Source organism: Pelomicrobium sp. G1, from assembly GCF_051905455.1.
Lineage (GTDB): Bacteria > Pseudomonadota > Gammaproteobacteria > Burkholderiales > UBA6910 > Pelomicrobium.
Genome location: NZ_JBQACR010000002.1, coordinates 55545 through 111112 on the forward strand (window position 1 = coordinate 55545; position 55568 = coordinate 111112).

Below are 55568 nucleotides of genomic sequence, written 5' to 3' on the forward strand. Positions count from 1 at the left end.
GCCCAGTTTGACGCACTTCACCATTCTCGCCATCGCGCGACGCTCCGAAACGGTACGGCCCTAATATTACATGCATGTGACAGGCCGCACCGGCCAGCTTCCATTATCGTTGAACCGTCTTGCCCGGTAAACGTGGGGTGAAATGCCGGGCCGCTAGAGCCGCTTGGCGAACACCTTGGAGCGCCGCTGCAGGTTGTAGAGCGCCTGGCGCTGGCGCGGCAGAGCGTCCACCTCCTTCTCCACGAAGCCTCGCTCGAGAAACCAGTGGGCCGTGCGGGTGGTGAGGACGAAAAGCTGCTCGAGCCCCGCCCGCCGGGCGCGGGCCTCCACCCTCTTCAGCAAGGCGTCCCCGTAGCCCCGGTTCTGGTAATCCGGGTGCACCGCCAGGCAGGCTAGCTCCCCGGCCTTCTCGTCCGGGAAGGGGTAGAGGGCCGCGCAGCCGACGATCATGCCGTCGTGCTCGGCCACCAGGAAGCGGTCGATCTCCCGCTCCAGAAGCTCCCGCCCCCGCTTGACCAGAATGCCCTCCGCTTCCAGGGGCTCGATCAGCTTGAGCACCCCGCCGATATCGTCGATGGTGGCGCCCCGCAGCGCCTCGATGGGGCCCGCGGTCACCAGGGTCCCGGTGCCCTCGTGGGTGAAGAGCTCCAGCAGGATGGCCCCGTCCACGTGCCGGCTGATCAGGTGGGCGCGCCCCACCCCTTCCCGGCAGGCCCGGACCGCCTCCTCCAGGTGGCCGCGGGTCTCCCCGGCGAGGAGGCCCGGTTTCTTGAGCAGCGCTTCCGCGTCGCTCGCCGTCAGCTCCCGGGCGAGCTCCCCGTCCTCTTTCGGGACCCCGGGGGCGTCCCCGAGGAAGATGAGCTTCTCCGCCTTGAGGGCGATGGCTGACGCGGCGGCCACGTCCTCCATCGCCAGGTTGAACGCCTCCCCGGTGGGGGAGAAGCCGAGGGGCGAGAGCAACACCACTTCGCCGCCGGCGAGGTGGACGGCGATGGCTTCCGCGTCCACTCGCCGCACCTGCCCCGTGTGCAGGAGATCCACCCCGTCGATGACGCCCACGGGCCGGGCGGTCACGAAGTTGCCTCCGGCCACCCGGATGCGGGCCCCGGCGCCAGGGGATTCGGTGGACAGCAGGGCCTCGATCTCCAAGCGCATGCGCCCCACCGCCTCCTTGACGCACTGGAGGGCGAGCTCGTCGGTCACCCGCAGGCCCTGCACGTAGCGGTCCTGGGCGCCCCGCTCCCTCATGCGCGCCTCGATCTGGGGGCGGGCGCCATGCACCAGCACCAGGCGGATGCCCAGGCTCGCGAGCAGGGCGAAGTCATGGGTGAGCTCGACGAACTTCCCGTCCGCCACCGCCTCGCCCCCGAACGCCACCACGAAAGTGCGGCCGCGAAAAGCGTTCACGTAGGGGGCGACCGAACGGAACCAGCGCACGAATTCGGGGGCGGGATGGGGGGCCGCGGCTTTCATCGGTTCTGCTTTCTCGAATTCAATCCCTTGAATTGTAACGGAGACGGCGCCAACGCCGGGTCAACGCCAGTCGCCCCAAAGGGCCTGGATCGCCGAGAGGGCCGCCACCGCCGCGGTCTCCGTGCGCAGCACCCGTGGCCCGAGCCGGACCGGCTGGAAGCCCGCTCCCGCCGCATCCCGCATTTCCTCCTCGGTAAAGCCCCCTTCGGGGCCCACCAGCACCGTCACGGCGTCGGTGGGGGGATCCAGCCGTGCCAGGGGCGCTGGCGCTTCCGGCGCCAGCAGCAGGCGCCACTCCCCCGGGGAAGGCGGTCCCGCCTGCCCGAGCCACGCCCGGAGGGACAGGACCGGGCCGATCTCGGCCAGGCGGTTGCGGCCGCACTGCTCGCAGGCGGCGACCGCCACCCCTTCCCAATGCTCTCGGCGCCGCGCCGCCCGCTCGGGTGCGAGCCGCACGACGCTACGCTGGGCCGCCAGGGGCTGGATCCGGACCGCCCCCAGCTCCACCGCCTTCTGCACCACCCAATCCATTTTTTCCTGGGCGCACAAGGCTTGGGCCAGGGTGAGCGCTAGGGCCGGCGCGGGGGCCGCGGCGCGCCACTCCATCACCTCCACGTGTACTTCCCGGCGGCGGACGGCGGCCACCGCCCCCAGAGCCTCGCCTCCGCGGCCGTCGAACAAGCCCACCCGGTCGCCCACCTTGAGCCGCAGCACCCGGGCCGCGTGGTGGGCGGCGGACGGCGGCAGCGTCACCCGGGCATGGCCCCGGGCGAGGGCCGGGCAATAGAAGCGGGGAAACGCCATCGGGATCAGCAAGAACGGCGCCATGATAAACTAGAAAATAGCCTCAAACCCGGGCCGCGCCCGGCGACTCGAAAGCGAAAACATCCTTGACGAATCGAAGGCGAGCATGGCGGCGACCGAAACCCCGGTATGCAACTTCGGCTGGAAGGCGGTGGACTTCGACCTGCCCGGCGTGGACGGCAAGCGCTACAACCTCTCCTCCGTGCGCGGGCCCAACGGGCTACTGGTCATGTTCATCTGCAACCATTGCCCCTACGTGAAGGCCGTGCGGCCGCGCATCGTGCGTGACTGCCGCGAGCTCAAGCAGTACGGCATCGGCGCGATCGCCATCATGTCCAACGATCCGAGCGAGTATCCCGAGGACTCGTTCGAAAACATGGTGAGGGTGGCGAAGGAGTTCGACTTCCCGTTTCCCTACGTGCTGGACGAGACCCAGGAGGTAGCCCGGGCCTACGGGGCGGTATGCACTCCGGACTTCTTCGGCTTCAACGCCGATCTGGAGCTGCAGTACCGGGGTCGGCTGGACGCTTCGCGCAAGGAAGCGGCGCCCGAGGGCGCCCGCCGGGAGCTGTTCGAGGCCATGGTGCAGATCGCCAAGACCGGCCGAGGGCCGCGGGAGCAGATCCCCAGCATCGGCTGCTCGATCAAGTGGAAACAACGCTGAAGCCCGCGCCGCAAAGCTCCCTGCTCGAGGCAGTCATCGAAGCGGTGCGCGAAGTCGCACGCAAAGAGATCCTTCCCCGCTACCTCAAGGTCGCCCACCAGCGCAAGAACGACGGCAGCCTGTTCACCGAGGCGGATCTCGCTGCCCAGGAGGCCCTCTCCGGGCGCCTCACCCGGCTCCACCCGGCGCCCCTAGTGGGGGAAGAGATGACGGCGGCCCAGCAGAGCGAGCAGTACCTGCTGGGCGCCGAAGGACTGTGGTGCGTGGATCCCATCGACGGCACGTCCAACTTCGTGAAGGGGCTGCCCTACTTCGCCGTGTCGGTGGCGCTGCTCAAGCGCGGGCGGCCGGTGCTGGGGGTGGTCTACGACCCGGTGGCCGAGGAGGCGTTCTACGCCGAGGCCGGCCGGGGCGCGTTCCTGAACGGGGAGCCCCTGCCCATCCGGGAGCCCTCCCCCAGCTTGGCAAGCGCCCTCGCCAGCGTGGACCTGAAGCGCCTGAGCCCCCGCCTCGCCTGCGAGCTGGCGGCCTCGCCCCCCTATATGTCCCAGCGCAACTACGGGGCGAGCACCCTGGAGTGGTGCTACACCGCCGCGGGCCGCTTCGACGTCTACCTGCACGGCGGGCAGAAGCTGTGGGACTACGCCGCCGGCTGCCTCATCCTGGCGGAGGCGGGCGGGGCCATGGGCACCCTCACCCACGACGACTTCTGGGCCGACGACCTGTGGCGCCGATCAGTGGTCGCCGCCCTGGACCAGCGGGTCTTCCGGGAATGGAAGACTTGGCTGCGGCAAAGGCTGTGACGCCCATGCCCCTCGCCTCTTTCCTCCCGGGCCTGGGGCGCGCTTTCCGCCTCCTGCGCGATCCGCCGCTTCCCCTGCTCCGCTCGCCGGCATGAAGATCATCATCCTCGGCGCCGGGCGGGTCGGCGCCTCCGTGGCCGAAAACCTGGTGGGGGAGCGCAACGACATCACCATCGTGGACACGGCGCCGGAGCGGCTCAAGGAGCTCCAGGACCGGCTGGACCTGCGCACCGTGACCGGCAACGCCGCCTACCCTTCCGTGCTGGAGTCCGCCGGCGCCGAGGACGCCGACATGCTGCTCGCCGTGACCCAGAGCGACGAGGTCAACATGGTAGCGTGCAAGATCGCCGCCAGCTTCTTCAACGTGCCCACCCGCATCGCCCGCATCCGCTCCACCGAGTACCTGGCCAAGCCCGAGATCTTCGGACCCGAGCACTTCGGCATCGATAGCCCCATTTGCCCGGAGCAGATCGTGACCGACCACATCCTGCAGCTCGTCGAGATCCCGGAGGCGCTGCAGGTGGTGAACTTCGCCGACGGCAGGGTAAAACTGGTGGCGCTCAAAGCCTTCCGCGGCGGCCCCCTGGTGGGCCACGCGCTGCACGATCTGAGGAAGCACGTCCCCCACGCGGACACCCGTGTGGTGGCCATCTACCGGCAGAACCGACCCATCGTGCCCGAGGGCGACACAGTCATCGAGCCCGGGGACGAAGTGTTTCTGATCGCGGCCAAGGAGAACATCCGCACCGTCATGCGGGAGCTGCGCCAGCTCGACCGGCCAGTGCGCCGGGTGATGATCGCCGGCGGCGGCAACATCGGCACCCGGGTCGCCCGGGCCCTGGAAAAAAGCCACCAGGTGAAGCTGATCGAGCACAACAAGAAGCGCTGCGAGCTGCTGGCCGCCGAGCTGCACGGAACGCTGGTGTTGAACGGCGACGCCACCGACGAGGAGCTGCTGGAAGCGGAGGCGGCGGGAGAGATGGACCTGTTCTGCGCCCTGACCAACGACGACGAGAACAACATCATGGCTTCGCTCCTGGCCAAGCGCATGGGCGCGCGCAAGGCCATTTGCCTGATCAACCGCCCGGCCTACGTGGACCTGGTGCACGGGGGCGAGATCGACATCGCCCTGTCCCCCTCCCAGGTGACCATCGGATCGCTGCTGGCCCACGTGCGCCGGGGCGACGTGGCGGTGGTGCACAGCCTGCGCCGCGGAGCGGCGGAAGCACTGGAGCTGATCGCCCACGGCGACGCGTCCACCTCCAAGGTGGTGGGCCGGGCGGTGGGCGACATTCGGCTCCCCCGGGGTGCCACCATCGGCGCTATCGTGCGCAAGCTGGAGCGGCCCGTGGTGGAGCGCCTGGACGACACCACCGCCGAGGAGCGCAACGAGCAAGTGCTGATCGCCCACCACGACACGGTAATCCACCCGGACGACCACGTGATCCTGTTCGTGCCCAACAAGCGCATGATCCCTAAGATCGAGAAGCTGTTCCAAGTGGGGCTGGGCTTTTTCTAGCCTCCTCGTCCCGGGTCCGACATGAAGCGCCTGCTGCGGGTCCTCCACGCCTTCAGCCTGGTGGCGATGCTGTTCGCCGTCACCATGCTGCTGCCGCTCCTCATCTCCTTCCTCACCCGCGACGGCGCACTCTACATCTACGACCAAGCGGTGCTCGCGACGCTCTCCACGGGCGGCGTCCTGTGGCTCGCCACCCGCCGCGCCCGGGGCGAGGTGGAGGGCCGGGATGGCTTCCTGCTGGTGGCCATGGTTTGGTCGTTGCTGCCGGTGTTTGGGGCACTGCCCCTCATCTTTCATGACCCCTCGATGGGCTTCACCCGGGCCTATTTCGAAGCAGTCTCGGGGCTCACCGCCACCGGCGCCACCGTCATGTCGGGGCTGGACGGGCTTCCCATTTCCATCAACATCTGGCGCGGCCAGATGCAGTGGCTGGGGGGCATCGGCGTGATCGTGCTGGCGGTGGCGATCCTGCCCATGCTGGGCGTGGGCGGGCGGCAACTGCTCAAGGCCGAGATCCCAGGCCCCATGAAGGAGACCAAGCTCACGCCCCGCATCGCCGAGACGGCCAAGGGCCTGTGGCTGGTCTACTTCCTGCTGACGCTCGCCTGCCTGGGCGCCTACTGGGCGGGAGGGATGCCGTTCCTGGACGCCCTCATGCACAGCTTCACCACCATGGGGCTCGCGGGCTTTTCCAACCACGACTCGAGCTTCGGCCACTTCGACTCTCCCCTGTTGGAGGCGATCGCCATCGCCTTCATGCTGATCGCCGGCATCAACTTCGGCTCCCACTTCCTGGCCCTGCGCCGACGCAGCCTCTGGCCCTACGTGGGCGACCCCGAGGCCCGCTGGTTCCTCGCCCTGATGGCGGCGGGGGTGCTAGTGGTGGCCCTGCACCTGTGGCTCTCGGGCACCTACGGCGATTTCCCGACGGCGCTGCGCTACGCCGCCTTCAATACGGTGTCGGTGGCCACCACCACCGGCTACGCCACCGCCGATTTCGGCCAGTGGCCGGCCTTCGCCGGCTTTTTCATGCTGTTCCTGGCGAGCTTCGCCACCTGCTCCGGCTCCACCGGGGGCGGCATCAAGATCATCCGCGCCCGGCTGCTCTACGCCCAGGTCTACCGGGAGTTCGTGCGCCTGGTGCACCCGAACGCCGTCTCGCCGGCGAAGATCGGCCAGACGGTGGTTCCCAACCACATCATCTTCGCGGTGCTGGGATTCTTTTTCATCTTCATTGCCACCCTCACCACCATGACCCTGCTTATGATGGCCAGCGGCCTGGACGAGGTGACCGCCATCTCGGCGGTGGTGGCGACGCTGTGCAACGTCGGCCCCGGCCTGGGCGCGGTGGGGCCGGCGTCCAACTTTTCCGTGCTCAACGACTTCCAGATCTGGCTGGGCAGCATCGCCATGCTGCTCGGCAGGCTGGAGCTCTTCGCCCTGTTCCTCCTGCTCACGCCGGTGTTCTGGCAGCGTTAGGTCGCGCGGAGGTCTCCCCGATGAACCGACTGCTGGTGGTCTCCCGTCTGCTCAGCCTGGTGATCGTCATCTTCGGCCTCACCATGCTGTTTCCGGTATTGGTTTCCTTGATTTACGACGACGACGGCCTTTACGCCTACATCAAGGGACTGTCCATCTGCCTGGTGGCCGGCGGACTGCTTTGGCTCGCCACCCACCGGTACACGCGCGAACTCCAAGTGCGGGACGGCTTCCTGCTGGTGGCCCTGGCGTGGCTCGCGCTGCCCGCCGTCGCGGCCGTTCCCTTCATGCTCCATTTCCCGCAGCTTTCCTTCACCGACGCCTACTTCGAGGCGGTGTCCGGCCTCACCACCACCGGTGCCACCATCTTCGAGGGATTGGACGGTTTCCCGCCCTCCATCAACCTCTGGCGCGGGGAGCTGCAGTGGCTCGGGGGCATGGGCATTCTGGTGCTGGCGGTGGCGATCCTACCCCTGCTCGGCGTCGGCGGCAGCCAGATCTTCAAGGCCGAGACGCCGGGCCCGATGAAGGACACCAAGCTCACGCCGCGGATCACCGAGACCGCCCGCGGCCTGTGGCTGGTGTACTTCATTCTCACCCTGGCGTGCATCGGCGCCTACCGGCTCGCGGGCATGGGGTGGCTGGATGCCGTCATACACGCCTTCACCACCTTGAGCCTGGGCGGCTATTCGACCCACGACGCGAGCTATGGCTTTTTCGCCTCGCCGGCGATCGAGGCGGTCACGATCCTGTTCATGCTGCTCGCCGGCCTGAACTTCGGCAGTCACTTCCTGGCGTTCCGCCGCTTGAGCTTCGCGCCCTACCGGCACGACCCGGAGCTGGGCTGGTATTTCCTGGTGCTGGCGGCAAGTTGCGTCGGGATCGCCCTGTACCTGTGGCTCGCCGGAACCTACGCCGACTTCGCCGCCGCGCTGCGCTATGCCGCCTTCAACACCGTGTCCATCGCCACCACCACCGGTTATGCCAACACCGACTACAACCAGTGGCCGATCTTCGCGTCCTTGTGGATGCTGTTCCTGGCAAGCTTCGTCTCCTGCTCCGGCTCCACCGGCAGCGGGATCAAGATGGCACGAGCGCTGTTGCTGTACAAACAGGTGTTCCGCGAGATGACCCGCATCATTCATCCCCAGGCCGTCGTGCCGGTGAAGCTGGGGGGCAACGTGGTGCCCAACACCGTGATCTACGCCGTGCTGTCCTTCAGCTTCCTGTGGATGGCCTCGGTAGTGGTCATGACCCTGCTTCTCTCCGCCTCCGGGCTGGAGATCGTGAGCGCCTTCACCGCGGTCATCGCCTGCATCACCAACACCGGCCCGGGACTGAACCAGGTGGGGCCCGCCACCAACTATGCTTCCCTTACCGACTTCCAGACCTGGGTGTGCTCCTTCGCCACGGTGCTGGGCCGGCTGGAGCTGTTCACCCTGTTCATCCTCTTGAACCCCGCTTTCTGGCACAAGTAGCGGACCCGCCCCGATCCCGCTACCATTGCCTTGTATGCACCGCACAATCCGGAACGTGTTTTCTGCGCTCGATAAGAAAGGGCCGCGCCCGTGAATCGGGCTTTGCGCCAGGACGCCGCGGACGGCGCCGATTGGCGGCGCCTCTTCGATCCGTTCGGGGTCGTCGAATCTCTAGAAGAAGTTCGGCAGGCCTGGCTGGCCCATCCTGCGGAGCTCGCCGAGGCGCTTGTGGAAGCTGCCCGGGGCTTCGCCGAGGTCAACATCCAAGTGCTCAACCTCGCTGCCTGGACCGGGGGGGGCGGCACCCACGAGGCAGTGGCCGAAGACGAGCGCTTCGCCGACCCGCTCTGGTCCGCGGTGCCGGCGTTCGCCCTTATTCGCGACAACTACCTCCACTTCACCCACTGGCTGGAGGACGCCATCTATCGCACCCCCGGCGTGCCGGCGCGGCAACGGCGCCGGGCGGCGTTCTGGGCCCGCCAGTGGCTGAACGCCATCGCCCCCACCAACTTCCTTCCCACCAACCCGGTGGCCTTGCGCAAGGCCGCCGAGAGCGGAGGCATGAGCCTCGTCCAGGGCTGGCGCAATTTCTTGGACGACCTGCGGGCGGGCGACGTGCAGATGGTGGACCCGAGCGCCTTCCGTGTGGGGGTCAACCTGGCCACCACCCCCGGGGCGGTGGTGTTCCGCAACGCCCTGGTGGAGGTGCTGCACTACCGGGCCACCACCGAGCGGGTGCGGGAAATCCCGGTGCTCATCGTGGCGCCGTGGATCAACAAGTACTACGTCCTGGACTTAAGACCGGAGAACAGCCTGATCCGCCACCTGGTGGACCAGGGCTTCGACGTGTACGCGACGAGCTGGAAGAACCCGGGCCCGGAGCTGGCGGACAGCACGTTCGACGATTACATGATCGATGGGGTGCTGAAGGCGATCGATGTGGCTCGAAGCATTTCCGGCGCCCCCCGGGTCCACGCCGTGGGCTATTGCCTGGGGGGCACGGCCCTCGCCGCCCTCATGGCCTGGCTCCATCGTCGCCACGAAGACAATCCCGGCGAGCACCCGATCGCCCACTGGACCCTGTTCGCCTCCCTGGTGGACTTCTCCCGGCCCGGCGCCATCGAGGTCTTCATCGACGAGGAGAGCGTCGAGTTCCTGGAGCGCCTGATGGCGCACCAGGGAGGCCTGGGGGGCCGGCAGATGGCCTGGTCGTTCCGCATGCTGCGGCCCAACAGCCTCGTCTGGCGCTACGTGGTGCACGGCTATCTCTACGGCGAAAAGCCCCGCCCCCTGGACGTATTGTATTGGAACACCGACACCACCCGGCTGCCCCGCGCCATGCACAGCTTCTACCTGCGAGAGTTCTACCTGGCCAACAAGCTGGCCCAGAAGGACGCCCTCGAGCTGGCGGGGCTGCCCATCGATCTGGGACGCATCCGGCAACCCCTCTACTGCGTAGGTTGCGAAGAGGATCACATCGTGCCCTGGAAGGCGGCCTTCGAGGTCTGCCGCCTGGTTTCCGGGCCGGTGCGCTTCACCCTTTCCAGCTCGGGACACATCCTCGGCATCGTCAATCCTCCCGTGGAGCCGTCGAAGCGCCATTACTGGACCGGGGAGGCCGCCGGGGAAGCGCGGGCCGAAGAGTGGCGCCAGCGCCAGAAGCGTCTGCCCGGCACCTGGTGGCAGGATTGGATTCCCTGGCTCGCCGAGGAATGCGGCCCCCTCAAGGCGCCGCCTCCCCTCGCCACGGCAGAATACCCCCAGCTCGCCGAGGCCCCGGGCGACTACGTGCTGGAACCCTAGCGGCTCACGCAAGTCCGCCCCCCAGGGCGCGGGCAGCAGCGCAAATTGTGGCGTTCCGGCCAGGGGACTACAATAATCGCATGGGGTCCATCAATCTCACTCACCACTTCCTGATCGCCATGCCCAACATGGCGGATCCGTTTTTTTCGCGGACCCTGACCTACATCTGCGAGCACAACGAGCAGGGGGCCCTGGGGCTGGTGGTCAACCGCCCCATCGATATGACCCTGGAAGCGTTGTTCGAGCAGATCAGCGTGCCTCTCGCCCGGGAGGATCTGCGCGCAGTCCCGGTGCACTTCGGCGGGCCGGTGCAGATGGACCGGGGTTTCGTCCTCCATCGTCCGGTGGGCGAGTGGCAGTCCACCATGCCGGTGCAGGACGACATCGGGCTCACCACGTCCAAGGACATCCTCCAGGCGGTGGGACGGGGCGAAGGGCCCCGCAGCCTCCTGGTGACCCTAGGCTACGCCGGCTGGGCGCCCGGGCAACTGGAGCAGGAGATTTCCCAGAACGCCTGGCTCACGGTGCGGGCCCAACCCAGCGTCATTTTCGACCTACCCCCCGAAGAACGCCTGCCGGCAGCCATGGAGCTGCTGGGCATCGATTTCGCCAGGCTCTCCGACGACGCCGGGCACGCCTAAGGCGATGCATCCGGAGCGGGGCACCGTTCTGGCCTTCGATTTCGGCGCGAAGCGCGTCGGCGTGGCCGTGGGCGACGCGGCCCTCAAGCTCGCCCATCCCCTCACCGTCATCCATGGGGAGGGCAGCGCCCGCCGCTTTCAGGCCATCGCCGCCCTGGTGCGGGAATGGTGCCCGGTGCTGCTGGTGGTGGGAGCCCCCGTGCGGGAGGACGGCACCGCCCACCCCATGGGAGAGCGCTGCCGGCGCTTCGCCCGGCGGCTCGCCGGGCGCTTCCGGCTCCCGGTGGTGGTGGTGGACGAGCGGCTCACCTCCTGGTCGGCCGAAGAGGCCCTGATCCGGGCGGGCGCCTCCCCCGGAAAGCGGCGGGCTCTGCTGGACGCCGCCGCGGCTCAGACCATCCTGGAAAGCTACTTCGCCGAGCCGCATCTCGCCAAAAAACCTTGATAGAATCGGCCCTTTCCCGGCGAGCGAGACAGGGCCCCATGGGGATCACCCAGCTTCCCGAAGTCGGCGAGCTTCTGGCGCGGCTCGAAGCGGCCATGCGCGCCGAGGTGAGCGAGAACACCGCCCTGGTGGGCATCCACACCGGCGGCGTGTGGGTGGCCGAGCGGCTGCACGCGGCCCTCGGCATCCGTTTCCCCCTGGGCACCCTGGACGTGTCCTTCTACCGGGACGACTACGAGCAGCGGGGACTGCACCGGGAAGTGAAGCGCTCCTCCATTCCCTTCGAGGTGGAAGGGCGGGACCTCATCCTGGTGGACGACGTGCTATACACGGGGCGCACCATCCGCGCCGCCATGAACGAGCTGTTCGACTACGGCCGGCCGGCCCGCATTCGCCTCGCCGCCCTCCTCGACCGGGGCGGGCGGGAGCTGCCCATCTGCCCTCAGTTCGTCGGCGCCCAGGTCGCCCCCGCCCAGGACGAGCTGATCGCCTTGATCCGCACCGAGAACGGCGAGCTGCGCCTCGCTATCGAGCCCAGGCAGTAAAGGAGTACGGGCGGCCCCTTCAAGCGCCCCTTGGTCAATGGGCGGGGTTGCCCTAAAATCTCGCAACCGCCGCCCGCGCCCATGCAGCCCAACCCCCAGCTCAACCACGAGGGTGCGCTCCAGCACCTGCTCACCATCGAAGGGCTGCCCGCTTCCATTCTCACCCACATCCTGGACACCGCCGACTCCTTCGTCGGCGTGACCGAGCGGGAAGTGAAGAAGGTGCCCCTGCTGCGGGGCAAGGCCATCTTCAACCTGTTCTTCGAGCCTTCTACCCGCACCCGCACCACCTTCGAGATCGCCGCCAAGCGGCTGTCGGCGGACGTGGTCAACCTGCACATCGCCGTCTCCTCCCAGACCAAGGGGGAGACGTTGCTGGACACGGTGGACAACCTCTCGGCCATGCAGGCGGACATGTTCGTCGTGCGCCACGCCCAGAGCGGCGCCGCCCACCTGATCGCCCGGCACGTGAAACCCGGCATCCACGTGATCAACGCCGGCGACGGGCGCCACGCCCACCCCACCCAGGCGCTCCTGGACATGTACACCATCCGCCACTACAAGAAGGACTTCCGCGCCCTGCGGGTGGCGATCGTGGGGGACGTGCTCCACTCCCGGGTGGCCCGCTCCCAGATCCACGCCCTCACCACCCTGGGGGTGGCGGAAGTGCGGGTGGTGGGCCCCCGCACCCTCATTCCGACCCTGGTGGAGCGCATGGGGGTGCGGGTGTACCACGACATGCGCGAAGGGCTGCGGGACGTGGACGTGGTGATGATGCTCCGGCTCCAGAACGAGCGCATGCACGGCTCGTTCCTGCCGAGCCCCCAGGAGTATTTCAAGCACTGGGGCCTCACCCACGATAAGCTCAAGCTGGCGAAACCCGACGCCATCGTGATGCACCCGGGGCCCCTCAACCGGGGCGTGGAAATCGACTCCAGCGTGGCCGACGGCCCCCAGTCGGTCATCTTGCCTCAGGTCACCTTCGGCATCGCGGTGCGCATGGCGGTCATGAGCATCCTGGCGGGGAACTAGGACGGATGGACCGCAGGGGCACGGAGCCTCCAGAGGAAAAGAAGATTCTTGAAGAAATTTTTCCGCGCTCCTGGGGCTGACGGGTCATGAAGATTCACGTCAAAGGCGGCCGCCTGATCGACCCGGCGAGCGGCGTCGACCGGATCGCCGACCTCTACGTCGCCGCGGGCCGGGTGGCCGCCGTGGGGGAGGTCCCGGAAGGCTTCCATGCGAACCGGGTGATCGACGCCGCGGGTCTCATCGTGTGTCCGGGGCTGGTGGACCTCTCGGCCCGGTTGCGGGAGCCGGGGTACGAATACAAGGCGACCCTGGAGTCGGAGATGCAGGCGGCCATCGCCGGCGGCGTCACCAGCCTGGCCTGCCCCCCCGACACCGATCCGCCCCTGGACGAGCCGGGGCTGGTGGAGATGCTCAAGCACCGGGCCCGGCTGCTCAACCAGGCCCACGTCTATCCCATCGGCGCCCTCACAGTGGGGCTCGCGGGCGAGCGGCTCACCGAGATGTCCCAGCTCGCCGAGGCGGGATGCGTCGCCTTTTCCCAGGCGGACGTGCCCATCGTCGACACCCTGGTGCTCATGCGGGCGATGCAGTACGCGGCCACCTTCGGCTTCAGCGTCTGGCTACAGCCCCAGGATCCGTTCCTCGCCCGGGCGGGCGTGGCCCACGACGGGGAAGTGGCGACCCGGCTGGGGCTGCCCCCCGTGCCCGCCTGCGCCGAGGTGATCGACCTGGAGCGCATCCTGCTCCTCGCGCGCGAAACCGGCGCCCGGGTGCACCTGTGCCGGGTCTCCCACGCCGAGACCCTGCGGCGCATCGCCGCGGCCCGCGCCGAGGGACTTCCCGTCACTTGCGACGTCTCCATCCATCACCTGCACCTGTGCGAGATCGACCTGGGCTTTTTCGACTCCAACTGCCGGCTGAACCCGCCCCTGCGCAGCCTGCGGGACCGGGACGCCCTGCGGGAGGCGCTGGCGAGCGGGGTGGTGGACGCGGTCTGCTCCGACCATACGCCGGTGGACGACGACGCGAAGCAGTTTCCCTTCGCCGAAGCGGCCCCAGGGGCGACGGGGCTGGAGCTGCTCCTGCCCCTCACCCTCAAATGGGCCGAGGAGGCGCGGGTGCCCCTGATGCGGGCGCTTGCCCGCCTCACCCGGGACCCGGCGCGGATCCTGGGCATCGACGCGGGGACCCTGCGTCCCGGCGCTGTCGCCGACGTGTGCATCTTCGATCCCAAGGCGTCCTGGGTGGTGGAACCCGGGGCTCTCCACAGCCAGGGCAGGAACACCCCGTTCCTGGGGCTGGAGCTTTCCGGCCGCACCCGCTACACCCTGGTGGCCGGAAACGTGGTCTACGCGGCTTGAACGACCGGCCAATGGTTGGTGAGCCATCGGCCGCGGGCTCGAAAAGTGGCGCTATTCGGCAACAAGAAAACGCCCGCTAAATCAATCCCTCCTTCCCGGGCCGCCGATCCCTGTTGCATGCCGGCGACACGCGAGCGCCCTGATCCTCGGGCGGCCCGCCCGTCCGGCGCCTCGCTCGACTTTAACTCATTCATTTCAATAAAAAATAATCGTCCTGGCACGGATGTCGCTCAAGGCTGGGCGTGAACCGGAGCGGTTCACCTTTCCTCCCCCAATCCAACGCGAACGTTCAGGAGGTATCCATGCCATCGAAAGAAGCGTCCCTGAAGCGAACCCTGCCCCCCGTGCTGCTCGCCCTCGCCATCGCCGGCATGGGCGCGGCTTATGCCGGCCCCACGGCCCAGGGCAAGGGCACCGTCTCCATTGAAAACCAGGGCGCGGGCCAGGAAACCCCGCCCGATTGCAAGAAGAATCCCGAGGACCCGCGGTGCAAGGAAAAGAAATAACCCATTAACCCGTCGCCGTCGGAGGACAACGCAACCGCGGCTTTTCTCCTTCCTTCCTCCTCTCGTTGTCCTCCCTGAGTTGGGCGTGGTCTTTTCGGCCACGCCTTTTTTATCCCGCCCGCGGGCCGAGGCGCGGGACCGGACGCCCGGGCGGCCTCGGCTACAATACGCCTGTTCCGAGAAATCCTGAACCCGCCCATGCCCACCGAAACGAATCCGCTCCTCGATTTTTCAGGCCTGCCCCGCTTTCCCGAGATCCGGCCGGAACACGTGGCCCCCGCCGTTGCGCAGGTGCTGGCCCAAGGCCGTGCCGTCATCGGGCGCGTGGAACAATCGGCGGAGCCCCCCACCTGGGAAACCGTGGTGCAGCCCCTGGAGGACGCCAACGAGCGGGTCTCCCGGGCCTGGGGGCCGGTGGCCCACCTCAACGCCGTGATGAACACGCCGGCGCTGCGGGAGGCCTATAACGCGAACCTCCCCAGGATCACCCAGTACTACGCGGAGCTCGGCCAGAACCGGGTCCTGTTCGAGAAATACAAGGCGATCCAGGCTTCCCCCGCCTTCCAGCGCCTGACCCGGTCCCAGCGGCGGGTGATCGAGAACGAGATCAGGGACTTCCGCTTGGGGGGCGCCGAGCTGCCGGAGGCGAGCCGCGCCCGCTTCCTGGAAATCCAGGAGCGGCTCGCCCAGCTCCAATCCCGGTTTTCGGACAACCTGTTGGATGCCACCAACGCCTTCGCCTATTACGCCTCGGAGGAGGAGGTGGCGGGCATCCCGACCGACGCGCTGGAAGCGGCCCAGGAGGCCGCCCGGCAGGAGGGCAAGCCCGGCTGGAAGTTCACCCTGCACATGCCCTCCTACCTGCCGGTCATGCAATACGCGGACCATCGCCCCTTGCGAGAAGCCATGTACCGGGCCTACGTCACCCGGGCGAGCGACCTGGGGCCGGAGGCGCTGGACAACACGCCGCTCATCCGGGAGATCCTCAAGCTGCGCGCCGAGGAAGCGCGGCTTCTGGGTTTCGCCAGCTACGCGGAGCTGTCGCTCCAGACCAAGATGGCCCGTTCGCCCGGGGAAGTGCTCGACTTCCTCCATGAGCTAGCGGCCAAGGCCAAACCCTACGCCGAAAGGGATCTTGCCGAGCTGCAAGAATTCGCCGCCCGGGAGTTGAAGCTCCCGCGCCTGGAGGCGTGGGATCTCGCCTACGCCAGCGAGAAACTGCGGCTTGCCCGCTACGCCTTCTCGGAGCAGGAAGTGAAGCAGTATTTCCCCGAGACCCGGGTGCTGCCCGGCCTGTTCCGCCTGGTGGAAACCCTCTTCGGCGTGCGCATCGAGAGGGCACAAGCCCCGGTGTGGCATCCCGACGTCAAGTTCTTCCGCATCCTCTCCGAGTCCGGGGAGCTCGTGGGCCAGTTCTACGCCGACCTGTACGCCCGGCCCTCGAAACGGGGCGGCGCCTGGATGGACGACGCCATCACCCGCCGGCGCCTGCCCTCCGGCTTGCAGGCGCCCGCGGCCTACCTCACCTGCAACTTTTCCGCGCCCCAGGGCGGCCGCCCCGCTCTTCTCACCCATGACGAAGTCATCACCCTGTTCCACGAGTTCGGCCACGGGCTGCACCACCTCCTCACCCGGGTAGACGAGCTGGCGGTAGCCGGAATCAACGGGGTGGAGTGGGACGCGGTGGAGCTGCCATCCCAGTTCATGGAAAACTTCTGCTGGGAGTGGGAGGTGGTCGCCCCCATGAGCGGCCACGTGGACACGGGGGAGCCCCTGCCCCGGTCGCTCTTCGACAAGATGCGCGCGGCGCGCAATTTCCAGGCGGGCATGCAGACCGTGCGGCAACTGGAGTTCGCCCTGTTCGACATGCGCTTGCACCACGGCTTCGACCCGGAGCGGGGGGACTTCATGGAGCTTCTGGACGAGGTGCGCGCGCGCGTGGCGGTGGTGTTCCCTCCGGCGTACAACCGCTTCCCCCACGGCTTTTCCCATATCTTCGCCGGGGGCTACGCGGCGGGCTACTACAGCTACAAGTGGGCCGAGGTGCTGTCCGCCGACGCCTACAGCCTGTTCGAGGAGCACGGGGTGCTCTCCCAGGAAATCGGCCGCCGCTTCCGGGATGAGATCCTGGCCGTGGGGGGAAGCCGCCCGGCGCTGGAATCCTTCGTCGCGTTCCGCGGCCGGGAGCCCCGCATCGAAGCGCTGCTGCGCCACAGTGGTATGATCGCCGAGACCGCCTGAGGCTGCGCCGGGCGGTACGAAGGGAGGCAACCCATGGGTAAGGTTATCCTGGCCGTCCTGCTCCTCGCGGCGGGCGCGGCCGCGGCCCAGCAAACCCTCTACCGCTGGGTAGACAAGGAGGGACGGGTGCATTACACCGACACGCCGCCCCCGGCGGAGGCCCAGCAGAAGGAGCGGAAGAAAATGGGGGGCGGCGCCGGAGCGGCGGCGCTCCCCTTCGCCGTGCGCCAGGCGGCGAGCCGCTACCCGGTCACCCTCTATGCCGGCGATTGCGGCGAGGCCTGCGACCAGGCCCGGCGCCTGCTGAACGAGCGGGGCATTCCCTACACCGAGAGGGACGGACGGCTCCCGGCCGAGCAGGCGGAGTTGAAGAAGCTCGCGGGGGCGGCCGAGGTGCCCGTGCTGAAAGTGGGCGGCCAGGTGCTCAAGGGTTTCGAAGCGTCCCAGTGGCACCTCACCCTGGATGCGGCAGGCTATCCGCGGGAGCTCCCCGCAGCCCTGCGCCCCCGCCCCGTCAAGCCGGCGATGCCCCAGGGCGAGCCCGCGCCGGAGCCGGCGCAACCCCCGGCGGCCGAAGCGGCCCCGGCGGAAGCAAGCCCCGCCGGCCGGGGCCCGGCGGGCCTAAGATAATTCCCGCGGCGCTTTTCCGTCAGCGGCGGCACACCGCCCGCAGCTCGGCCAGCTCGGTGCGCAGGCTCCTGAGCTCGGCGAGGATCTGCCGCTGTTCCTCCCGGATCGCGGCGTGGGCCCGTTCCTGAGAGAAATAGAGCTCCCGCTGCAGCTCCGCGTCGCTGATGGCCTCCCGCAAGGGCGCTTTTTCGCCGAAGCCGCCTCGCGGCCCGCCGAAGAACAGGAGCCCGAGGACGGCGCAGGCGATGAGGATGGATCCTTTCATGGGCGTATCCTTTCTTGGGTCTTTAGCCACAAATGAGAAAATTCGACTTATTCGTGAAAGTCCGTGCCCTTCCGTGGCTTGCCGCAGGGTGCGTGAAGCGCAGCGAAACGCACCGATTCAACCGCCGGGAAAACGGTGCGCCAAGGTGCACCTGCGCGCACTCTACCAGGTATGCGATTTTGAGGTCGTGCTGAGCCCGTGCGCCTCGCCACCTGGAACGTGAACTCCCTCAAGGTGCGCCTGCCCCAGTTGCTGGAATGGCTCGCGCGCCAGCGCCCCGACGTGGTGTGCCTGCAGGAAACCAAGCTCGAGGACGCGGCCTTTCCCCGGGACGAGATCGCCCAGGCGGGCTACGCCGCCCGCTTCGCCGGCCAGAAGACGTACAACGGAGTGGCGATCCTCTCCCGCAACGAGCCCCAGGCGGTGAGCGTGGGCGTCCCGGGCTTCCAGGACGAGCAGAAGCGCCTGATCGCGGCGACCGTCGACGGGGTGCGGGTGGTATGCGTGTACGTGCCCAACGGCCAGAGCGTGGGCTCGGATAAGTACGACTACAAGCTGCGCTGGATGGGGGCCTTGACCGCCTGGCTCAAGGACGAGCTCGGACGCCACCCCCAGCTCGCGGTGCTGGGGGACTTCAACGTAGCGCCCGAGGAAGCCGACGTCCACGACCCCCGGCTCTGGGAGGGGCAGGTCCTGTTCAGCGGCCCGGAGCGGGAGGCGTTCAAAAAGCTCCTCGCCGTGGGCCTCGTGGACAGCTTTCGCCTCTTCCCCCAGCCCGAGAAATCCTTCACCTGGTGGGACTACCGGATGAACGCCTTCAAGCGCAACCTGGGCCTGCGCATCGACCACATCCTGCTCTCGCGAGTCCTCGCCCGGCGCTGCACGGGCTGCTCCATCGACCTGGAGCCCCGGCGCGAGGCCCGGCCCTCGGACCACGCGCCGGTAATCGCCGAGCTGGCCGACTGACCCGATGGACACTCTGACCCACGCCCTCTCCGGCGCCCTGATCGCCCGGGCCACGGAGCCCCGCAGGGGCGAGTTCGTCGCCGCCAAGGGTTGGCGGCGAGGGATGGCGGGCTTTCTGGCGGCTGCCTTCCCCGATGTGGATTTTGTCCTGAGCTACGTCTCTCCGGTCGCCTATCTGCTGGGCCATCGGGGCGTCACCCACTCGGTCCTGCTGTTGCCCCTGTGGGCCCTGCTGCTCTCCTGGCTCTTCGCCCGGCTCGATTCCACAGGGGCAACCTGGCGCGCCTACTACGGGGTATGCGCCCTGGCGATCGGCATCCACATCGCGGGCGACCTGATCACCTCCTTCGGCACCATGATCTTCGCCCCGTTGTCCGAGACCCGCTGGGCCCTGGGCACCACCTTCGTCATCGATCCCTGGTTCACCGCTCTCATCGCCATCGCCCTCCTCGCCGGCGCCGCCCGACCCCGGACGCGGACGCCGGCCGTGGCCGGGCTCGCCCTCCTGGCGGCCTACGTGGGCCTACAGGCCCTGCTCAAGCAACAGGCGATGGAACTGGGCGAGGCGTATGCGCGCGCCCATGGTCTTGCCCAAGCCCGGGTGAGCGCCCTGCCTCGTCCGGTGTCGCCATTCAACTGGATGCTGATCGTGGACGAGGGCGACCGCTACCGCCACGCCTCCATCAACCTGTGGAGGCGCGACGCGCTTCCGGTGGATCCGGGGGCAGGGCTCCTGCGTCGGCTGGACGCCGCCCACCGTCCTCCCGCTTCGGCGCAGTGGCAGGTCACGCCCCGCTTCGGGGCCGACCCCGGGACTGCGGCCCTGGCGCAGGAGGCGTGGCGCCAGCCTCCCCTCGCGTTCTTCCGCTGGTTCGCCGCTTACCCCGCGTTGCTCTGGATAGAGCAGGGCAATCCCTCCACCTGCGTATGGTTTTACGACCTGCGCTTTTACCTGCCAGGGCGCGAAAGCCTGCCGTTTCGCTTCGGCGTGTGCCGGGAAGGCCCGGATCGCCCGTGGCGGCCCTTCCAGCTTACCGAAGCGGGCCCGCAGGCGCTCTCTCGGCCCGGGCTTTTCCCCGGAAAACGGGAATAAACCTCGCAAATGGCCGGAGAGGCATCAGCCTTCTCGGGGCCCACCGGCGATGCGCGTCACTTGGCCAGGGGAGAGGTGGCTAGACTCGTCCCCGGCCCCGCGCGCGGCAGGGGTGCTACGGTCGCGGACCAGCCAATACCCGGCGCTCAAGGTGAGCACTGCCGCCGCCAAGGCGGCGATGGTGCCGGCGCTGGTCTGCTGGATGTCGAGAATGATGAACTTGCGCGCTAACGCCATCAGGGCGATGAGGAACACCGTCTTCGCCTGGATGATGCTCTCGCCCCGCTGGGCCATTTTGAGGATGGAATGCTTGAACTCCAAGGCGATCAGTAGCGTCATGATCTGCCCGAAGATCGACTGGAAGATCTTGTATTCCAGCAGCTCGGAAGCGCCCCTCACCACCAGAAGCACGATCTCCTTGGTGAGCTCCACCAGAGCCACCACAATGATCACGGATATGAGAAACGTGAGGGTGAGAGCGACCGCCTGCTCGAATTTGTCGTAAACGCCCAGCAGGGACCACTGCCGCTTAAGCTCCTGCCACTCCGCCTTCCATTCCATTTTCATCGGCGCGATTTTGGCTCAGCAGATCTCGATCTTCTTGGGAGAAGCGTTGCCCGCCTTCGGCAAACGCACCGTGAGCACTCCGTTCCTGAAGCTAGCCTCGGCCCGCTCGGCGTCCACGTGACGGGGCAGCGGGATGGACCGCTCGAAGCAGCCGTAGGCCCGCTCCATGACGTGGTAGTGGACTCCCAAGGTATCCCGGTCGAAGCGCTTCTCGCCCCTCACTACCAGGATGTTGTCTTCCACGACCACCGAGCAATCCTCCTTCTCCAACCCCGGCAGCTCGAGGCGCACCACGATCTCCTGGTCGCGCTCGATCACCTCTCCGGCGAGCAGCCCCCAGCGCGGATAAGCCACCGGCAGCTCCTCCTCGGTGCCACTCTCCTTGGAGCGGGAGAACTGAGTGAGGGCGTTGCCGCATCGGGATAAAAGCTCCCGCCAGCCCTCCGCCAAATTCTCCCAGGCTCGCCCCAGCGTCTCGCCGATCTCCTTGCCCACCCGCTTGATCTGGTCGAGCATCGCGTATCCCCTCCTTTCGTTTCGGTCAATGAACTATTTCCGGCGCCCGCGCCGGCTGGGTCTCTTTTCCGCCCTTCAGCTGGGCCTGGATCGCCTGCAGATCCTCCTCCAGGAGCGTCTCCTTTTCCAGCAGGAGCCGCGCGCCCTGCTCCAGCGTCTGGCGTTCCCGGGTGAGGATGTCCACCGCCCGGTCGAAGGCTTTCTTCACGATGGCGCGCACCGCGCAATCGATCTCCCGGGCGGTCTCCTCGCTGTAGGTGCGCTCCTGGAACGGAACCGCCGATGGCCCGCCCAGCAAGCCTCTGCGCTCCTCCTCGTAGGCCACGTGCCCGAGCTTCTCATCCATGCCGTAGCGCATGACGATGGAGCGGGCAATGTCGGTCACCTTGGCCAGGTCGTCCGCGGCGCCGGTGGAGTAATGGCCGTAGACGATGGTCTCGGCGGCGCGGCCGCCCAGCAGCACCGCCATCTTGTTCTCCAGCTCCTCCCGGGTCATGAGGAAGCGGTCCTCGGTGGGCCGCTGGATGGTGTAGCCCAGGGCGCCGATGCCCCGGGGAATGATGGAGACCTTGTGCACTGGGTCGGTGCCGGGCAGGGACATGGCCACCAGGGCGTGGCCCATCTCGTGATAGGCCACCACCTCCCGCTCCTTGGGGCTCAAGACCCGGTTGCGCTTCTCCAGTCCCGCCACGATGCGCTCCACCGCGTTGGTGAAATCCTCCAGGGTGACCGTCTCCGCCCCCCGGCGCGTGGCCAGCAGCGCCGCCTCGTTCACCAGGTTGGCCAGGTCGGCGCCCGAGAAACCCGGAGTGAGGGCAGCGACTTTCTCTAGATCCACCGACGGGTCCAGGCGGATCTTGCGGGTATGCACCTTGAGGATCTGCACCCGGCCCCGCTTGTCCGGCCGGTCCACCAGCACCTGCCGGTCGAAACGCCCGGCGCGCAAAAGCGCCGGATCCAGGATCTCAGGCCGGTTGGTAGCCGCCAGGATCACCAGCCCGGAGGAGGGATCGAAGCCGTCCATCTCCACCAGGAGCTGGTTGAGGGTCTGCTCCTTCTCGTCGTGGCCGCCCCAGGGATAGGCGCCCCGGGCGCGCCCCAGGGCGTCCAGCTCGTCGATAAAGATGATGGCCGGCGCCTTCTGGCGCGCCTGCTCGAAGAGATCCCGCACCCGGGCCGCGCCCACGCCCACGAACATCTCGACGAACTCGGAGCCGCTGATGGAGAAGAAGGGCACCCCCGCCTCCCCCGCCACCGCCCGGGCCAGCAGCGTCTTTCCGGTGCCGGGCGGTCCCACCAGCAGCACTCCCTTGGGGATGCGGGCCCCGAGGCGGCCGTAGCGCTTGGGATCCTTGAGGAACTCCACCACCTCCTTGAGCTCTTCCTTGGCCTCGTCCACCCCGGCCACGTCCTCGAACGTGACCCCGGTCTGGCGCTCCACGTACACCTTGGCCTTGCTCTTGCCGATGGAGAGGAAGCCGCCGCCCAACCCCTGTTTTTCGGCGAACTTCCTGATCAGGAACATCCACAGGGCGAAAAACACCACCGCCGGCACCACCCAGGAGAGCAAATCCCGCAGGAAGGTGCTCTGCACCACGCCGGTGTAGGTGACCCCGTACTTCTGCAGCTCGTTTGCCAGCGTCGGATCGACCCGGGTGGTCACGAACTGGGTACGGCCGTCGGGCAAGGGCTCCCGCAGCTTCCCATGGATGTAGTCCTGGGCGATGGCGATCTCCCGCACCCTGCCGTCGGCCAGCAGCTTTTGGAACTCGCTGTAGGGAATGGGTTCCACCGTGCGCCAGGTGGTGTACAGGTCGTGCAGGAGGATGACGGCGAACGCCGCGAGGATGAAGTACCAGATGCTGAACTGGGTCTGCTTTTCCATGGACCGCCTCCCGGCCGGTGCCGTGCAAGGTCATTGATGACTTTCATTTATTAGCGGCGCGGGGGGCGGATTTCAAGCCGGCGGCTTCCCCGGCACGAAAGATTTTCGCCCTCGGCACCGGCAACGGTCGAAAAAAGTATTTTTAAATCAAATGAATAATAAAAACTTCACAGATTGTTAGATTTGCCTTCTCTCCGCCGCTATGCCATAAACGAAACGCTCCCCCTCGTACGGCAACGTTTCGTCCAGTCCTATGCAACGCGATGATCCCGCCGCCCTCGGCCCCGCTGATTCCGGTCCCTCGATCACGCCCCTCCTGATCGGCGCATCGCCCCCGTTTCTGGAAGTGGTGCGCCTCGTGCGCAAGCTCGCCGCGTGCGACGCCACGGTGCTTATCCAGGGCGAGACCGGTACCGGCAAGGAATTGATCGCCCGTGCTATCCATTATCTCAGCGCTCGGCGCGATTACCCATTCATCCCGGTCAACTGCGGCGCCATCCCCGACAACCTGCTGGAGAACGAGTTCTTCGGCCACGCCCGCGGCGCGTTCACCGACGCCAAGGAGAACCAAGCCGGACTGGTGGCCAACGCCGAGGGCGGCACGCTGTTTCTCGACGAGATCGAGTGTCTGTCGCCCAAGGGCCAGGTGGTGCTGCTTCGGTTTCTCCAGGACCAGGTATACCGGCCGCTGGGCGCGCGCCAGAGCGTCGCCGGCAACGTGCGCATCATCGCCGCCAGCAACGCCGACGTGATCCAACTGGTGAAGGGCGGCAGCTTCCGCCAGGACCTCATCTATCGACTGGCGATCCTGTCCGTCACCGTCCCGCCGCTGCGGGAGCGCCTGGGGGACGCGATCCTGCTGGCCAATCATTTCATTCGCCGTTTCGCCCGCCAGTACGGCCGGCCGGAGAAGACCCTCGACCCGGCGTCCGTGGACCTGCTCACCCGCCACCCGTGGCCAGGCAACGTGCGGGAGCTGGAAAACCTGATCCATCGGGAGTTCCTGCTGGCCGACGGCCCGCAGCTCAGCATCAACCCTGCGGCCCTGGGCCTCGCGCCATCGCGAGATGCTCCGGCGCTTCCGATGCCCGTACGTTTCGACCTGGGCTTTCGCCAGGCCAAAGAGCGGGTGATCGCCGAATTCGAGCGGGCGTTCCTGATGCAGGCGCTGGCCAAGAGTCGCGGCAACGTGTCCGCCGCCGCCCGCCTGGTAGGCAAGGAGCGCCGCGCCTTCGGCAAGTTGCTCAAAAAGCACGGCATCGATCGCGCCCAATACATCCAGGGCGCGGCCGGCTGAGCGCCCGAGCGCTTCTTTTTTCCTCCATCTCCTCTGAGGCATGCGCCATCCCCGAATCGATCGGGGGTGGCGCCTTTTTCAGCCCTGGCTTCTCCCAAGGGCCTGGCAGAATGCAGGATCCGAACCGCTTGGCGGTACAAACGGGACTCGGAGCCCCTTTCACCGATCCTGCGATCCCTCTCCACTTCAAGCCTCATTCCAGGGGCGTCTAGGTGAAATACCCGGGTAAGGCCCGCGGGTCTGCTCCGCCCCATGACGGGTCGCTCCGGCCAAAAGCGCAAACGGCTTGATGCAGCATCGAAACGGCCCGCGTCGACCCGGGGCGATGGGTCAATCGAGCGGCAGCGGCCCGGCCAGGCTTCATACAGGCGATGCAATTTCAGCGAGTTAGCGATATCCAGGCCGGTGGAACACCGCTTGCTAGCGCCAGGCTTCAAAAGGATGTGCACGACGCCCATGCCTGCATGGTACCCCCGTGACCCCAGGATCGCCGCGGTTGCGGACGCGCTCCGCCGTTACCTCGAATCACACCCCAATGCATCCGACAGCCTGGAGGGGGTGATGCGCTGGTGGCTGGCGAGCGAGCGCATCGAAGCGTCGCAAGCCATGGTGCGCAGCGCTCTCGCACACCTCGTCGAGGATGAAGTGGTGGAGGTGCGGGTCCTGTCCGACGGCACCCGGGTGTATTTGGCGGGCGCCCGCGCCAGGTTTTCGCGCCCATAGGAGATACCGCCATGTCTCAACTCCGCGTTCAGCTCAGCTCCCGCACCGGAAAATCCTTCGCTGGCCATCGGGTCGTGGCTTCGTTTGCTCAGCTCGTGACGATCGACGCAGAATCCGCTCCGCGCGAAGTCCCCGGTGAAGCGTCCAAGGCGGTGGAAGACAGCGGCCTTGCGCTGATCGAGCTGCCCGGCAAAGACACCCTTTCCCGCGATCAGAAAATCACCTTGAGCGTGATGGCGCCCGACGGGCAGGTGCTGGCCCGCGAGGCGACGACCGTTGACGCGGTCAACAGGGAAGAACCGGTTTCGATCAGAGTTGAGCCCAAGGAATTCTTTCCCGTCGAACCCAATACGGACCTGGCATTCGTCAAACCGGCCCGAATCCGGGGCTTTCTGGTCGATCCTTCGGGCCGCAACCGGGTCGGCAACCGGCAGGTGGTTCTCTGGGCCCGCCGCATGGGCGCAGGCCCGGAAGAGCCGATGGAGATCGTCGGCGTCGCCCGGTCAGACAGCCGGGGTTACTTTTCCGCGCCGTTTCCCCTCGGGCGCTTCAGCGCCGCCGCCGGCACGGTCAGCGACTCGCAGCCAATCCCCGTGCGTTTGAACGAGGACGGCACCTTTCCCGATCGCATCGTGCTGGGGGTGGAGCTGCCGGAGGCCGCGGCAGGGGACGGCGAGCGTGCCGACGCCGCGGAGGTGCCGCGCAATCCCGATCCCGAGGACCTGGTCAACTCCTCCACGTTCAGCACGGACGCGGGCCATTGCGTGGACATCACCCGGCCCAATCGGGTGCTGGAAGAGTTCGACTTCTACACGGTGGTGCGCACCACCGAACCGACCATTCGCGGCCTGACCGTCAAGGAGCCGCCCAAGATCGGGCTGAACGACATCCTGCGCATTCTGGACCCGAAGATTCTTCAGTTCGCCCTGCGGGTGGAGCCCCAGGCGCTGCTCTCGACGACCGGCCCGGCGGCTGGCGCAGCCGAGCGGCAGCCGCGCTTCATCGCGGGTTTTCCCAACCCTTCGGGCCTCCGCGAGGAAAGCGCCATGTCCGCACGGATCTTCGCCGAAGTCCGGCCCGAGCTCGAGCATCTCTCCGAGGTGCTTGGCTTGTCCGCGCTGCGCATGGCGCGAGCGCGGCCCGCGGCGGACTCGGGCGCCGCGGCTGCTCTTCCCGCGGAGGAGATCCGCATCGAGGCGGATGTGGCGAAGACGCTGATCCGCGACCCGGACGGCTTTTCCCTGATGCGCCTCGCCCAGGCCGAGCTCGTGACCCGCAAGAACGACCTCGTCCGGCTCCTGGACGTGTTGCGCCGGTTTCAGCCGGCGCGGGGCGAGCTCCACTGCGCGAACCCGGTGGACTGGGACGACGAGCCGACGTTCTACCAGGCGTGCACCGTTGCCCACGGCCACATCCTGCACTTCAAGCAGGAGTGGGTGGCGGACGGCTATTCCCTCGGCGATCTGCTCTACAGCCTGCCGCTGGCGCCGTGCCAGAAGAAGCAGATCGCGGTGATCGACTGGGATCGGCGCGAGACGGCGGCCCGGCGCGAATCCCTGGAAGAACAGGAGTTTCTGAGCGCGCAGCTTTCCCGCGATCGGGATATTTCGGAAATGGCCAACGCCATGGTGCGGGAAAGCTTGTCCGGCGGCTCCGAGGCCAGCGCCAGCAGCTTCGGGGGCGGGTTGGGCATCGGCGCCATTATCGGACCGGTGGGCGGCCTGTTGGGCATCGGCGGCGGCACGAGCGGCGCCAGCTCGTCGGCATGGCAAAACGCCTCGCGCACCACCGCCGCCAGCTCGCTGCAGCAGCTCCGGGATCGCGTATCGCAAGCCGCCACCGCGGTGCGCAGCCAGCGCTCCACCGTGATCCAGACGGTACGCCAAGGGGAAACCATGCGCGTGCAGACGGAGGTGGTGGCCAACCACAACCACTGCCACGCCATCACCATCGAGTACTTCGAGGTGCTGCGGCACTTCCTGGTGCGCAACAAGCTGGTGGACGTGCAGGAGTGCCTGCTGGTGCCGCTGCTCATGTCGCGCTTCGACTCGGCCAAGGCGCGGCGCTGGCGCGAGCCTTTGTCCCGGTATTTGCGCGATCGCCGCCTGGCACGCGGCTTCGACGCGCTGCAGCGGATCGCCGACAACTACGTCGGCAGCGACATGCCGGTGGGCAGCTACGCCGAGGAAGACCTGATCTACCTCGACGGCTGGCTGAGGATCCAGTTCCGGATCCAGCGCCCGCGTGACAACAACGACGGTAGCTTCCTGGAGGCTTCCTGGCAGCCCCTCGCCTGGCTGGGCATCACTCCCCAGGAGTGGTGGAAGAGTTACCTCGAAGGCCAGCAACAGCGCGACCGTATCTTTGCCGAGGTGCTCGGGCCGCGCATCGCCGAAGAGATCAGCAACGGGCTGCGCCTGTACGCGATCGACCACGACGATCATCAGACTCTGCTGCCGATTGACGCCACTCTGGTGTCCGACTTCCGCAACGATCAGCCGCTTTACGTGTCGCTACGCTTGAACGCCTCTCTGCCGCCGCTGCGGCGGGATCGCATCAAGTTCATCAAGGTCGACACCACCGTCGACACCAAGGCGGGACCCCGCAACATCGACACCCTCTTGCCCACCGGGTCGAAGGTCATCGTGCATTCCGGCCAGATGGGCTACCGCACCCGCCACATCGCCCACGACCTTTTCAACCAGTCGCGCATCCTCAACGACCTCTCCGGCACCGACGGCGTGCTTATTTTCTGCCCCCTGGCGCGACCAGAGCTGCGGCGTCCGCGGGAGGAGGACAAGGAATACGCTAATTCGCTGCTCAAGCACCTGAACGACCACCTGGAGTACTACCACCGCGCCATCTGGTGGAGCGTGGACCCGCAGCGCCGCTACATGCTGCTGGACGGCTTCATCGCCCCCAACAGCGGCGGCCGCAGCGTCGCCTCGGTGGTAGAGAACCGCCTGATCGGCATCATCGGCAACTGCCTGGTGATGCCGGTGGCGCGAGGATTCCACCTCGATCCCACGTTCAAGCAGGACGTGGACAATCCGATCGACCTGCTGGGCCACTACCAGCCCGCGACACCGATCCCGCCCCTGCGCATCGCTGTGCCCACCAAGGGCGTGTTCGCGGAATCCGTCATGGGCGCGTGCAATTCCTGCGAGAAGAAGGACGAATCCCGCTTCTGGCGCTGGGAGGAGTCGCCCTGCCCGGGCGAGCCTACGCCCATCCAGCCCGTCAGCACCGAGACGCGGCGGGCGGTGCCGCCGGACCTCACCGCCAAGGAATTCCCGGCCCCGATCGTGGCGTTCCAGAATGTGCCCGCTGCGCCGGAACCGCAAGGTTTCGGCACCCTGCTGCAGCTGCTGTCCAATCCGAACCTGTTCCGCGACGTGACCGGCCTCACCGAGAACCAGCGCAACGCCCTGGCGGCGCTCCAGGCCGCGCTCGGCACCGCCCAGTTTTTCGGCGGCAAGGCCGCGGATCTGGCCCTGCAGGCGAACATGAACAAGGACATCGACAAGGCACTCGACAAGATCAACGAGCAGCATGCGGCCGGCGCGATCAACGATCAGCAGCGGGCCCAGCTCACCGAGGCCGCGCTGCGCAGCATGATCGGCGGCGGGACCCAGACGCCCGCCGAGCCCATGACCACCGGCCAGGTGGAGAGCCTGACCAACACTGCCGGGGCGAACCAGGCCGCCGTGCGAGTGCAACGTCCCGGCGGAGACACGGTGGACATCGATGCCCGGCCAGAGCCGGCGGCAGAGGATCGCCCCGCTCGTCCCGTCATCATCCTGCCGCCGGCGATCAATTCGCCGGACGCCCGCGCCTTCTTCCCGTCGAGGCAGGACAAGTCTGGCGTGACCACCCTACGGGCGGAAGTGCGCAACGCCCCCGCCGGCGCCACGTTCCGCTGGTCCCGGCCCGATCCGACCACCCTTACCATCGATGCCCCCAACAGCGCCCAGACCCTGGTGCGCGGGGTCAAGCCCGGTCTCACCGAGCTGGACTTCATCGTTCACGAGAGCGGCGGCAGCCCGCTGGCCAGCGTAAAAATGCGCCTGAGCGTTCCCCAGTTCGTCACCGTCAACGACGAGGCGGCCGCCTTCTACGCGGTGCTGACGGGCTGGAGCCTGCTGCATGTGAAGAGCGAGATCCTGCGGGAGGCGAAAGCGGTGTGCGACCATCTCCTGCGCACCTGCAACGTCCGCACCATCTGGTTGATGGCGCCGTTTTCGGAAACTCTGCCCGGCCATATCCCCGCCGCCCATGTGACCGCCCTTACCATCCGCGGCGAATCGCCGCCGGGAACGCTCCTCTACGGCCGAACCAATCCCGGCGCCGCCGGTAACGGCGGTGCGTCGGTATTCAACGAGACCATCGACATCTTCCCAGGTGCCTTCGACGAATCCGGGCCGTCCGGCCCGTTTGCGATCGAGGTGGATACGGAGACCCAGGCCCTCGCCATCGAGCTCGCCAGCCGGACCGCCAGCGATCCCGCGCTGACGCAGTTCGCCATCAAGGTGTTCGGCCGCTTGATCGGCGAGACCATGGCCCACGAGATCGTCCATAGCCTGTTGTGGGCGGACATTCATCCGACGTTCCACAACGACCCGCCGATCCCCAATGACTTGATGAACGCGGGCAGCGAGCGCAGCTTCCGGCAGCGCACCGGCCTGGAGGACACCGCCCATACCAGCCCGGTCGATCCCGCCAACTTCATCGACCATGGCATCGCCGCGATCGGCGGACTGCAGGCGGCGAACCAGGGGCTGGTCGATGCCCGATTCCCCGTCCCGCCGAGCTTCACGTGACGGGAGGCCGGCCTGCCGGCCTCCCGCGCGCCGCCGAGCGGCTGCACCTCACCTCCCAGACCCTCAGCGGCCAGATCGGCGAGCTCGAACGCGCCCTGGGAACCGACCTGTTCCGGCGCGCCGGCAGGCGCCTCGAGCTCACTGCGGCGGGGCAGCTGGCCCTGTCCCACGCCGACGAGATCTTTCAAATTGGCAACGAGCTGGAGGAGTTGCTGCGCAACCGTTCCGGAAGCGGCGAACTGCCGTTTCGCGTTGGCGTGGCGGACGTGATTCCCAAATCCATCGCCTACCGGCTGCTCGCGCCGGCAATGACGCTCGCCGAACCTGTGCGCCTCATCTGTCACGAAGACAAGCTGGAGCGGCTTTTCGCTGAGCTGGCCATTCACAAGCTCGACCTGGTGATCGCCGATCGGTCATTGCCTTCCGAGTTGGGGGTGAAAGGCTATAGTCACGCGTTGGGACGCTGCGCCCTCGCTTTCTATGCGGTGCCGGAGCTGGCGGCGCGCTATCGTGGGGATTTTCCGCGGTCCCTGAACGCAGCGCCCTTGCTGATCCCGGGCGGCAGCGCGGCGGTGCGGGGACCCCTGGGGCGCTGGTTCAGCGAACGCGGGATCCAGCCGCGCATCGTCGGGGAGTTCGACGACACGGCCTTGATGAAAGCATTCGGGCAGGCGGGTGCCGGCGTTTTCCCCGCACCCGAGGTGATCGCCGGGGAAGTCCAGCACCAGTACGGCGTCGAAGTCGTCGGCCGAGCTGAGGAAGTCGCCGTCAGGTACTATGCCATCTCGGTTGAGCGCCGACTCACGCATCCCGCCGTGGTGGCCGTCAGCCAGGCGGCAAAGCAGGAGTTGTTCGCAGAGAGTCCTTTTCCATAGTACGGCGCCTCCCTCATCCGGGTCAGGCTGGAAAAGGTGGACTTGGGCAGCGATGGTCCAGGCGAAAAAACGAGCACGAGTGTCGTGAGTTGGCAAGATCACCCTCACCCAGCCCGGGCCAGCAACGTCTGCATGGCCTGCTCCTTGGTATCGAATATGTTTTCCTTGCCCAGCAAGGCAATCAGACCGCCGGCCTCGAACACCTCGCGCACCTGCTTCTTGAGGCTGCTGAATGCAAGGCTCACGCCCCCTTGCCGCAGACTCTGCGCCAGCTCGCGGATTTTCTCCTCGCCGGAGGCGTCGATCCGGTTGATGCCGCTGCCGATGATCAGAATGGTATGGGCCTTGGGGAAGCGGGCGCGGGCTTCCAGCACAATGTCCTCGAAATAAGCCACGCTGGCGAACACCAGCGATCCGTCGAAGCGGATCGGCACCACGCACTCGCTTACCGGCTTCAGACCGTGGGCTTCGATGCCCGCGAGCACGCCGTCCGGCCGGCGCCCCAGGATCTCCGCGCGCGGCTTCATGATCTTGACAAGATAGGCGAGCACAGTAAGGACGATGCCGACCAGGATTCCGTTGGCGATGGCGGGGGCCATCGCCAACGTGGCCGCGAAAGCCACCAGGCCGATCACGGCGTCGCCGCGCTCCACCCGCCAGGCATGCACCAAAGGCTTCACCCGGATCAGGCCAAATACCGCCAGCATCACGATCACGGCCAGCACCGCCTCAGGCAGGTGATAGACGAATGGCGTCAGCCACAGCAGCACCGCCACAACGGCCAGCGCGCTGATGATCGCGAATAGCCCGCTACGGGCGCCGGCCCGCGCGGCCAACGCCGAGCGCGAGAACGAGCCGCTAACGGTGTAGGCGCTGAAAAAGCTGCCGACGATATTCGCCAGCCCCTGGCCGATCAGCTCCTGGTTAACGTCCACGCGCTGCCCGGTCCTGGCGGCGATCGCCTTGGAAATCGAGGTCGCTTCCATGAACCCGATCAGCGCCATCACGAACGCCGCGGGCATAAGGGTAAGCAGCGCATCCCAGTGAATCTCGGGCATCTGGAAGGCGGGTAGGCCCGACGGGACTCTGCCGACCACTGTCCCGCCCGCAGAAAAAACGATCCGCCCCTCCTTCGTTCCGGAAAAGCGCCAGCGTCGCCCGTCGGACACGACGCCGGGAGGAAGATGTCCTTCGCGGTAGAACAACGCCGCGCCACCGGTGTCTTGGGAGCGGTTCATGACCATGGCGTGCAGCTGGACTCGGTGGCGATTGTTGCGCTGCTTGAGGTATTCGGCCTGCGCGCGCAGCGCTTCGATCTCCCCGCTGAGCAGCGCGATGCGTGCCTCGCGTTCCGCGCTCTCCTGCTGCGCCTGCAGGGCGCGCAGCTCCGCACCCTTGCGGGCGACAGCGGCCGCAAGCGACTCGAGCCCCGCCGTGGTCTCGAGGTAGGTCTTGATCCGCCGCGCCGCCTCCGGGTCAGCCACGGCCTCAAGTGGCACCTCGAGCCGCTGCTCGTAATCGGTTGCGGCGCTGACAGCGGTACACGCGACCACGGCCAGCAGCACCGCTGGTAACCGCGGGACAAGCCGCTCGAGTCCCCGGATGAGCACGAAGGCGCCGAGGGCGAACAGCAGTGTGGGCAGGTGGGTCTGGGGCAGCTGCATCACTACCGCCCAGAGGTCGGACAGGTAGGAATCGCTGCGCGGAAAAGGAACACCGATGAGCTTGTTGAGTTGGGACAAGCCGATGATGAGCGCGGCCGCGTTGGTGAAGCCCACCAGCACCGGGCTCGAGACGAGATTGACTAGGACCCCAAGACGGGCCAAGCCGAGCGCCACACGCAGCACCCCCACCATCAGCGCCAACAGGATGGATAGCTCGATAAATGTCGGGCTGCCGGGGCTGGCCAACGGAATCAACGCCGCGGCGGACATCAGCGAAAGCATGGCGGTCGGGCCAGTATGCAGCTGGTTGCTCGAGCCCCAGAGGGAAGCCATCACGACGGGCACGAAGGAGGCGTACAAGCCATAGATCACGGGCAGCCCGGCGAGCTGAGCGTAGGCCATGGACTGCGGCACCAGCACCAGAGCCACCGTGACGCCAGCGGCCAGGTCGGCGCGCAGCGTCTCGCGCGTCAAAGGAAACCATCTCAAAAAAGGAAACAGCGTCAAGAGCACAGGCATACTTTCATGTCATTGTCGCAGCCCGGCGCCGGGTGCCACGGCCGGACGATGCGGCCCGCCTTGCGGAACCTCGATCGTACAGACGCATGGGCGGGCGGCCGGGCGTAAGGCATAAAGGGAGACCGGCGCAGCGTCCTCGCCGAGGAGATCGCTTCCCACCCTGGCCGAAGGAAGGCGCGATCAGTACAATGGAAGGCGCTTGGCCTGCCGAGACCGGTGGACCATCCGTTCGCGAACGACCTCGAAACCGATGATCAAGGCTGTTGTCACCGACATCGAAGGCACGACTTCGGCCTTTTCCTTCGTGACCGAAGCACTCTATCCCTACGCGCAAAAGCACTTGCCCGAATTCGTGCGCGCCCACGCCCGGGATCCGGAGGTACAACGCCAGCTCGCCGAGATCGGGCGCATCGTGGGCAAGGCGCTCTCCGTCGACGAGGCCATCGCGCAGCTCCTCGCCTGGATGGACGAAGATCGAAAGATCACTCCCCTCAAGACGCTGCAGGGGCTGGTCTGGGAGCGTGGTTTCGCCAGCGGCGAGTTGCGCGCTCATCTCTATGCGGACGTGGCACCGCAACTCAAGGCCTGGAAGGCGAACGGCATTCACCTGTACGTCTTCTCCTCCGGCTCGATCAAGGCCCAGCAGCTCATCTTCGCTCACACGCCGTACGGCGACCTCACGCCGCTTTTCTCCGGCTTCTTCGACACCACGACCGGGCCCAAGACCGAGCCGGATTCCTATCGAACCATCGCCCGCGTCATCGGCGAACCTCCCCACGCCATCCTGTTCCTCTCCGACGCCAAGCGCGAGCTCGATGCCGCGCGCCGCGCCGGGTTGCGCACCATCTGCCTGGTACGGCAAGGCATGGCCGAGCACGGTGTCGCGCATCGCAAAGCCAGGAACTTCCACGCCATAGACGCCGCCATCCGCCCTTGATCTCCGCTCCTCAAGAGTCCCGCACCTCGGCGCGAGGGGCGCCCACGCGGTCCCAGATCCCGCTCAAAAGCGCTATCCCGTGCGCGCCGTGACGCATGGCGGTCTCCAGCAGTTCGAGTCGCATGCCGCCGAGCGCGTAAACCGGCAGCGGGTACCCGTGCACCAGGCGAGTGAACTTTGTCCAGCCCAGCCCCGGTTCTTCCGGGTGGGTCGCCGTGGGCAGCACCGGTGACAACGTCACGAAATCGGCGCCGAGCGCCGCCGCTCGAGCAAGTTGCCGCGCATCGTGGCACGAAGCGGCCCACAGCCGGGTGCCGGGTGGCACGGACAGGCGCATGAGTCGGTCCGCCTGCAGGTGCACGCCATCGGCGCCCACTTTGCGGGCAAGCGTTTCGTCGCCATTGACAAGCACCCTGGCGCCGTACCGACGGGCCACCGTCACCACGCGGCGTGCGAACTGGGCGAGCTGCTCGGGCGCTATGCCGGTCTCGCGCACCTGGATCAGGCGCAGCCCCCCCTCGAGCGCCTGCTCAAGGCGCGCCATGAACTCGGCCACGCCGTACTTGCCGGCGTTCGTGATGGCGTACACTGGCGGCAGGCGCAGGGCTTTCAGCAACTTTTCGTTCGCCGGCAGCAGCGGTCCGACGCTCGGAGCTTGCGGGTCCTCCCAGGATATCCGTTGCCCCTCGCGCCCGTGCGGCGTGCCGTGCCAGCCGAGCACCCGGAAGAAATGCAGCCGCACGCGCTTGTCCGGATAGGCGTGCTCGTAGGTCAGCCACGGGTAGGCAGCGTCAAGCTCCACCCCGAGTTCCTCGCGCAGCTCACGCGCGAGCGCCTGCTCCGCCCGTTCGCCCGCGTCGAACTTGCCGCCCGGAAGCTCCCAGTAGCCGGCCGAGACTTTGCCGCGCGGCCGCTCGGCGAGCAGCACGCGACCGTCGCTGCGTTGCACGACGGCGACGGCAACGTCGATGACGGGCAGGCGTGCGGCGGCGCTCATGGGCCGGACAATGCCAGCCCCTTGACCGCCTCCAAGTCGGCGCTCAGCCGGCCAAAGGTGCGGACGGCATCGCTATCGCGGCTGGTCTGCGGAAGCAACTCCTTCATATCGACCAGCGGCACGAGGGCATTCCTCGCTCAGCGAGGTCCGCCCTCGCCTCCTCAACTTGCAGGGCAACGGACTGTCCACCCTTGCCCGGCGAAGCCAAAACACAGCCTCTGGCCTCCTGCAGGACAAATTCCTTGAAAGCCTCGGCGACAAGCGAAAAGCGCTTGCCCTGCCGGTGGATCAGGTACCAGGAGCGGTGCAAGGGCATGGAGACGACATCGAGCACAATCAGCCGCCCGACCTCGATCTCCAAAGTGACGCTGTGGATGGGGACGATTGCCAAGCCGAGCCCGGCCTGCACGCCGCGCTTGATGGCCTCGTTGCTGTTGACTGCCATGCTGGCCGAAACCGCGATCCCTTGCCGCGCGAAGAAATGCTCGATCGCCTCGCGCGTCTCCGAACCCTGTTCGTACGTCAGGAAAGGCTCCTGCACCAGTCTGGACAAGGGCACCGCGCGCTCCCGCGACAAGGGGTGATCCGGCGGCGCGATCGGCACCAGTGGATCCTCCAAGAACGGCTCGGCGACGAGATCGTCCCCCTCCGGAGGCACGCTCATGATCGCCATGTCGCAAGCATTATCCGCAAGCTGGGCCAACAGCATTTCCCGGCTGGCCACGTTCAAGGTGACGGAAAAGCCCTCCCAACGGCGTCGGAAAGCGGCGAGCAGTATCGGCACGAAGTACTTGGCTGCTCCGCCGATCGCGAGCTTAAGCTGGCCGCCTTTGGATTCCTTGAGTCTATCCAGCACGGTCTCGGCTTCGGCGAGCTGCAAATTGATGTGCCGACAATAGCGATACAGTTCCTGGCCTGCCTCGGTCAGATAGATGCGTTTGCCGAGTTGCTCGAAAAGCGCAATGCCGAGATTTTCCTCAAGCTGTTTGATCTGGATCGAAACCGCCGCCTGCGTCACGCCGAGCTCTTTGGCTGCACGCGTAAAATTCAGCTGCCTGGCAACCGTCTCGAAAATAGTAAGCTGTCTCAGCGTCGCATTCTTCATCCTCCGTCCCCTTGGCGGCGTGGCCTCGCAGCTTGCGGTCACTCGATCTGCAGGGCCTGGTATGCGGCAAGGTTGTTCCTTGCCCCCGTCGCGCGCGAACGTAGAGCGTTAGTCGGGCCAGATTCGCTCCGGATGCAAGTTGTCCCAAGGTTGGTCGAGGCTCGGCGGCGGAGACTGGTCTGATTGACGGGCGAAGCGGTACGCTGACGTCGATCCCGGCTTCGGTCCGGCCTCCTCCGCCGTAGGCGCCTGCGGACGCTTGGCCTGGTGCACGTCTTCGGCTCCTTGGCCGGCAATGCCTTTTTTCGTCATACGTTCGACACCTCCTCGAGGACGGCTTCTAATCTCGTCCGCCGGCACGCTGCTGCCGAACACAAAGCGACCATCGCAAACACTTTTTTCCTCTCATCCCTCGCTGCTAGACCCCGCGAGCTCGCTTGCCCGCCGCGCGAAGGCCAGGTCCTGGGTTCCTATCGCCGCGCCATTGCGGGCGTGAACCGTGACGTTGGCGTAGGTCGTTCCGAAGCTGATATCCGGATAGTAGCCCATCTCCTCGGACAGCGCCGCGAGGCGGTCCAGGAATGCCCGCGTTTCGCGGTAGCCGCTGAATTGGAAACGGCGAAACAGGTAGGGCGGGCGGTCATTGCGCGTCCAACCCTCCGGCAGGTTCATGTCTTCAGGCACGGTGTTCGCCTCCGTTTCACAGATTTCAGCAGGATCGCCCTATGCCCGCTTGACGCCAAGCGCCGTGAGCTGGCGTTCGAGCTCTTGGTAATGATCCTCTTCGTCCTCTAGGATGCGGGCGAAGACCTGGCGATTCTCGTCGTCTCCAATGCGCTCGCAAAACCAGCGCGCCTCACCGTAAAGACGGATGGCTTCAGCCTCGGTGGCGAGCCCGAGGCGCAGCATTTCCTCGTGGCTGCGCCCGACGCCCGGAGCGCGCAGCTCGCCAGCGCGCGGTGTCACGCCCAGCGCCAGCAATCGCCGGATAAACGTCTCCGCGTGGCAGAGCTCCTCCTTCACGTCCTGGCGCAACTCTGCGGCCAGTTGCTGCATGCCCCAGCTCTCGGCTTGCGCCGCCTGCAGCACGTACTGCTGAGCGGCGCTGAACTCATGGATCACCGCCCGCTGCAGGTAGCCGATCACTCGCGGGTGACCCTTCACTTGGCTGACTTCCCACCAATCATCGCCGTATGCCGCCGCGTCCTATCCTCAAGGCGATCCTGGCCGCGCGACGCGCCCTCGCCAAAGCGTCAGCTCTGGGTCTTGGTGATGTCGCTGTCACGCCCGCCGCCGCTGTCCGTGGGACGCGTCGGTAGAATCTGCTCCACTTCTGGATGGGGGCGGGCGATGATGTGCGCCGCCGCCAGCCCGTCACCCACGCGCTCGCAGGCATCCGCACCCGCACGCACCGCCGCGTTGACCGCACCCGTCTCGCCGCGCACCATCACCGTCACATAACCTCCACCGACAAACTGCCGCGCAATCAAACGCACCTCAGAGGCCTTGGTCATGGCGTCCGCCGCCTCAATCGCCGGCACCAGTCCCCGCGTCTCAATCATCCCCAACGCAATGCCCATCTTCTCTGACCGCTCTGTTGCCATGCTGATGTCTCCGTCGAAGATCGAAATGAAATCAAGATCCGTGCTCCGTGAGCTCCCAGCGCAACCTGCAAGGCCGCAGCCTCAGGAGCGCCATTCCTCTTCGCTCCAGTGATCGATGATCCCGCCGATTGTGAGATCGGTCGTAATGTTTGGGTTACCTGCGGCGTAGCGTGCCGCCGAGATTCCGATCGTGATCACCCAATCGCCAGGCTTGCAGCCGATCGGATCGAGCGCCACGCTTAAGTTCCCTTTGTAATCTTCCACCACCCGTAAGGACTTGGCGTACAGCGTGCCCAGGCGCTTGGTCGTGACCAGGTCACGGACGACGCGCTGAATCTCCATGGCTAATTGTTTCCTTCCTCAGTCTCTTCCCAGTAGTCGATAATGCCGACGATGGTGAAATCGCTGGGGTAGTCTTTGCTGCCCGCAGCATCGCGCGCCGCTGAGCTCCCGACGCAAATCACCCAATCGCCGGGCTTGCAGCCCACTGGGTCGACCGCGACCTGCTTGCCGCCGCCGCGCTCCTTCACCACCAGGAGCCTCCGGTTCTCAAGCCCGCCGATGCGGCTGGTTGCCACCAGCGTCTTTTCCACTCTGCAAATTTTCATGACCTCGCCTCCATGCTGTCGCAGCCACAGGCGCAATGATCTTCCGCTGCACCGTTCGGCCCGCCCACGTCCTCGAGGCGGCTCGCCACGGCACTATCCTTGACCGTCACGAAGGTGTAGAGCAATCCCTCGCGTACCAGTTGCGCATAGCGTTCTCGGATCGCGGCTTCCAGGCGCTGGCCACGCTTGACCGCGCGCTCGCGGGATCCGGGCACCTTCGCGTCGTAGCGGAAATGGACGATCACCGGGATCGGCAGCCCGCGCGCCACGTTCAATTTCGTGAAGATTTTGATCCCGATGTCCAGGTCCGAAGCGCCCTCTTCGACAGTGTCCATCTGCGCCTGATAGGCGAGGTTGCGCATCTGCACGTCGTCGAAGCTGTCGCCGACCGTAATGAAGCGCTCGGTATGCCCCAGATCGGTATAGCGCCCGTTGTGATAAGCGCGCACGTACTCGATCTGCGCCATGTTGTTTTTGAGCAGATACGCGCAAAACCAACGCATGCCCTCTGTCGCGGCATCATCGGAGGGTACGCCGGCGCACTCCGCGACCGCCAGGCGGATCGCCTCCTTCGCCGCCTCGCGCTCCAGCGCGCGCGTCGCTTCGTAGAGCCGGGCGTTGTCCACATAGCGTTCAAGGCTCATCCGATCTTCGGCATCCGGAACGTGAACGCGTATCGCGTCGGTATCGGTATCCACGCCGACGAGCAGCGTGGCCACCGAGGCTCCGCAGCAAAAGCTGTTCTCGATCGCCTTGCGGAAAGCATCGAGCCGTTCGAGCAGCGCGCCCGCGGCCCTGCGCTCGTCGCTGCCGTGTGCGGCGCAACCCTCGTGGTTCGGATCCGAGCCGCTGGTGTGGTACACGCCGATTTTGAGATAGCGCGTTGGCTCGTCGGCCCGGTTGGGCACCCCCTCGCGGTGACGGCGCAGCTCGACTTCCGCCCAATGGCGCATGCTTTCCTCGATGTCGAACATGCTGCCGGCGTACGACTTGCGGTGCACCACGACGGCTGGCGGCACGCGTAGAATGTAGTCCACGACCCCGCTCAGGCGCCCGTCCGCGCACGGCGTGATATCGATCGCATGAAAGCCCCATCTGCGGATGAGCGCATCGGCCGGCTCGCCCTCGTTATGATTCGCCAGACTGCGGTCGAAGTTCCGTTCCGCCAGCGTCCTGAAGGTGCAAAAGACCGCATAGGCATAGAGGCGGCGCATGTCGAGCGGCGCTGTCCAACTCGCCACGAGCCACGCTTGCGGCAACGTAAACCCGAGCCGCTGCAGGGCCAACGATTGGGCGCGCTCGGCAAAACCATCCTGCCACTGCATGGCCGCGATCTCCTTGAGCGCGGGTTCGATCGCTTCGAACGCGGCGACAATCTCGGCTTCGCGCTCGAGCAAGCAGCGGTTGTGGGTCGCGTCGTGCAGCGGATGCGCGCCCATGCCCGGCGACTGCGCAGCGAACCGCAGCACCGGCGCTCTGCCGAACAGGGCATAGTACGGATCGGTCACGGCGCGTGGCAGCGTGCCGTGACCGATCGCGCCACCGAACGCTTCGCGCAGCCGCCGGACGTGCCTTGCCCTCGAGCCCATGAAGCGCTCGTGCCGGCTTCACAACATGGGCTTCTCGGGCAGAATATGCTCCACTTCTGGATGGGGGCGGGCGATGATGTGCGCCGCCGCCAGCCCGTCACCCACGCGCTCGCAGGCATCCGCACCCGCACGCACCGCCGCGTTGACCGCACCCGTCTCGCCGCGCACCATCACCGTCACATAACCTCCACCGACAAACTGCCGCGCAATCAAACGCACCTCAGAGGCCTTGGTCATGGCGTCCGCCGCCTCAATCGCCGGCACCAGTCCCCGCGTCTCAATCATCCCCAACGCAATGCCCATCTTCTCTGACCGCTCTGTTGCCATGGTTTCAACTCCTAACGCTCAGTGAAAAAAAGACGCTACCGATACCCTAAAAACGCAACGCCTGTCCCGTTCATCCCTGAGCACCGCCCGACAGCGTGACCCGGGCAGACGCCTTGGGCGACTGGCCGACCATGCCAGTGACCAGAACCCTGGACGGCTCGTGCCGGGCCTTGCCCTTGAAGATTCCTGCGCTTGCGAACGCGTGAGGCTTGCCAGCGCGTTCGCTTGGGTTGCGCTCGGCGGCAATGTAGCCCTCGGTGCCCGTGACGCGGGGGTTCGTCCGCCAGGCGTCTCCGGTGATCGGGAACCCTTCGCTCTTGCCCTCGCCCGTGATGCGCGGTCTTTTCTCCTCCCCCGCACCGCTGCCGGCACCGTAGCCACGGGTCCGGAAATGGAACTCCTGATTGCCCGTGATCTTGCCCTCGCCGAGCGAGAACGAGCCGGTAATGCGCGGCGTGTCGGTCTTCATCTTAGCGACGGCCACGCTCGCGCGCAGTTGCGCCTCGCGCTGCGGGGAGCGGACGCTGAAGCGGGCATCGATGCGTTCGATGACGTTGCCCTGTTCATCGTCCTCCACATCGAGCTGATAGTACGGTGTGCCGGTGAGAGCGCGCTTGGCGCCGCGGCCGGTGCCGGTAACCTTCTCCGTGTGCTCCGGTTTATCGCCCGTCACGCGATGACCAGTCGCGTAGGCCGCATCGATACGGCGCGCCGCGGCTTCAATGTCGCTCAGCTCGCAGTACACCTCATATTGACCCGGGCCGACGTACGGCGTGCCGGTGACCGGCGCGCAAGCGCCAGGCTCGTCGCCCGTCACACGGGGGTTGTGCTCGACCTCGACCCCAGTCACGCGCTGCCGGCGCCAGGTCTCCGAGACAGTCACCTTGGCTCCGGTCACCGGGTCGGGACGTTCGTCATCCCTGGCACCGTCCATGCCCGACCTCGACATCCCACTGGCAGGCGTGGCTTCGCACAGCGATTGCCTTTCCGCCGGCATCAGGTATTGATCGCCGGTGATATGTCGGCAGGAGCCGGGTTCGTTGCCCGTGACCCGGATGCTGCGGCCGACCGCTGTGCCGGAAATGGCGTTACCGCCTTCGGTCAGTTCGATCGCCCGTTCGCGCACGCGTTCGCGCGAGCCGATGGTCTTAATCGAGCGTCCTAGGTTGGTGCCGAATACCGAATGACCGTGCGGGTCGTGCATGCGCTGGAACTGCGCGGCGACGTACGCGCCTTGCTCCGGGCGCTGGATCAGATCGTCCGCTAGCTCCTGGTCTGCTTCGCCCGTGATGCGAATCGCCGGGTTCGACTCGTCTCCCGTGATCTTCACCTGACTGCGAACCTGGGTGCCGGTCACCACCAGGCCGCCAGCAGTGCGCGCGGCGCCGACTTTCACGCCGCCCGTGCGCGGAGTGTAGCCCGTCTCGGTGCCGATATACTGCGTACCGGTCACCGGCAGCGCTGCGCCAGGCTCGTCTCCGGTCACGTTGACGCCGCGGCCGATGCGGATGCCGGTGACACGCTGTTGGCCATAGGTCGTCGTATCCGCCACCTTGGGAGGATACTTGATCGGCTCCCGGCTGCGCGGCCGTCCGCTTGGGCGCGCCGGGGGCGCGTTGCCTCGGCCGTTCCTGGCGCGCTCGGCGCGCAGTGCACGCGCAATATCGCGACAGGAGCCGTCAGTGCAGAGCGCGCTCGCTGGTTCGGCGACGGGCCTGTTTTCGACCGGCACGGCAACAGCGCCGACCATGGATTGCCACTGCTTCAGTCCTTCCTTGCCACGGCTCAGGCTTTGGCGGCGTGCGATGGACAGCGCGCGGCCGGTGAGTGCCTCGCTCCGCGTCGAGCCGGGGCCTGCAGTGGATACGGCAGAGTATTCGACCCGGGGCGTGCTCGGCGCGGTGGTCACCGTCTCCGGAGCGTGCGGCAGCCCATGCGCCGGCAGGATCGCCGCAGCACGCTCTCCGGTGCGGATGCGCTCCCGCGGCGGTGGCAACGCCGTCTTGCCTTGGGCAAGCGCCGCGCGGCGGGCGCGCGAGGCATCGCGCCCGGTGAGCTCGCCAGTCGCCGCCATCGTCGCTGTCATCGTTTGCTGCATGTCTTCACCCTCTGATTTGCAGCCTCAGGTGCGGCGCGTGCATTCAGCGGCCGCCACGATACACGATGAACGCCATCCCCTGACTCTGGGTGTAGTTGTCGTAGCCGATCAGGCGCACCAGATGCCCCGGGTTGGCGCGGTGGCAGGACTCGAGCTCGGCCATGATGCGCTCCACCGACGTTTCGCCGAAAAACGGCAGCTTCCAGAGGTACCAGTAGTGCGAAAACGCCTTCTCGGGCTCCGTATGCTCGATCGCCGGATTCCAGCCCTGGTTGACAAGGTACTGGATCTGCTTGCGGATCTTGTCCGGCGTCATGGGGGGTAAGTAGGAGAAGGTCTCGCCCCTGCGCTCGGTCGGTTTGTACGGTTGAATCTCAGGCATACGCTCTCACCTCGTCTCGATAGTTACGAACGACCCGTCGCGCATTTACGCGGCCGCATCGAGCTTGTCCACGACGTCGAATTCGAATTTGATTTCTTTCCAGGTTTCCATCGCCATCTTGAGCTCGGGGCTCGCCTGCGCCGCCTCGGTGAGGATTTCCTTGCCTTCGCGCTCGACCTGCCGTCCTTGGTTGCGGGCCTCGACGCATGCCTCCAGAGCCACGCGGTTAGCATGTGCGCCAGCGGCGTTGCCCCATGGATGGCCGAGCGTGCCTCCGCCGAACTGAAGCACGGCGTCATCGCCGAAGATGCTGACGAGCGCTGGCATATGCCAGACATGAATGCCGCCCGAAGCCACCGGCATGACCCCCGGCATGGAACCCCAGTCCTGATCGAAGAATATCCCGCGGCGCCGGTCTTCTGGAATGAAAGACTCGCGCATGATGTCGATCCAGCCAAGCGTAGCCTGGCGGTCGCCCTCGAGCTTGCCCACTACGGTACCCGCATGCAGGTGGTCACCGCCGGAGAGCCGCAGACATTTCGCAAGCACTCGGAAGTGAATCCCGTGATGCGGATTACGGTCGATTACGGCGTGCATCGCGCGGTGGATGTGAAGCAGCATTCCATTTTCGCGGCACCAGTTGGCGAGTCCCGTGTTCGCCGTGAAGCCTGCGGTCAGGAAGTCGTGCATGATGATCGGCGCCCCCAGCTCCTTGGCGAATTCCGCGCGCTTGTACATCTCCTCGGGCGTCGGGGCGGTAACGTTCAAATAGTGACCCTTGCGCTCGCCGGTCTCGGCTTCGGCCTTTTGCACCGCCTCCATCACGAACTCGAAGCGCTGACGCCAGCGCATGAAGGGCTGCGAGTTGATGTTCTCGTCGTCTTTGGTGAAGTCGAGCCCTCCGCGCAAGCACTCGTAGACGGCACGGCCATAGTTTTTGGCCGATAGACCGAGCTTCGGTTTGATCGTGCAGCCGAGGAGCGGACGGCCGTACTTATTCAGCCGGTCACGCTCGACCTGGATACCGTTGGGGGGCCCACCGCACGTCTTGACGTAAGCGATGGGAAAACGGACGTCTTCGAGGCGCAGACTGCGGATAGCCTTGAAGCCGAAGACGTTGCCGACGAGCGAAGTCAAGACGTTGACCACCGATCCTTCCTCGAACAGATCGATCGGATAGGCCACGAATGCGTAGAACGCGCTGGGGTCTCCCGGCACCGGCTCGATCTTGTAGGCCCGGCCCTTGTAGTAATCGAGGTCGGTCAAGAGGTCGGTCCAGACCGTAGTCCAAGTGCCGGTCGAAGATTCGGCGGCGACAGCCGCGGCGGCCTCCTCGGGTGGGACGCCCGGCTGGGCCACCACCTTGAAGCAAGCGAGCAGATCGGTATCCAGCGGCACGTAATCCGGGGTCCAGTAGGCTTTGCGATACTCTTTAACACCGGCTTGATAGGTTTTTTCAGCCATGGATCGACTCCTGCAATTGTCAAACCGCCACGTCGCCCTGCTTCGCAGGCAGGTGCGCGCGTAACGCCATTCCAGTGGCGCAACCCGTGCCATGCGCGTTCGGGCGTATTTCCAGGCGCGGCGTCCGCCCTACTCGTTCGCAACAGAATAGTGACGACGCGCGAGATAGAAAAATAAATCTTTGCAATCTCATTCATAGACTTCCATCTATGGATCAAGACGCATCGGACGGCTACGACTCCAGACGCTGCACCGCCTTCGCACCCGCCGACGCCGCGATCGCCGGCCATGGCGTCGCGCTAACGGTTATAGAATTCGCGCCGGTTAATCGGCGTTCAAAGGCCAGGATCGGTGCAGCCCCCCCCAGCCTGAGCGGGAGCTAACTACGGGAGTGCCGACACTGCCGATCCGCATCGGTTATCGCGTGGCATCCTATAGATAAAAATAAATTTAATGAATCACGAATATTTATTTCATCCCCCCACGCCAGCGCCATAGGATTAACGGGATTCATGATAGCGGTGAGCCATCATGTTCGGATTGTCCAACATTCTGATTCCACCGATTTTGTTCTTTGCGCTCGGCTTTTTTGCCAGAGTGATCCGATCGGATTTGCGTTTTCCACCCGACCTGGCCAAGGCGCTGTCCGTCTACCTGCTCGTGGCCATCGGTATCCACGGAGGAAACGAGCTCGTACGCGTGGATCTCTTGACGGCGCTGAACGCGGTTCTCTGGGCGATCGTGCTCGGGCTAACGCTTCCGGTCATCGGCTACGCAGTGCTGATCGCCACGCGCAAAGTCGACGCGCTCAATGCCGCGGCCATCGCTGCGCACTACGGCTCAGTGAGCGCCGGCACGTTTTTGACAGCGATCGCGTACCTGGAAAGCAGCGGTATCAAGTACGAGAGTTATCCTGTCATTATGCTTGCGGTGATGGAATCCCCCGCCATCGTCGTCGGATTGCTGCTGGCGGGCTGGTCCCGGCACCGGCTGGGTATCGTGCTCAGCGACGGAAGCGTGGCCGCCAACGGTAATCATATGGGCGCGATCCTGCGCGAGGCTTTCACGAACGGCAGCGTCGTGTTGTTGGTGGGATCCATGCTGATCGGCGCCATTGCGACACCCAAGGCTTTGGAAGCGATCAAACCTTTCGTGAACGAGATCTTTATGGGCGTTTTGTGCTTGTTCTTGCTAGAGATGGGTCTGGAGGCGGCACGCCGTATCGAGGATTTCCGCCGCGTGGGGCTTTTGCTGGTGGCCTTCGGCATTCTCATGCCTCTGTTCGGCGCACTGATAGGGGTGCTGGTCGGCCACGCGGCGCTCGGCTTCAGCGTCGGCGGAACGACCTTGGTGGCCGTGCTGGCGGCGAGCGCCTCCTACATCGCGGTACCTCCTGCCATGCGCTTGGCAGTGCCTGAAGCCAACCCTTCGCTCTACCTCACGCTCTCGCTCGGCGTGACTTTTCCCTTTAACGTCATTTTCGGCATACCGCTCTATTACTACCTTGCCACTGTGGTGGCAGGGAGTTAGGCTATCGATATGCAAAAATCGACTTTAACGCTCTTCCCCGCTTGGGAAAGTGCGGAGCAGGATGGTGGGGAAAATCCAACGGGCGGTCGCCCGCTCCTCCAACGCCCCTCTCGCAGAGGCAGGGAAGTCAGAAAAGCCGTTTCGCTTACAACACGGTGCTGCGAGAATGAACCATGAAGCCCATAGAATACAAAAGACCGCTGGAATACAAGAAACTGCTTACCATCATCGCCGCCCGCGAGCTCGAAAAGATGATCATCGAGGCCGCCCGTCGGCGCGGCGTAGGCGGCTACACGGTGGTACAGGCGAGCGGGGCCGGCGCCTCTGGCATCCAGTCGGGGATGCTCGATAGCGACTCGAACATCCTCATCTACATCATCCTCTCAGAAGCGCGTCTCCTGTCCGTCCTTGAAGACTTAGATGAAATGATCCGCCGCGGCCACCGGCTCAAGGCGATCGTGTCGGACATCGCCATCCTGCCGCGCAAACCCGCGGGCGGTCCGCTCGGCTAGCCGACAGAACCCGGCGGAGGAAATGATTGGAAGTTCCATAGGTATAATTGCCACTCCTTTAATGCTTGGCCTCCTTGCCCCGGTCTTCGTCGCAGCAGTCTGCCAAGGCTTCCCATGCCCGCTCACCGCTCCAACCCGTCATCCGGGCGACGCCCGCGACCAAGGAGCCCAGAACCGGAATGCCGTGCCGTGAGTGATGTCGGATCATTGTCAGGGCAGACTCCGGGCCGGGCAGTCGGAACTGCGGCGCGCGCAAGGCCGGCGGGCTATCTCGCGCGCCATTCCACGCTGCGGCAACTGCAGGTGTTCGAAGCCGTTGCTCGCCTCGGCAGCTTCACGCGCGCGGCCGAGGAGCTGTTTCTGGCGCAGCCGACGGTGTCAATGCAGCTCAAGAAGCTCACGGATACGATCGGACTGCCGCTGCTCGAGCAAGTGGGGATACGCATCCAGCTGACCGACACCGGGCGCGAGGTGTATGCGGCCTGCCAGGAGGTGCTCGGGGCATTGGCCAACCTCGAGATGAAGCTCGCGGACATCAAGGGGCTTAAGCGTGGCTACCTGCGCCTTGCCGTTATCACCTCCGCCAAGTATCTTGCGCCGCATCTTCTAGGCCGGTTCTGTCGGCTTTACCCGGGCGTAGAGGTGTCGCTCAAGGTCACCAACCGCGAGCGCCTGCTGGAGCGGATCGCCAACCACGGCGACGACCTGTACATCCTGGGGCAGCCGCCGCAGGGGTTGGAAGTCGAGGCCTATCCGCTGATTCCGAACCCGCTGGTCGTGATGGCCGCCCGCAGTCATTCGCTGGTCAACGTGGCCAACATCCCCCTCAAGCGGCTGCTCGAAGAGCCTTTCATCATGCGCGAACCCGGTTCAGGCACGAGGGATGCCCTCCTGCGCCTATTCGAGACCAAAGGTCTCCCGGCGCCGGTCGCACGCATGGAGTTCGGCAGCAACGAAGCCATCAAGCAGGCGATCGTGGCCGGGTTGGGTATCTCCGTGCTGTCTCTGCATTCGCTGGTCCTGGAAGGCACGTCCGGGCCGATCGCCATCCTGGACGTTCAGGGATTTCCCATTCAGCGGCACTGGTACGTCGTGTATCCGAAGGGAAGAAAGCCATCCGTCGTCGCCCAAGCCTTCCTGGAATTCGTCAAGCAGGAGGGGCGGCATATCGCGGAGAACCTGGACAAGGAAATGGAGAAGATCCGGCGGTTGCGGTCTACCAAACCCAGGAAAAGAGAAAAGCCGCTCGCCAAGGACAATTGACGCTGGTCCGCTCCCTCTTCACATCCAGCCGCCAAGACATAGCAATGAAAGATCAAACCCTGGAACCGCATAAGCCGCAGTTTCCCTCCGCACCCCATCAGGCGCGCAAGGCCGCCAGCGTCGATGAAGCGCTGGCGGCTGCGCAGGAATTGAAGCCCATGGTCGGGGTCGTGCGACGGCTCGCCCGCGAGCGACGCGCCGCTCTAGCCCGGCGAGGCAAGATGGCGTTGCCGCCGGAAGAACGCTAAGGCGCAGTGAACGGCCCCGGACCTGCGCCACTGGACACCAGCCAGCGCAAAGCAGGCCCCTCAATGGCCATAGCCCAGCCACCGCACGAGCCTGGTCGAAAGCACCACAGCTAGTAGGGCCAGCGCCCAGGTACCCAGATTCAAGGGAAAAGGGAAGCTGATGCGCGCTCGATCCTTCTCCAGGCCACACTTGATCGCCCCGTGCCGCCCACTGGGCCACCATCCCGGCGGTCCAGCGCACCCGCTCCGCGAGGCCGCCGAAGGCCCGGCGCCGCCGGAAGAGATCGCCGATGCCGTGGACGATCCCGCTGGCGGAGAGCCTGAGGATCGCCTCGGCCACGGTGGCGGCATCGAGCTCCGCGGCGTCGAACAGGGCGTCGTATTCGGTGAAGCGGAACTCGGGCCGAATCTCCGGCTGCCAGCGGATCTGCCAGCCCGTGTCCTTCTCCTGATGACCCACCCCGTGGATGCACAACACCCGCAACGTCCGTCCCGCCATCGTCCGCCTCCCTTTGTTCTGCCCGCCGCCCCGCTAAAGAGGCAATGCTCAACAAATAATAGCTGCCGGCAGCCCGGCCGGCGGGGGTTAGCGGGATGGCGTGTCCCGGTCGAGCCCCAGTTCCTGGATCTTGCGGGTGAGGGTGTTGCGCCCGAGCCCGAGGAGCTGGGCGGCTTCAATGCGCCGGCCGCCGGTGTGCTGCAGCGCCTTGAGGATCAGGGCCTTTTCGAACTCGCGCCCGAAATCGTCCATGAGGCCGCTCCTGCCCTGGTCGAGGGCGCTCTGCACCTCGCTCTCCAGCGCCGCGATCCACCCCGACGACAGGCTCGGCGCCGGCTCCCGCCGGAACTCGGGGGGTAGATCGGCGATGTCCACGTTCTGGCCGGGGGCCATCACCGTGAGCCAGTGGCATAGGTTCTCCAGTTGCCGCACGTTACCCGGGAAGTCGAGCCCGGAGAGATACTTCAGCGCCGCCTCCGACAGCCGCTTGGGCTCCACCCCCAGCTCGCGGGCGCTTTTCTGCAGGAAATAGCGGGCGAGCAAGGGAATGTCCTCGCGCCGTTCCCGCAGGGGCGGCAGCCGGAGCCGAATGACGTTCAGGCGGTGGTAGAGGTCTTCGCGGAACAAGCCTTCCTTGACCCGCTGCTCCAGGTCCTGGTGGGTGGCGGCGATGACCCGCACATTGGCCCGGATGGACTGGTGTCCCCCCACCCGGTAAAAATGGCCATCGGAGAGTACCCGCAAGAGGCGCGTCTGCAGGTCCAGCGGCATGTCGCCGATCTCGTCCAGGAAGAGCGTCCCGCCCTCGGCCTGCTCGAAGCGTCCCCGGCGCTGGGTCTGGGCCCCGGTGAAAGCGCCCCGTTCGTGGCCGAAGAGCTCCGACTCCAGCAGATCCTTGGGGATCGCTGCGGTGTTGATGGCGACGAAAGGCCTCGCCGCCCGGGGACTGTGCCGGTGAAGCGCCCGGGCCACCAGCTCCTTGCCGGTGCCGCTCTCGCCGGTGATGAGTACGGTGGCCTGGGAATTGGACAGCCGGCCGATGGCGCGGAAGACCTCCTGCATGGCGGGCGCCTGGCCGAGGATTTCCGGGACCTCGCCGCCTTCTTCCCCTGCTTCCGCCTGGCGCAGGCTCTCCGCTAGGGCCCGGCGGATGAGCTCTACGGCGTGATCCACGTCGAACGGCTTGGGCAGATACTCGAAGGCGCCCCCCTGAAAGGCCGAAACCGCACTCTCCAGATCGGAGTAGGCGGTCATGATGATGACCGGCACCCGGGGCAGGCGCTCCTTGAGTCCTTTCAATAGCTCCAGGCCGGAGCCGCCGGGCATGCGGATGTCGGTCACCACCACGCTGGGGGCGTCGGCCTGCAGGGCCGCTTCCGCTTCCCGGGCGGAGGCAAAGGTCCTGAACTCGATGCCTTCCCGGCCGAGGGCTTTCTCGAACACCCAGCGGATCGAGCGGTCGTCGTCGATGATCCAGACAGGCTTCATGGATCTAGCGCGAAACGCGGTGCGGGGCCCGTCTGCGCCCTCCGCAACTCGCCGTTGTCCTTATGTCAACGTCATGCATTGCGAACGTGGTTCAGCAGCGGCAGCACCAGGGTGAAACAGGTGCGCCCGGGCGCGCTTTCCCACTCGATGGTGCCGTGGTGCTGGGCCACGCAGTGGTGGGCCAGGGCGAGCCCCAGCCCGTGGCCGTCCTCGCGCCCTGATACCAGGGGCAGAAAGAGCTTGTCTCGCAGCGCCTCGGGGATGCCGGGGCCGTCGTCGATGATCTGCACCGTGAGGGCGAGGCGATGGAGCCTCCTCGCCACCGTGACCTGCCGCGCCGCCCGGGTACGCAGGGTGATGGTGCCTTGGCCCTTGAGGGCCTGGGCGGCGTTGCGCACGATGTTGAGCACCGCCTGGATGAGCTGCTCCCGGTCGCCGGTCAGCTCGGGCAGGCTCACGTCGTAGTCCCGCACCACCTGGAGGCCCGAGGGATATTCGGCCAGGATGAGGCTGCGCACCCGCTCCAGCACTTCGTGGACGTTGAGGGGCGCAAAGCGGGGTCCCCGGTTGGGAGCGAGCAGCCGGTCCATCAGCGCCTGGAGCCGGTCCGCTTCCTTGATGATCACCTGGGTGTACTCGTGCAACGCGGGAAGCTCCAGCTCCCGGTCCAGGAGCTGGGCCGCGCCGCGGATGCCCCCCAGGGGATTCTTGATCTCGTGGGCGAGGTTACGGATCAGCACCCGGTTGGCCAGGGTCTGGTTGAGCATGCGCTCCTCCCGGTCGATCTTCAAGTGCTGATCGATCTGCTGGAACTCCAGCAGCACCTGGAGATCCTCGAGTTCCACTGGGGTCACGCTGCAGCTCACGTGCAGCCACCCGTGGGACGGCAGCATGAGGGCCAGATCGTGCTCGATGTAGGTGCTGCGCGCCTTGCGCGCTTGCTCGATCGCCGCCAGCAGTTGCCCGCACTCGGGGAACAGCTCGCCGATCCGGCGCCCCTGGAGCTGCTTGCGGCTCAGGGCGAAAAGGTTCTCGGCGGCGGGATTGGCGTAGCCCACCTGAAGCTCCTCTTCGAGCAGCAGCACGGCGGTGGCGAGGAGGTCGAGGCCCGGAAACGGTGCGGACGACATAGCTTGCAACACGATAGACTGGGTTTAGCAATTTCCACGCCACTCGCAGCGCGGGCGGGGTAAGGCGGCGGGGCGCGACGTCAGCGCGGCAGCAGGGAAAGCTCGTATTGGAGGGCGTTCACGTTCTGCTCGTGCAACCGCACCGCGTCCGCCAGAGCCTGGGGTGCGGAGGCCTGTGCCGACCGAGCTTGTGCAAGCGCCCTGCGGGCCTGATCGAGCAGTCGGGTCTCCGTGGCAAGTTCCTGCTCTAGCACCTGCCGACGCAACGCGTCCCGCTGGCGCTGCTCCTCCCGGGAGATCCGGGGGAAATTGGCCGGGGTAGGCGTCGTCCGGGGAGTTGGCCTGGGGGTTGGCCGGGCCGCGGATGGAGGCGGCAGGGAGGAGCCGGTATCGATGTCCAGCTTGATCGCCCCCTTGCGGGGGATATTGGTGAAGGTGATCCGGCCTTCCTCGTCTACGTACTTGTAGATGTCGGCCTGGGCCGCCCATGGGACGGCCAGCAACCATGCGGCCACCACCCCCCGGCGGATCATTGCCCCTGGCCCTGTTGCGGCTGCGGCGCCGGGCTGGCGCTCGACTGGGCCGCCTCTAGTTCCCGCTTCAAGGCCGCCACGTTGCGCTCGATCTGGGCGACTTCATCGCTCAGTCGCTGGATCTTTTCCTCGTAGCGGGCCACCGCCCGGCCGATGCCGCCGCTGGGCGTGCGGAACGTCTCGGGCCGATTGCGTTCCTCCTCCAGAGTCTTGCGGGCGGCCTCCAGCTTCTTTTCCTCCTCCGCCAGCGCCTCCTGCAACTGGGCGACCCGGGGGTCTATCTTGGGCGACCCGGGCGGTAGCGCCTTGGGCGGCTGGATGGTGGTGAGGGGGGCGAGTTCCAGTTTTTTGGCCCCCGGGATGGGGGTATTGGAGTAGGTGACGCGCCCGTCCTTGTCCACGAGCTTGTAGATCTCGGCCTGCCCGGGGAGCGCCGCCACGGCCAAGACGGCCGCCAGCATCACGGGGGCTCGAAACGGAAGGCGCAGGGCAGGAAGATTCATAATCGACGCGAATGGCGCTTTCTAAGTCTGCGCCGATAAAAGACTAATTTCAAGACGCTCGCCCGGACGGTCCGATCGGCGGCGGAAAGCGGTGGTTGTACGGCATATACTCCCCAGTCCACCCAAAACCGCTCAAAAAAAACCAGGGCGGGGTCTTCCCGCCCTGGTTTGGTGCATTCAGGGTCAAGCGCTGTAGTACATATCGAACTCGATGGGATGGGTAGTCATGCGGAAGCGCTGCACCTCTTCCATCTTGAGGGCGATGTAGGAATCGATGAAGTCGTTGGAGAACACGCCCCCCCGGGTCAGGAACTCCCGGTCGTTGTCCAGGTATTCCAACGCCATTTCCAGGGACGAGCACACGTTGGGAATGGACTTGGCCTCCTCGGGCGGTAGGTCGTACAGGTTCTTGTCGATCGGGTCGCCCGGATGGATCTTGTTCTGCACCCCGTCGAGCCCGGCCATGAGCATGGCGGCGAAGGCCAGGTACGGGTTGGCTGTGGGGTCGGGGAAGCGCACCTCCACCCGCCGCGCCTTGGGGCTCGCCACGTGGGGGATGCGGCATGCGGCCGAGCGGTTGCGGGCCGAGTAAGCCAGGTTGATGGGCGCCTCGAAGTGGGGCACCAGCCGCTTGTAGGAGTTGGTGCCCGGGTTGGTGATGGCGTTGAGCGACCGGGCGTGCTTGATGATGCCGCCGATGTAGTAGAGGGCGAAGTCGGACAGGCCCGCGTAGCCGTTGCCGGCGAAGAGGTTCTGGCCGTCCTTCCAGATGGATTGATGGCAGTGCATGCCGGAGCCGTTGTCCCCCACCACCGGCTTGGGCATGAAGGTGGCGGTCTTGCCGTAGGAGGCGGCGGTCATCCACACCGTGTACTTGAGGATCTGCATCCAGTCGGCGCGCTTGACCAGGGGCGCGAAGCGGGTGCCGATCTCGTTCTGGCCGGCGGCGGCCACCTCGTGGTGGTGCACTTCCACCTCCACCCCCTGCTGCTCCAGCGCCAGGCAGATGGCGTTGCGGATGTCCTGCAGGGTGTCCACCGGGGGCACGGGGAAATAGCCTCCCTTCACCGGGGCGCGGTGGCCCATGTTGCCCCCTTCCGGCTCGTCGCCGGAAGACCAGGGGGCCTCCTCGGAGCGGATCTTCACGAAACAGCCGGACATGTCCACCTTCCAGGAGACCGAGTCAAAGATGAAGAATTCGGGCTCGGGGCCGAAGTAGGCCGTATCCCCCAGGCCGGTGGACTTGAGATAGGCCTCCGCCCGCTTAGCGATGGTGCGTGGGTCCCGGTCGTAGCCCTTCATGTCGGAGGGTTCGATCACGTCGCAGGTGATGTTGAGCGTCGGCTCGTCGGTGAACGGGTCCATGCGCGCGGTGTCGGGATCGGGAAGCAGCAGCATGTCGGAAGCCTGGATCCCCTTCCACCCCGCGATCGAAGAGCCGTCGAAGGCGTGGCCGGTCTCGAATTTCTCTTCGGTGAAGTGCTTGACCGGCACGGAAACGTGCTGCTCTTTGCCGCGGGTATCGGTGAAGCGGAGGTCGACGAACTTGACCTCGTGATCCTTGATCATCTTGAAAACATCGGCTACCGCCATGGTGCTCTCCTCAAGAGGGATGTTGCGAAAAAATCAAAAGGCGACCGGCTGCCCGATATCCGTGCACCGTGAACCATTAACCGTGCGCGACCAACCCGGAGGCCGCCCAGCCGCCTGACCGATGCCCGACCGAATAGCAGGTTCCATGCCATACAGGAAAAGAAATTTTTCATTCTGCCACAACGAAATAAGCCCGCCTAGCGCCTAAGCATGCACCAAAATTGTGCGTACCTGGCACTGCTTGCACCATTACAGTGCATCCAATCGTCGCAGAACGATAGAGCGGAAAAAAGGGTCGTCCCGCAACAAAGCGTCGATCTTCCGCTGCAGGCGGGCCACCCGGTCCGGGTCGCTGCAAAACGTCCGATCCAGATGGATCTCGGCCTCCACTTTCCCGTTCAGGTAATGGAGCACGGTTTTCTGGTTTTTCGGCAGCTCCCCTTCCAGCCGCTCATCCAGATGGCGGAGCAGGGTGGCCCGGTCCGGCAGGTCCAGGCTGGGCCGGACGACGGCATCGTCCTCGGGATCGATATGCACCATGACGTCCAGCACGTTGTGCTGGGCCAGCACCCGGCTTCTGGCCCGCTCGGCGATGTGGTGGCCCTCGGACACGCTGATCCGGGGGTCCACCAGGATATGGGCGTCCACCAGGGCCTGGCCGGCCATGCGGCGGGTGCGCAGCTCGTGCACCCCGCGCACTCCAGGGGTGGAGAGGAGGGTGGCGCGGATCTTGGCCAGCTCCTCTTCCGCAAGCCCCGTGTCCACCAGCTCTTCCAGGGCCCCGTAGCCCAGCCGCCAGCCCATGTGCACGATCATGAACCCCACCACGGCGGCCGCGAGCAGGTCGAGAAACGTGAGCCCGAGCAGGTTTCCCGCCACCCCCACCAGAACCACCAGGGAGGAAGCCGCGTCCGAGCGGGAGTGCCAGGCGTTGGCCGCCAACATCTGGGAGCGCAGCCGCCGGGCCACCGCCATCAGGTAGCGGAAAAGCCCCTCCTTGGCCACCAGGGTTAGGAAGGCGATGGCCAGGGCCGCCGGGTGAACCCGGGCCAGGTTCCCCGGGTCCTGCAGCCGCATCCCCGCGGCCAACATCAGGGCGACGCCCAGCCCCACCAGGAAAATACCCAGCATCAGGGTGGCGGCCGTCTCGATGCGGCGGTGGCCGTAGGGGTGGTCCCGGTCCGCCGCCTTGGCGCCCTGGCGGTTGGCCCACAGCACCAGGAAGTCCGACAGCAGGTCCGACAGGGAATGCAGGCCGTCGGCGATGAGGGCCTGGGACCGGGCGAAAAAGCCGACCACGATCTGCACCACCGTGAGCGTCACGTTGACCGCTATGCTCACCAGGGTGCTGCGGCGGGCGGCCTCGTAACGGGCCAGGTCGCCGGCGACAAAGGGAGAGGCGGCTTCAGGCGGAGCGTTCATCGGGTGATAGAATACACGCCTCCTTTTCTCCAGGATTCCCGTGCTATGACCCCGGAAATTCTCGAACGCGCCCGGGCGCGGGCGCGTCAGATGGGTCTTCCCTACGACGGGGCGCTGACCCCCGCGGAGGCCTATCAGCTCATGACCTCGGACCCGCAGGCGAGGCTGGTGGACGTGCGCACTCAGGCGGAGCTTACCTTCGTGGGCCGCATTCCCGGCGCGGTGGAAATCGAATGGCAGAGCTATCCCAGCATGCAGCTCAATCCCCGCTTCGCCGAGGAACTCGAGCGGCAGGTGGGCAAAGAAGCCCGCGTCATGTTCATCTGCCGCAGCGGCGGCCGCTCCCACCATGCGGCGGCCTTGGCGAAACGGCTGGGCTACGCCCAGTGCTACAACGTGCTGGAGGGCTTCGAGGGGGACCGGGACCCCCAGGGCCACCGCAACACGGTGGGCGGCTGGCGGGTGGCGGGGCTGCCCTGGGTCCAGGGATAGCCAAAGCTTCCAGAAGAGAGGGTGTGTTGAGCGAAGCCTGCCTGCGCCGCACGGGTCGCGGCAGACAGGCGAAACGCACCGGGCAACCGGCTTTTCGAGCGGCGCTCACGCGTACCCCGCGATTCCGAGCGCTTGATCCCTAAGGGATCGCCGTCCAGTCCACGGCGCCCGTCCACCAAGTGGCGAGCACCACGCCGCCGAAGAAGATCCGGTACCAGGCAAACGGCCGGAAGCTGTGCCGGGAGACATAGCCGAGCAGCGCCCGCACGGTGAGCAGCGCCATCACAAAAGCGGAGCCGAAGCCCAGGGCGAAAAGCTCCAGGTCCGCTCCCGAAAGCAAGGCCCAGTTCTTGTAAGTATCGTAGGTCACCGCCGCCAGCATGGTGGGCACGGCGAGGAAAAACGAGAACAAGGTGGCGGCCTCTCGGGTGAGGCCGAAGAGCATGCCGCCGATGATGGTAGCGCCCGAGCGGGAGACCCCGGGAAACATGGCGACGCACTGGGCCAGCCCCACTTTCAACGCGTCGCGCCAGGTCATGTCCTCCACCCGGGCGACGCGCCCCCGGTGATCCCGCCGTTCCACCCAAAGGATCACCAGCCCCCCGACGACCAGCGCCCCCGCCACGGTGA

Annotated in this window: 54 protein-coding genes (2 of these 54 cut by a window edge); 26 read left to right on the forward strand and 28 right to left on the reverse strand. The window is 66.3% G+C overall.

Going from position 1 to position 55568, the window contains the following annotated elements:
- From ACTFO6_RS02345 to ACTFO6_RS02355, 3 genes are all read right to left on the reverse strand, one after another.
- On the reverse strand, window positions 1-33 hold the start of the coding sequence (locus tag ACTFO6_RS02345) for an oxidative damage protection protein (RefSeq protein ID WP_439932842.1). Its footprint begins 246 nt before the window's first position; 33 of the gene's 279 nt are visible here — the first part of the coding sequence; it begins with the start codon at window positions 31-33; the stop codon falls past the left edge of the window.
- A 120-nt stretch (window positions 34-153) separates the two neighbouring features.
- On the reverse strand, window positions 154-1473 hold the full coding sequence (argA, locus tag ACTFO6_RS02350) for an amino-acid N-acetyltransferase (protein ID WP_439932843.1): 1320 nt from the start codon (window positions 1471-1473) through the stop codon (window positions 154-156).
- 60 nt (window positions 1474-1533) lie between these two features.
- Window positions 1534-2289, reverse strand: a complete 756-nt coding sequence (locus ACTFO6_RS02355; protein WP_439932844.1) for a 16S rRNA (uracil(1498)-N(3))-methyltransferase — start codon at window positions 2287-2289, stop codon at window positions 1534-1536.
- A 94-nt stretch (window positions 2290-2383) separates the two neighbouring features.
- Here ACTFO6_RS02355 and ACTFO6_RS02360 point away from each other — a divergent pair, with 94 nt between their 5' ends.
- The 14 genes from ACTFO6_RS02360 to ACTFO6_RS02425 all read left to right on the forward strand — a co-directional run bounded on the left by ACTFO6_RS02360 (window position 2384) and on the right by ACTFO6_RS02425 (window position 17424).
- Window positions 2384-2941, forward strand: a complete 558-nt coding sequence (locus ACTFO6_RS02360) for a thioredoxin family protein (RefSeq protein WP_439932845.1) — start codon at window positions 2384-2386, stop codon at window positions 2939-2941.
- A gap of 20 nt (window positions 2942-2961) precedes the next feature.
- Entirely contained in the window at window positions 2962-3744 is a 783-nt protein-coding gene (locus tag ACTFO6_RS02365) for an inositol monophosphatase family protein (protein ID WP_439933088.1), read from the forward strand.
- 91 nt (window positions 3745-3835) lie between these two features.
- A complete protein-coding gene (gene trkA / locus ACTFO6_RS02370) occupies window positions 3836-5263 on the forward strand; it encodes a Trk system potassium transporter TrkA (protein ID WP_439932846.1) in 1428 nt (475 codons plus the stop codon).
- A 21-nt stretch (window positions 5264-5284) separates the two neighbouring features.
- Window positions 5285-6742, forward strand: a complete 1458-nt coding sequence (locus ACTFO6_RS02375; protein WP_439932847.1) for a TrkH family potassium uptake protein — start codon at window positions 5285-5287, stop codon at window positions 6740-6742.
- A 20-nt stretch (window positions 6743-6762) separates the two neighbouring features.
- Complete coding sequence (locus ACTFO6_RS02380; protein WP_439932848.1) at window positions 6763-8220, forward strand: TrkH family potassium uptake protein; 1458 nt, start codon at window positions 6763-6765, stop codon at window positions 8218-8220.
- A 90-nt stretch (window positions 8221-8310) separates the two neighbouring features.
- Window positions 8311-10023: a PHA/PHB synthase family protein gene (locus tag ACTFO6_RS02385; RefSeq protein ID WP_439932849.1), complete on the forward strand. Its 1713-nt coding sequence runs from the start codon at window positions 8311-8313 to the stop codon at window positions 10021-10023.
- An 80-nt stretch (window positions 10024-10103) separates the two neighbouring features.
- Window positions 10104-10664 (forward strand): YqgE/AlgH family protein, encoded by a 561-nt coding sequence (locus ACTFO6_RS02390; protein WP_439932850.1) that lies wholly within the window; start codon window positions 10104-10106, stop codon window positions 10662-10664.
- Between the two features lie 4 nt (window positions 10665-10668).
- A complete protein-coding gene (ruvX, locus tag ACTFO6_RS02395) occupies window positions 10669-11109 on the forward strand; it encodes a Holliday junction resolvase RuvX (protein WP_439932851.1) in 441 nt (146 codons plus the stop codon).
- 38 nt (window positions 11110-11147) lie between these two features.
- Entirely contained in the window at window positions 11148-11654 is a 507-nt protein-coding gene (pyrR, locus tag ACTFO6_RS02400; RefSeq protein WP_439932852.1) for a bifunctional pyr operon transcriptional regulator/uracil phosphoribosyltransferase PyrR, read from the forward strand.
- Between the two features lie 81 nt (window positions 11655-11735).
- Complete coding sequence (locus tag ACTFO6_RS02405) at window positions 11736-12686, forward strand: aspartate carbamoyltransferase catalytic subunit (RefSeq protein ID WP_439932853.1); 951 nt, start codon at window positions 11736-11738, stop codon at window positions 12684-12686.
- 86 nt (window positions 12687-12772) lie between these two features.
- The gene (locus tag ACTFO6_RS02410; RefSeq protein WP_439932854.1) at window positions 12773-14047 is read left to right on the forward strand and encodes a dihydroorotase; all 1275 of its coding nucleotides are present in this window, start codon (window positions 12773-12775) and stop codon (window positions 14045-14047) included.
- A 302-nt stretch (window positions 14048-14349) separates the two neighbouring features.
- Window positions 14350-14553, forward strand: coding sequence for a hypothetical protein (locus tag ACTFO6_RS02415; RefSeq protein ID WP_439932855.1), 204 nt, complete (start codon window positions 14350-14352; stop codon window positions 14551-14553).
- Window positions 14554-14751: 198 nt separating this feature from the next.
- Entirely contained in the window at window positions 14752-16794 is a 2043-nt protein-coding gene (locus tag ACTFO6_RS02420; RefSeq protein WP_439932856.1) for a M3 family metallopeptidase, read from the forward strand.
- Window positions 16795-16827: 33 nt separating this feature from the next.
- Window positions 16828-17424 (forward strand): glutaredoxin family protein, encoded by a 597-nt coding sequence (locus ACTFO6_RS02425; RefSeq protein ID WP_439932857.1) that lies wholly within the window; start codon window positions 16828-16830, stop codon window positions 17422-17424.
- Window positions 17425-17443: 19 nt separating this feature from the next.
- Here ACTFO6_RS02425 and ACTFO6_RS02430 read toward each other — a convergent pair whose 3' ends face one another.
- Window positions 17444-17689 (reverse strand): hypothetical protein, encoded by a 246-nt coding sequence (locus ACTFO6_RS02430; RefSeq protein ID WP_439932858.1) that lies wholly within the window; start codon window positions 17687-17689, stop codon window positions 17444-17446.
- Between the two features lie 198 nt (window positions 17690-17887).
- Here ACTFO6_RS02430 and xth point away from each other — a divergent pair, with 198 nt between their 5' ends.
- Together xth and ACTFO6_RS02440 are read left to right on the forward strand one after the other, a co-directional pair.
- Entirely contained in the window at window positions 17888-18655 is a 768-nt protein-coding gene (xth, locus tag ACTFO6_RS02435) for an exodeoxyribonuclease III (RefSeq protein ID WP_439932859.1), read from the forward strand.
- A 4-nt stretch (window positions 18656-18659) separates the two neighbouring features.
- Window positions 18660-19748: a metal-dependent hydrolase gene (locus ACTFO6_RS02440; RefSeq protein ID WP_439932860.1), complete on the forward strand. Its 1089-nt coding sequence runs from the start codon at window positions 18660-18662 to the stop codon at window positions 19746-19748.
- 24 nt (window positions 19749-19772) lie between these two features.
- Here ACTFO6_RS02440 and ACTFO6_RS02445 read toward each other — a convergent pair whose 3' ends face one another.
- From ACTFO6_RS02445 to ftsH, 3 genes are read right to left on the reverse strand one after another with little or no spacing between them, the layout of a single operon-like run.
- Complete coding sequence (locus ACTFO6_RS02445; RefSeq protein WP_439932861.1) at window positions 19773-20315, reverse strand: phosphate-starvation-inducible PsiE family protein; 543 nt, start codon at window positions 20313-20315, stop codon at window positions 19773-19775.
- A gap of 15 nt (window positions 20316-20330) precedes the next feature.
- Window positions 20331-20831 (reverse strand): Hsp20/alpha crystallin family protein, encoded by a 501-nt coding sequence (locus ACTFO6_RS02450; protein WP_439932862.1) that lies wholly within the window; start codon window positions 20829-20831, stop codon window positions 20331-20333.
- A gap of 25 nt (window positions 20832-20856) precedes the next feature.
- Window positions 20857-22716 (reverse strand): ATP-dependent zinc metalloprotease FtsH, encoded by a 1860-nt coding sequence (gene ftsH / locus ACTFO6_RS02455; protein ID WP_439932863.1) that lies wholly within the window; start codon window positions 22714-22716, stop codon window positions 20857-20859.
- A 253-nt stretch (window positions 22717-22969) separates the two neighbouring features.
- Here ftsH and ACTFO6_RS02460 point away from each other — a divergent pair, with 253 nt between their 5' ends.
- The 4 genes from ACTFO6_RS02460 to ACTFO6_RS02475 all read left to right on the forward strand — a co-directional run bounded on the left by ACTFO6_RS02460 (window position 22970) and on the right by ACTFO6_RS02475 (window position 30431).
- Window positions 22970-24013, forward strand: a complete 1044-nt coding sequence (locus tag ACTFO6_RS02460) for a sigma-54 interaction domain-containing protein (RefSeq protein WP_439932864.1) — start codon at window positions 22970-22972, stop codon at window positions 24011-24013.
- Window positions 24014-24469: 456 nt separating this feature from the next.
- Window positions 24470-24736, forward strand: a complete 267-nt coding sequence (locus ACTFO6_RS02465) for a hypothetical protein (RefSeq protein ID WP_439932865.1) — start codon at window positions 24470-24472, stop codon at window positions 24734-24736.
- 11 nt (window positions 24737-24747) lie between these two features.
- Window positions 24748-29556: a hypothetical protein gene (locus ACTFO6_RS02470; protein WP_439932866.1), complete on the forward strand. Its 4809-nt coding sequence runs from the start codon at window positions 24748-24750 to the stop codon at window positions 29554-29556.
- Window positions 29553-30431: a transcriptional activator NhaR gene (locus ACTFO6_RS02475; protein ID WP_439932867.1), complete on the forward strand. Its 879-nt coding sequence runs from the start codon at window positions 29553-29555 to the stop codon at window positions 30429-30431. The genes ACTFO6_RS02470 and ACTFO6_RS02475 overlap by 4 nt, the downstream gene beginning before the upstream one ends.
- 104 nt (window positions 30432-30535) lie before the next feature.
- Here ACTFO6_RS02475 and ACTFO6_RS02480 read toward each other — a convergent pair whose 3' ends face one another.
- Window positions 30536-32614, reverse strand: a complete 2079-nt coding sequence (locus tag ACTFO6_RS02480) for a SulP family inorganic anion transporter (RefSeq protein WP_439932868.1) — start codon at window positions 32612-32614, stop codon at window positions 30536-30538.
- Between the two features lie 250 nt (window positions 32615-32864).
- Here ACTFO6_RS02480 and mtnC point away from each other — a divergent pair, with 250 nt between their 5' ends.
- On the forward strand, window positions 32865-33551 hold the full coding sequence (mtnC, locus tag ACTFO6_RS02485) for an acireductone synthase (RefSeq protein WP_439932869.1): 687 nt from the start codon (window positions 32865-32867) through the stop codon (window positions 33549-33551).
- 10 nt (window positions 33552-33561) lie between these two features.
- Here the strand turns inward: mtnC and ACTFO6_RS02490 are convergent, their stop codons facing one another.
- The 13 genes from ACTFO6_RS02490 to ACTFO6_RS02550 all read right to left on the reverse strand — a co-directional run bounded on the left by ACTFO6_RS02490 (window position 33562) and on the right by ACTFO6_RS02550 (window position 43725).
- Complete coding sequence (locus ACTFO6_RS02490) at window positions 33562-34548, reverse strand: Nudix family hydrolase (protein ID WP_439932870.1); 987 nt, start codon at window positions 34546-34548, stop codon at window positions 33562-33564.
- A complete protein-coding gene (locus ACTFO6_RS02495) occupies window positions 34545-34670 on the reverse strand; it encodes a hypothetical protein (RefSeq protein ID WP_439932871.1) in 126 nt (41 codons plus the stop codon). Before ACTFO6_RS02495 ends, ACTFO6_RS02490 begins: the two co-directional genes overlap by 4 nt.
- The gene (locus ACTFO6_RS02500) at window positions 34652-35653 is read right to left on the reverse strand and encodes a LysR family transcriptional regulator (protein WP_439932872.1); all 1002 of its coding nucleotides are present in this window, start codon (window positions 35651-35653) and stop codon (window positions 34652-34654) included. Before ACTFO6_RS02500 ends, ACTFO6_RS02495 begins: the two co-directional genes overlap by 19 nt.
- A gap of 405 nt (window positions 35654-36058) precedes the next feature.
- Window positions 36059-36337 (reverse strand): 4a-hydroxytetrahydrobiopterin dehydratase, encoded by a 279-nt coding sequence (locus ACTFO6_RS02505; RefSeq protein ID WP_439932873.1) that lies wholly within the window; start codon window positions 36335-36337, stop codon window positions 36059-36061.
- Between the two features lie 39 nt (window positions 36338-36376).
- Window positions 36377-36817, reverse strand: a complete 441-nt coding sequence (locus tag ACTFO6_RS02510) for a ferritin-like domain-containing protein (RefSeq protein WP_439932874.1) — start codon at window positions 36815-36817, stop codon at window positions 36377-36379.
- An 89-nt stretch (window positions 36818-36906) separates the two neighbouring features.
- Window positions 36907-37257: a BMC domain-containing protein gene (locus tag ACTFO6_RS02515; protein WP_439932875.1), complete on the reverse strand. Its 351-nt coding sequence runs from the start codon at window positions 37255-37257 to the stop codon at window positions 36907-36909.
- 81 nt (window positions 37258-37338) lie between these two features.
- Window positions 37339-37599, reverse strand: coding sequence for a carboxysome peptide B (locus ACTFO6_RS02520; protein ID WP_147800589.1), 261 nt, complete (start codon window positions 37597-37599; stop codon window positions 37339-37341).
- Window positions 37600-37601: 2 nt separating this feature from the next.
- Complete coding sequence (locus ACTFO6_RS02525; protein ID WP_439932876.1) at window positions 37602-37865, reverse strand: carboxysome peptide A; 264 nt, start codon at window positions 37863-37865, stop codon at window positions 37602-37604.
- A complete protein-coding gene (locus ACTFO6_RS02530) occupies window positions 37862-39454 on the reverse strand; it encodes a carboxysome shell carbonic anhydrase (protein ID WP_439932877.1) in 1593 nt (530 codons plus the stop codon). The genes ACTFO6_RS02525 and ACTFO6_RS02530 overlap by 4 nt, the downstream gene beginning before the upstream one ends.
- 18 nt (window positions 39455-39472) lie before the next feature.
- Window positions 39473-39781, reverse strand: a complete 309-nt coding sequence (locus ACTFO6_RS02535) for a BMC domain-containing protein (RefSeq protein WP_439932878.1) — start codon at window positions 39779-39781, stop codon at window positions 39473-39475.
- Window positions 39782-39851: 70 nt separating this feature from the next.
- A complete protein-coding gene (locus ACTFO6_RS02540) occupies window positions 39852-41879 on the reverse strand; it encodes a CsoS2 family carboxysome shell protein (RefSeq protein WP_439932879.1) in 2028 nt (675 codons plus the stop codon).
- Window positions 41880-41922: 43 nt separating this feature from the next.
- A complete protein-coding gene (locus tag ACTFO6_RS02545; protein WP_439932880.1) occupies window positions 41923-42261 on the reverse strand; it encodes a ribulose bisphosphate carboxylase small subunit in 339 nt (112 codons plus the stop codon).
- Window positions 42262-42306: 45 nt separating this feature from the next.
- On the reverse strand, window positions 42307-43725 hold the full coding sequence (locus ACTFO6_RS02550; protein WP_439932881.1) for a form I ribulose bisphosphate carboxylase large subunit: 1419 nt from the start codon (window positions 43723-43725) through the stop codon (window positions 42307-42309).
- Between the two features lie 531 nt (window positions 43726-44256).
- On the opposite strand from ACTFO6_RS02550, the gene ACTFO6_RS02555 reads away from it, so the two are divergent.
- The 4 genes from ACTFO6_RS02555 (at window position 44257) to ACTFO6_RS02570 (ending at window position 47278) form a co-directional block, all read left to right on the forward strand.
- A complete protein-coding gene (locus ACTFO6_RS02555) occupies window positions 44257-45255 on the forward strand; it encodes a sodium-dependent bicarbonate transport family permease (RefSeq protein ID WP_439932882.1) in 999 nt (332 codons plus the stop codon).
- Window positions 45256-45428: 173 nt separating this feature from the next.
- Window positions 45429-45767: a DUF190 domain-containing protein gene (locus ACTFO6_RS02560; protein ID WP_439932883.1), complete on the forward strand. Its 339-nt coding sequence runs from the start codon at window positions 45429-45431 to the stop codon at window positions 45765-45767.
- A gap of 207 nt (window positions 45768-45974) precedes the next feature.
- Window positions 45975-47030 carry a LysR substrate-binding domain-containing protein gene (locus tag ACTFO6_RS02565; protein WP_439933089.1) on the forward strand — a complete coding sequence of 352 codons (1056 nt, stop codon included), beginning with the start codon at window positions 45975-45977 and terminating at the stop codon, window positions 47028-47030.
- A 44-nt stretch (window positions 47031-47074) separates the two neighbouring features.
- Window positions 47075-47278, forward strand: a complete 204-nt coding sequence (locus ACTFO6_RS02570; RefSeq protein ID WP_439932884.1) for a hypothetical protein — start codon at window positions 47075-47077, stop codon at window positions 47276-47278.
- A 586-nt stretch (window positions 47279-47864) separates the two neighbouring features.
- Here ACTFO6_RS02570 and ntrC read toward each other — a convergent pair.
- The 6 genes from ntrC to ACTFO6_RS02600 all read right to left on the reverse strand — a co-directional run bounded on the left by ntrC (window position 47865) and on the right by ACTFO6_RS02600 (window position 54446).
- A complete protein-coding gene (ntrC, locus tag ACTFO6_RS02575; protein WP_439932885.1) occupies window positions 47865-49265 on the reverse strand; it encodes a nitrogen regulation protein NR(I) in 1401 nt (466 codons plus the stop codon).
- Between the two features lie 71 nt (window positions 49266-49336).
- Window positions 49337-50395, reverse strand: coding sequence for a nitrogen regulation protein NR(II) (glnL, locus tag ACTFO6_RS02580; protein WP_439933090.1), 1059 nt, complete (start codon window positions 50393-50395; stop codon window positions 49337-49339).
- Window positions 50396-50475: 80 nt separating this feature from the next.
- Window positions 50476-50928 carry a DUF4124 domain-containing protein gene (locus ACTFO6_RS02585; protein WP_439932886.1) on the reverse strand — a complete coding sequence of 151 codons (453 nt, stop codon included), beginning with the start codon at window positions 50926-50928 and terminating at the stop codon, window positions 50476-50478.
- Window positions 50925-51431: a DUF4124 domain-containing protein gene (locus ACTFO6_RS02590; protein WP_439932887.1), complete on the reverse strand. Its 507-nt coding sequence runs from the start codon at window positions 51429-51431 to the stop codon at window positions 50925-50927. Before ACTFO6_RS02590 ends, ACTFO6_RS02585 begins: the two co-directional genes overlap by 4 nt.
- Window positions 51432-51614: 183 nt before the next feature.
- Window positions 51615-53024 carry a type I glutamate--ammonia ligase gene (glnA, locus tag ACTFO6_RS02595; protein ID WP_439932888.1) on the reverse strand — a complete coding sequence of 470 codons (1410 nt, stop codon included), beginning with the start codon at window positions 53022-53024 and terminating at the stop codon, window positions 51615-51617.
- Window positions 53025-53273: 249 nt separating this feature from the next.
- The gene (locus tag ACTFO6_RS02600) at window positions 53274-54446 is read right to left on the reverse strand and encodes a cation diffusion facilitator family transporter (RefSeq protein ID WP_439932889.1); all 1173 of its coding nucleotides are present in this window, start codon (window positions 54444-54446) and stop codon (window positions 53274-53276) included.
- A gap of 45 nt (window positions 54447-54491) precedes the next feature.
- Between ACTFO6_RS02600 and ACTFO6_RS02605 the strand changes: the two genes are divergently transcribed.
- Window positions 54492-54938 (forward strand): rhodanese-like domain-containing protein, encoded by a 447-nt coding sequence (locus ACTFO6_RS02605; protein ID WP_439932890.1) that lies wholly within the window; start codon window positions 54492-54494, stop codon window positions 54936-54938.
- A 139-nt stretch (window positions 54939-55077) separates the two neighbouring features.
- Here ACTFO6_RS02605 and ACTFO6_RS02610 read toward each other — a convergent pair whose 3' ends face one another.
- On the reverse strand, window positions 55078-55568 hold the 3' portion of the coding sequence (locus ACTFO6_RS02610; RefSeq protein ID WP_439932891.1) for an undecaprenyl-diphosphate phosphatase. It continues 337 nt past the right edge of the window; the window shows 491 of its 828 coding nt (coding positions 338-828); the start codon falls outside the window, past its right edge; its stop codon occupies window positions 55078-55080.

Excerpts from the sequence above, each read along its gene's own strand:
- argA (WP_439932843.1), bottom strand. The coding sequence starts at position 1,473 with ATGAAAGCCGCGGCCCCCCATCCCGCCCCCGAATTCGTGCGCTGGTTC.
- ACTFO6_RS02360 (WP_439932845.1), top strand. The coding sequence starts at position 2,384 with ATGGCGGCGACCGAAACCCCGGTATGCAACTTCGGCTGGAAGGCGGTG.
- trkA (WP_439932846.1), top strand. The coding sequence starts at position 3,836 with ATGAAGATCATCATCCTCGGCGCCGGGCGGGTCGGCGCCTCCGTGGCC.
- ACTFO6_RS02375 (WP_439932847.1), top strand. The coding sequence starts at position 5,285 with ATGAAGCGCCTGCTGCGGGTCCTCCACGCCTTCAGCCTGGTGGCGATG.
- ACTFO6_RS02380 (WP_439932848.1), top strand. The coding sequence starts at position 6,763 with ATGAACCGACTGCTGGTGGTCTCCCGTCTGCTCAGCCTGGTGATCGTC.
- ACTFO6_RS02390 (WP_439932850.1), top strand. The coding sequence starts at position 10,104 with ATGGGGTCCATCAATCTCACTCACCACTTCCTGATCGCCATGCCCAAC.
- ruvX (WP_439932851.1), top strand. The coding sequence starts at position 10,669 with ATGCATCCGGAGCGGGGCACCGTTCTGGCCTTCGATTTCGGCGCGAAG.
- pyrR (WP_439932852.1), top strand. The coding sequence starts at position 11,148 with ATGGGGATCACCCAGCTTCCCGAAGTCGGCGAGCTTCTGGCGCGGCTC.
- ACTFO6_RS02405 (WP_439932853.1), top strand. The coding sequence starts at position 11,736 with ATGCAGCCCAACCCCCAGCTCAACCACGAGGGTGCGCTCCAGCACCTG.
- ACTFO6_RS02410 (WP_439932854.1), top strand. The coding sequence starts at position 12,773 with ATGAAGATTCACGTCAAAGGCGGCCGCCTGATCGACCCGGCGAGCGGC.
- ACTFO6_RS02415 (WP_439932855.1), top strand. The coding sequence starts at position 14,350 with ATGCCATCGAAAGAAGCGTCCCTGAAGCGAACCCTGCCCCCCGTGCTG.
- ACTFO6_RS02420 (WP_439932856.1), top strand. The coding sequence starts at position 14,752 with ATGCCCACCGAAACGAATCCGCTCCTCGATTTTTCAGGCCTGCCCCGC.
- ACTFO6_RS02425 (WP_439932857.1), top strand. The coding sequence starts at position 16,828 with ATGGGTAAGGTTATCCTGGCCGTCCTGCTCCTCGCGGCGGGCGCGGCC.
- ACTFO6_RS02430 (WP_439932858.1), bottom strand. The coding sequence starts at position 17,689 with ATGAAAGGATCCATCCTCATCGCCTGCGCCGTCCTCGGGCTCCTGTTC.
- ACTFO6_RS02440 (WP_439932860.1), top strand. The coding sequence starts at position 18,660 with ATGGACACTCTGACCCACGCCCTCTCCGGCGCCCTGATCGCCCGGGCC.
- ACTFO6_RS02445 (WP_439932861.1), bottom strand. The coding sequence starts at position 20,315 with ATGAAAATGGAATGGAAGGCGGAGTGGCAGGAGCTTAAGCGGCAGTGG.
- ACTFO6_RS02450 (WP_439932862.1), bottom strand. The coding sequence starts at position 20,831 with ATGCTCGACCAGATCAAGCGGGTGGGCAAGGAGATCGGCGAGACGCTG.
- ftsH (WP_439932863.1), bottom strand. The coding sequence starts at position 22,716 with ATGGAAAAGCAGACCCAGTTCAGCATCTGGTACTTCATCCTCGCGGCG.
- ACTFO6_RS02460 (WP_439932864.1), top strand. The coding sequence starts at position 22,970 with ATGCAACGCGATGATCCCGCCGCCCTCGGCCCCGCTGATTCCGGTCCC.
- ACTFO6_RS02465 (WP_439932865.1), top strand. The coding sequence starts at position 24,470 with ATGCCTGCATGGTACCCCCGTGACCCCAGGATCGCCGCGGTTGCGGAC.
- ACTFO6_RS02470 (WP_439932866.1), top strand. The coding sequence starts at position 24,748 with ATGTCTCAACTCCGCGTTCAGCTCAGCTCCCGCACCGGAAAATCCTTC.
- ACTFO6_RS02480 (WP_439932868.1), bottom strand. The coding sequence starts at position 32,614 with ATGCCTGTGCTCTTGACGCTGTTTCCTTTTTTGAGATGGTTTCCTTTG.
- mtnC (WP_439932869.1), top strand. The coding sequence starts at position 32,865 with ATGATCAAGGCTGTTGTCACCGACATCGAAGGCACGACTTCGGCCTTT.
- ACTFO6_RS02490 (WP_439932870.1), bottom strand. The coding sequence starts at position 34,548 with ATGAGCGCCGCCGCACGCCTGCCCGTCATCGACGTTGCCGTCGCCGTC.
- ACTFO6_RS02500 (WP_439932872.1), bottom strand. The coding sequence starts at position 35,653 with ATGAAGAATGCGACGCTGAGACAGCTTACTATTTTCGAGACGGTTGCC.
- ACTFO6_RS02515 (WP_439932875.1), bottom strand. The coding sequence starts at position 37,257 with ATGGCAACAGAGCGGTCAGAGAAGATGGGCATTGCGTTGGGGATGATT.
- ACTFO6_RS02520 (WP_147800589.1), bottom strand. The coding sequence starts at position 37,599 with ATGGAGATTCAGCGCGTCGTCCGTGACCTGGTCACGACCAAGCGCCTG.
- ACTFO6_RS02525 (WP_439932876.1), bottom strand. The coding sequence starts at position 37,865 with ATGAAAATTTGCAGAGTGGAAAAGACGCTGGTGGCAACCAGCCGCATC.
- ACTFO6_RS02530 (WP_439932877.1), bottom strand. The coding sequence starts at position 39,454 with ATGGGCTCGAGGGCAAGGCACGTCCGGCGGCTGCGCGAAGCGTTCGGT.
- ACTFO6_RS02535 (WP_439932878.1), bottom strand. The coding sequence starts at position 39,781 with ATGGCAACAGAGCGGTCAGAGAAGATGGGCATTGCGTTGGGGATGATT.
- ACTFO6_RS02540 (WP_439932879.1), bottom strand. The coding sequence starts at position 41,879 with ATGCAGCAAACGATGACAGCGACGATGGCGGCGACTGGCGAGCTCACC.
- ACTFO6_RS02545 (WP_439932880.1), bottom strand. The coding sequence starts at position 42,261 with ATGCCTGAGATTCAACCGTACAAACCGACCGAGCGCAGGGGCGAGACC.
- ACTFO6_RS02550 (WP_439932881.1), bottom strand. The coding sequence starts at position 43,725 with ATGGCTGAAAAAACCTATCAAGCCGGTGTTAAAGAGTATCGCAAAGCC.
- ACTFO6_RS02555 (WP_439932882.1), top strand. The coding sequence starts at position 44,257 with ATGTTCGGATTGTCCAACATTCTGATTCCACCGATTTTGTTCTTTGCG.
- ACTFO6_RS02560 (WP_439932883.1), top strand. The coding sequence starts at position 45,429 with ATGAAGCCCATAGAATACAAAAGACCGCTGGAATACAAGAAACTGCTT.
- ACTFO6_RS02570 (WP_439932884.1), top strand. The coding sequence starts at position 47,075 with ATGAAAGATCAAACCCTGGAACCGCATAAGCCGCAGTTTCCCTCCGCA.
- ntrC (WP_439932885.1), bottom strand. The coding sequence starts at position 49,265 with ATGAAGCCTGTCTGGATCATCGACGACGACCGCTCGATCCGCTGGGTG.
- glnL (WP_439933090.1), bottom strand. The coding sequence starts at position 50,395 with ATGTCGTCCGCACCGTTTCCGGGCCTCGACCTCCTCGCCACCGCCGTG.
- ACTFO6_RS02585 (WP_439932886.1), bottom strand. The coding sequence starts at position 50,928 with ATGATCCGCCGGGGGGTGGTGGCCGCATGGTTGCTGGCCGTCCCATGG.
- ACTFO6_RS02590 (WP_439932887.1), bottom strand. The coding sequence starts at position 51,431 with ATGAATCTTCCTGCCCTGCGCCTTCCGTTTCGAGCCCCCGTGATGCTG.
- glnA (WP_439932888.1), bottom strand. The coding sequence starts at position 53,024 with ATGGCGGTAGCCGATGTTTTCAAGATGATCAAGGATCACGAGGTCAAG.
- ACTFO6_RS02600 (WP_439932889.1), bottom strand. The coding sequence starts at position 54,446 with ATGAACGCTCCGCCTGAAGCCGCCTCTCCCTTTGTCGCCGGCGACCTG.
- ACTFO6_RS02605 (WP_439932890.1), top strand. The coding sequence starts at position 54,492 with ATGACCCCGGAAATTCTCGAACGCGCCCGGGCGCGGGCGCGTCAGATG.